A 55917-nucleotide genomic window follows, 5' to 3' on the forward strand; every position below is an offset into this window, starting at 1 on the left:
GGCGATGGGGACCTGGCAAGGTGTTTATCTGGGCGAGCACCGTGATCATGGCGGTGCTCGAAAAGTCCTCGCCACGTTGTACGGTGACGAGGCGTAAGCCACTGGTTATCCGGTGGATGTGATTTTTTCCCGGCGACCTCGACAGAGGATGAAGCTGGGCTATAACTAATCTGCTTTTCGCAAGTCATGAGGTAGAACATGAGCGACGATGATCTGGAACAAGACGACCTCGAAGTCGGTGATGAAGACGACACTGAAGAAGGTCTTGAGGCAGCGGCTGAAGACGTTGCCGACGAGGCCGATGATGGCGGTGGCGATGATGCGGCGCCCAAGGCCAAAGGCAAAGCCAAGGCTGCCGTGTCGGTAGACGAGTTGCCGAGCGTTGAAGCCAAGAACAAAGAGCGCGATGCCCTGGCCCGTGCGATGGAAGAATTCCTCGCCAAAGGCGGCAAAGTGGTCGAGGTCGAGCCCAATGTCGTGGCGGATCCGCCGAAAAAACCGGATAACAAGTACGGCAGCCGACCTATCTGAGGTCAGCTACCTGCCTGTAGGAAAAAGCCCGCCGTCGCTGCGGGCTTTTTCATGCCTGACGCAAATTTATAAATCAACACAAGGCAATGTGGGAGGGGGCTTGCTCCCGATAGCGGGCTGTCAGCCCATACATCTGCTGGCTGACCCACTGCTATCGGGAGCAAGCCCCCTCTCACAATTGATACTCAGTGTTGCAGCAAGCGCGTCACTTCCAGCCCGCGAGCAACCCCGGCAACTCCGTCAGGCTGCCAATCTCGGCATCCGGACGCCTGTCCGCCTCCCACGCCTTGCCCGTCGGATTGAACCACACCGCACGCAACCCTGCCTGCTGCGCGCCGGCAATATCATCCCCAGGATGATCGCCCACATGCACCGCCTCACTGGCATCCACGCCGCCACGTTGCAGCGCTTCCTCAAACAAACGCGCATCCGGCTTTGCAATGCCAATGTCTTCGGCGCGCAGCGCAAAATGAAAATAATCCGCCAGGCCCACGCGTTGCACGTCTGCGTTGCCGTTGGTGATCACGCCGAGCAGGAAGTGCTGGCGCAGCGCCTTGAGCATCGGCTCAGCGTCGGGGAACACGGTGAGCTGATGCCGCGCGTGAATGAATGCCTCGTAGCAGACATCGGCCATTTGCATGGCTTCAGGCTGCGGGTAGCCCGCTTCCTCAAAGGCCAGCATCAGCACACGGTGGCGCAGCACGCTGATGCGGTGTTTGAGCTCCGGATGGCGCTGCAACACCTGCTGGCGCAGGCTGGCGAAATGCTCCAGGGGCAGCTCGCCGACTTTCGATGCATTGAGCGCCAGCCATTCGCGCATCGACGCTTCGGCGCTGATGATGACGGGTACGTTGTCCCAGAGCGTGTCGTCCAGGTCGAAGGTGATCAGCTTGATACTCATGAGTCGCCGCCCTTGATGCGTTTGGCCCGTGGATGGGCGCTGTCGTACACCGTTGCCAGGTGTTGGAAGTCCAGGTGGGTGTAGATCTGCGTGGTCTTGATGTCGGCGTGGCCGAGCAGTTCCTGGACCGCGCGCAGGTCCTGGGAGGATTCGAGCAGGTGGCTGGCAAAAGAGTGCCGCAGCATGTGCGGGTGCAGGTTCTGCCCCAACTCACGCTCGCCCGCTGCCTTGACCCGCACCTGAATGGCTCGCGGCCCCAGTCGCCGGCCTTGCTGGCTGATAAATACCGCGTCGTCCACCGGATTGGCCAGCGCCCGCAACGGCAACCACCGTTGCAGGGCCTCGCGGGCCTTTCTACCGACCGGCAGGACGCGGGTCTTGCTGCCCTTGCCCAGCACCTGCACCAGACCGTCCGCCAGGTCCAGCTGGTCGAGGTTCAGGCCGGTCAGCTCCGAGAGACGCAGCCCCGAGGAGTAGAACAGCTCCAGAATCGCCTGATCGCGATGAGCGAGGAAATCATCCTCCACCGCGCCATCGAGCAATTGCAGGGCGCGGTCCGTGTCGAGGGTCTTGGGCAGGCGCCGCTCGCCCTTGGGCGGCGACAGGCCATTGGCCGGGTCGTGGTCGCACAAGCCTTCGCGGTTCAGGTAATGATAGAGGCCGCGCACCGCCGACAGCAGGCGTGACAGGCTGCGCGACGACTGGCCTTGCTGGTGCAGCCTGGCGATGAGGCTGCGCAGTGTCTGGATGTCCAGGGCCTTCCAACTGGTGACGTGCTGCTTTTCGCACCAGGCCAGCACCTTGTTCAAGTCGCGCCGGTAGGCTTCCAGGGTGTGCGGCGACACCTGGCGCTCGTTGCGCAGGTGCGCGCAATAAGCGTCCAGTTGCCCTTGCATGGCTAGCGCACCGCGCGCAGGGCGGTGGTGTAGCGCGGCAATACGCGGCCCAGCACTTCGGCGATGTAGGTGAGAAACAGCGTGCCCACCGAACTCTTGTAGTGCTGCGGGTCACGGCTGGCAATGGCCAGCACGCCGTGCAGACCCTGGTGACTGAGGGCGACCACGGCGGTGGAGCCGATCTGCTTGCGCTGTTCGGCGCCGAACAGAAAGTCCAGCTCGTGCTCACGCAGGGTGCCACTGATGCTCTTGCCTTCGGATAACAGGCCGCCGATGGCGGTCTGTGCGTCGCTGCCGCTGACCCAGCGCCCTACCGGCATCGGGTTTTCGCTAAACAGGATCAGGCTGACAAAAGGCACCTGGAAGTCCTCACGCAGGCTGTCCTCGACGGCCATTACCGTTTCTTCCAGGCTGGCGGCGTCCATCAGGGTCAGAATCAGGCGACGGGTCTTGTCGAACAGGCGATCGTTATCACGGGCCACGTCCATCAGGTGCGAGAGCCGATGGCGCATTTCGATGTTGCGCTCGCGCAGGATCTTCATCTGCCGCTCCACCAGCGACACGGTATCGCCGCGCTGGTGTGGAATACGAAGGGCCGGCAGCAGCTCTTCGTGTTCGACGAAGAAGTCCGGGTTAGCCTCAAGGTACGCCGCGACAGCAGCGGCCTCCAGACTTTCGCTCGGGGTAGCGTGTGCGGGTACTCGAGGTTTATCGGTCATTGGCTTGGCTCACTCATAGACGGACCTGTCCTTCGTATACGCGCGAGGCCGGCCCGGTCATCAGTACCGGGTGGCCCGGGCCTGCCCATTCGATGGACAGGCGTCCACCGGGCAGGTCGATCAGCAGCGGCGAATCCATCCAGCCCTGGCTGATCGCGGCCACGGCGGCGGCGCAGGCACCGGTGCCGCAGGCCTGTGTTTCGCCGACGCCGCGCTCCCACACACGCAGTTGCGCGCGGGAGCGGTCGATCACTTGCATGAAACCCACGTTCACCCGCGCCGGAAAGCGCGGATGATGCTCGATCTTCGGCCCCAGTTCATGCACCGGCGCGTTGTTGATGTCATTGACCCGCAGCACCGCATGGGGATTGCCCATGGACACGGCGGCGATCTCGACGCTGTTGCCGTCCACGTCCAGCGGGTAGCTTGCGGCCTGCGCGTCGGCCTGGAACGGAATGTCCGCCGGCACCAGGCGCGGCGCGCCCATGTTGACGCTGATCTGGCCGTCATTGCGGATATCCAGCTCGATCACGCCGCCCTTGGTCTCGACGCGAATCTGGCGCTTGGCGGTCAGGCGCTTGTCCAGCACAAAGCGCGCGAAGCAGCGGGCGCCGTTGCCGCACTGTTCCACTTCGGTGCCGTCGGCGTTGAAGATCCGGTAACGGAAGTCCACCTCCGGGTTGCTCGGCGCCTCGACGATCAGCAACTGGTCGAAACCGATGCCTGTGTGGCGGTCGCCCCATTGTTTGGCGTGCTTGGGCAGGATGTGCGCGTGCTGACTGACCAGGTCGAGGACCATGAAATCGTTACCCAGCCCGTGCATCTTGGTAAAACGCAGCAGCATGGCTTACTCCGGCAGCAGGCTTTCGCCAGCATACAACTGGGCTACCGTCTCGCGGCGACGCACTTCAAATGCTTGATCACCGTCCACCAGCACCTCGGCGGAACGCCCGCGCGTGTTGTAGTTGGAACTCATGACAAACCCATAGGCGCCGGCCGAATGAATGGCCAGCAAGTCGCCTTCGGCGAGCGCCAGTTGACGATCCTTGGCCAGGAAGTCGCCGGTCTCGCAGATAGGCCCGACGATATCGTAGGCGCGCGCTTCGCTGTCGCGAGGGGCCACGGCGGTGACGTTCATCCAGGCCTGGTACAGCGCCGGGCGGATAAGGTCGTTCATCGCCGCATCGACGATGGCGAAATCCTTGTGTTCGGTGTGCTTGAGGTACTCGACCTGAGTCAGCAGCACGCCGGCATTGGCCACGATGTAACGGCCCGGCTCGAACAACAGTGCCAGGTCGCGGCCTTCGATACGCTCGCGCACAGCCTGGATGTAGTCGGCGATCAGCGGCGGCTCTTCGTCGCGATAACGCACGCCCACACCGCCACCGAGGTCTATGTGGCGCAGGTAGATGCCGCAGTCGCCGAGGCGGTCGACCAGCGCCAGCAGGCGGTCGAGGGCATCGAGGAACGGTGGCAGGCTGGTCAGTTGCGAGCCGATGTGGCAGTCGACGCCCAGCACGTCCAGGTTCGGCAGTTGGGCGGCGCGGATGTACACGTCTTCGGCGTCGGCAATGGCGATGCCGAACTTGTTCTCTTTGAGACCGGTGGAAATGTACGGGTGGGTGCCGGCGTCGACGTCCGGGTTGACGCGCAGCGAGACCGGCGCGCGAACGCCCAGTTCGGCGGCCACCACCTGCAGGCGCTCCAGCTCGTCGGTGGATTCGACGTTGAAGCAGTGCACGCCCACTTCCAGGGCGCGGCGCATATCGTCGCGGCTCTTGCCGACACCGGAGAACACAATCTTGTCAGCCTGGCCGCCGGCGGCGAGCACGCGCTCCAGCTCACCACGGGACACGATGTCGAAACCGGCGCCCAGACGCGCCAGGACATTGAGTACGCCCAGGTTGGAGTTGGCCTTGACTGCGTAGCACACCAGGTGCGGCACGCCGTTCAACGGGTCGGTGAAGGCGCGGTACTGCGCCTCGATGTGCGCACGCGAGTACACATAGGTCGGTGTGCCAAAGCGCTCGGCAATTGCCGACAACGCCACGCCTTCCGCGAACAGTTCACCGTCCCGGTAGTTAAAAGCGTCCATGGTTTTCCCTTAGTAAGTGTCGTGCTTGTGCGCTTTTGAAGGCTTCTGCGACGATTGCGCCTGTTCGTTGGGGTCCTTGCTGTCATCGGGCAGGTACAGCGGGCCTTTTTGTCCACAGGCACTAACGAGGCAAGCGACCGCGACGAGCGCAGCAAGGGAAGAGATCAGGCGCTTCATGGCGAAATCCTTGAATATGCATTAATTGCGCCCGAGTATACCGACCACCCGCCAGCTTGCCTATGCGCCGAAATACCCGTCCGGCGGGGGTTTGCCGACTTGTGCGTGAATAGAGCTACGCTGGCTGGTGACAATTCGTACAGTCATCGGTAATGAAATCGGTATCCGTTGCATTCACGCAGGCGCCTCCGTATCGTGCGGCGCTTGAGCAGAACCCGACACTTTTGAGGTTGCCACAATGAGTTTGACCGAAGCCCGTTTTCACGATCTGGTGGATTCGACCCAGCAGGCGCTGGAGGATATTTTCGACGACAGCGGCCTGGACGTGGACCTGGAAAACTCGGCCGGCGTGCTGACGGTCAAGTTCGAGAACGGCACTCAGTTGATCTTCAGCCGGCAGGAACCCTTGCGGCAGTTGTGGCTGGCGGCACGTTCCGGTGGTTTTCACTTCGACTACAACGAAGAAGACAACAACTGGCAGTGCGATACCAGCGATGAGCTGCTCAGCGAGATGCTGGCCCGTTTGGTTCTGGAGCAATCCGGCGCCGAGCTGGACTTCGACGAGATTTGACCGTGAGCCAGCCTGCCCCCACGCGTCCGCCCAAGCCGCTGTTCAGTAATGTCAGCCCGGCGGTGCCGTCACCTTGTATCAGTTTGTGTCGCCTGGACGAGGAGAAAGTCTGCCGTGGCTGCTTCCGTCACGTGGAAGACATCCGCGAATGGCGCTCCGCCGACGATGCCCGGCGCCGGGTGATCTGTGCCGAGGCCGAGCAGCGCCGGGCACTGGCCTGAGGTCGTCTTGTTTATTTGTGACGCTGTGGTAGTGTCCGGCTACGCCTCAACCCATCGAGGCCCGTGAGAACCCCGCCTTTCCTGGCGGGGTTTTGCTTTTTTGTGCAGAAAAAAGGAGTCTGCCTGAATCATGACCACCGCACCTTCCATCATCCTCACCCGTCTTGACGTGCAGCGTCTGGAGCAACTGATCGACCGCCTGGGCGACGAGTTTCCCGGTGTCGAAGCGTTGCAAGCCGAACTCGACCGCGCCGAAGAGGTGGTTGGCCACGATGAAGTGCCTGCGGGTGTCGTGACCATGAACTCCAACGTGCATTGCCGCGAGCAAGGCAGCGGCAAGGATTACCACCTGACCCTGGTATACCCCAAGCACGCGAATGCCGACGAGGGCAAGGTTTCGATCCTGGCGCCGGTCGGCAGCGCGCTGCTCGGTCTGCAGGTGGGCCAGCACATCGACTGGCCGGCGCCCGGCGGCAAGACCCTCAAGCTGGAGCTGCTCAACGTCGAAGGCCAGCCAAAAGACGGCGGCGCCTTTCCGCTTTAAATCTGGCTGAGTGCCGCGTTCAACGACAGTTCCAGTTCGGCCTTGTAACGCAGGTAAAGATTGCTTGGACTTTGCACATCACCGAGCAGGCCGGACAGGTCAAGGTCGGTGATGTAGCAGCGGTAGCGCTCGGTTTCCCGGCGTTGCCCGACGATTTCACGGGCGACCACGGTGAACAGCTGGTCGCCGAATTCCAGTTCGCAAAACTCCCGCTGATTGCAATACAGGGTAATGCCCACCTGGCCTGGCGCCGCCCTGGCGATGATTGCCTGTACCTCATAAAAGGACGTATTGGCCGGCGTCGAAGGCGCCGGACGCGGCTCGACGCCGCGCGCGCGGTTGCTCCCCGAAGGCAGCAGTTGGTAATACAGGACATTGACTGCGCCCTGCGGTTGCTGTGGATCCAGCGGCGATAACGCGTCACGCCGATAGAGGATCGATTGCAGAAAGCGCTGCAACGGCGCCAGCAAGCTTTGCTCGTCATGAAACGGCAAGCGCTGTTGCCAGAGCGCGTTGAACTCATCCAGCACATACAGCTCGGCGAAGCTTTCGTTGACCCGGTAGAACACCTGCACGCAATCGGCCAGGCCCATCGGCAGCAACAGCGCCAAGTCGTGATCTTCCAGGGCCATGGCATCCAGGTGCCAGGGGCTGTAGCTGGCCAATTCTTCGCTGAGGTAGGCGATCAGCGCCTGCTGCGTGGGCAGCGACACGTGGTTGGCCTGGCCGGGCGTCAATTCCATCACGTGATAGTGCTGCTGCACCTGCAACAGATAGCGGTGGTTGGACTGCCCCAGCATCAAGTGTTGCGCGGTGTCGAATATCTCCTCCACGCGCTGGGCAATGAATGGCGCGCGGTTGTGGCAGAAGCAGCGCACGCGCAGGCGCGGCAGGTGATCCGCGGGCAACTGGTTGAGGTAGTCGCGCAGGCAATCGAGCAACGCATGAGGCCCGTCGTAGCGGCTGACCATCACCTCGTTCCAGCTGTTGAGGGTGACCTGGTCCAGGGTCAGCACCAGGTTGTCGCGCACACCGGCGTAGCTCAGTGAGTCGGTGCGCTCGGTGGTCATCAGGATATTCAGGTCGCGGTGGTGCTTGAGCGGGTCGACGCCGACGTTGATCAGCAGCAACACCTCGTCGGGCACCGCCGAGCGCAGCAGGCGGGTTTCATCGACGCTGGGCAAGGGCAGGGGAAGGGTTTGCTGCAGGCTGCCCAGCAGGTTGAACAGTTCGAACTCGGTCATGTCACTGGTGCCCGGGTGCAGGGCCAGGCGCGTGCTGCTGTCGATCACGCCGTTGCGGTGGCACCAGGTGAGCATTTCGAGCAGGTCGCGGCTGCGCTTGATCGGTGCGAAGTGCTCCCACTCCAGGGCGGTGAGGCTGCCGTTGTAAAGGCCCCAGAAGTGATGCCCGGGCTCTTTGCGGTTGGGCGACTGCACCAGCGTCAGCGTGTCTTCGGCGAGGTCCGGGGCGATGCCGGGGTTGATGAACTCGACCTTGCCGGCCTTGCGCTCGAACGCTGCGTATAAACGCCGGCCCAGTACATTGAGGTCGCGCCTGTTGACCAGGCTGACGGTCTGTTCGGTGCGGGCGAACTGGGCCAGGAACCGGTAACTGTAATTGAGCTCGTTGACCAGGGCACGGCGCTCGGCCGCGACCTGCCGCACTTTCCACTGGCTGCGGCTGTCCAGCAGGGCCAGTTGGCGCGTGTCCCAGCCCCATTCGTCGGCCAGGCGCTCAAGCAGCAAGCGTTGCCAACTGGTGGTGCGCTGGCCGGCGCTGAGTTTGCAGTTGACCTTCAGGTACAGCGCGCGTCGCACCAGCTCCAGGCGCTCGGGTTCGTTGCGCGCGCTGAGGTATTCCTCGATACGGCGGTACACCACGATGTACGGGTCCAGCTCGTCCAGGTCCATGCGGTTGGCGAATACGGCGCGTTTGAAGCGCAGACTCAGGCAGCCCACGTTCGGGTGTTCGCTGGCGTAGACCTCGGTCAGCACCAGCTTGAGCAGCGACTTGTAGGGCGACTCGATGCCCTTGAACAGCTGCCAGAGCCCGGCGCCAATGAATTCGCCCGGGGGAATGCGTGCCAGGTGGCCGAGGTCGAGGGTTTCATCGGCGCGGATAAAACGCTTGGAAATCAGCGTGTGGGTGAACTCGGCATAGCGCGATTCTTCGTACACCGGCACCAGCCACCAGATCGGGGTGCGCCCGGCCAGCCAGATGGCGGTGCGGTAGAACTCGTCCAGCAGCAGGTAGTGCTGAGTGGTGCCGCAATCGTCGGAACTCAGTTGCGTATCGCGCTCCCCCAGCACAAACCGCGTCGGCTCGATCAGGAAGAAATGCGCCTCGGCGCCCAGGCTCAGCGCCCAGGCTTCCAGCAACTGGCATTTTTTGCGCAGTTCGGCCAGTTCGGTGTCGCCAAGGTCTGCGGCATGACACACCCACACGTCCATATCGCTCTGGTCTGCCTGGGCCAGGGTACCCAGGCTGCCCATCAGAAACAGGCCGTGGATCGGCCTGGGTTGGTTGCCGGGGCGCGGCTTGTAGGAGAACGAGCGGGTCAGCCGCTGGGCTTCGACCAGGGCCTGGGCATCGGGTTCGAAATTCGACAGCCCGGCCGGCGTGCTGCCCGATACGTAGCCGGGCAGCAGCGGATGGTTGACGTGGAAAAACAGCGGCAGCAGCGTCAATACGCTGTGCTGGCGTGGCGTCAGCCCTTCGACAGCGCGGGCCATGCGACCTTCGTTGAGCGCCATGAAACGCCCACGCAGTTGGGCCAGCACCTTGCGGTCGATGCCCTCGTCCAGGTCAGGGCGGATTTCATGGGTGCGGGTCATGTCGAACTCGGTGGCTCGCAGAGCCCGACGCGGGCGGCCGTGTAGGAGTCTACAGTCAGACGCGCAGGAGTTTTAGAGGGGAGTGGTGTTTAGTGCCGGAATTTTTCGCTCATCCACGGCAACGCCCGCGGAATCCGCAGGCAGCGGACTCCATGGGCGGTATCAGGTGTCAGGCGGCTTCTTTTTGGGCGGTGCTCAGGATGGTCAATAGCCCCTGGGCGTGTTCGGCAGCATCGCGACCAAGGCTGGTCAGGTAGCCACCATCGGGCTGGGTAATCAGTTCTTTGTCAAACAGGCGCCTGGCGGCGGCAACGGCAGTGGGGGCGGCGGTCTGATGGACTTTCAGGCCTTCCTGGGAGCTATCCAGGTTGAAGAGTGCAAGGATTTCCAGTTCGGCAACCAACTCAGGGGTATACGACATAAGGACTCCAGACGTTCTAAATTTATTAGAGGCTAGCAGGCCATAAGGTGAACGCACTTTGCCGAACTGTCCAGCGTGTTGCTGCGTGCCGGGATTATTCCTTTTCCGGTGGCAGCTCAGGCAGTGCCCGCAACGCTGTTTCGTACCAGTCGGTATCGAAGGCGCGGTCTTCGTCGAGCATTGCGTCGATCTCGAACGCCAGCACATGGGCCATCAAATTCAAAATGTCTTCGCGCTCGTAACCCACCAGCGTCAGCTTGTTGAACACGGCTTTGGCAGCCGGCGGGTTGTCGCTTTCGATCTGGTTTTCGATCGCTTCGATCAGCGTGTTTTCAGTGAATTCTTCTTCGTCGTTGTCGATGTCGGTTGGCTCGCTCATGACAGGCTCCTGAAGGAAAGGGCGCCAGTCTACCTCCATTCAAGTGGGTGATGCTGCTGGTCAGACGGGTCGCGAGGATCTATAACGCTTGCAGCCAACCCCGCACACGGCCTGGAGGCTTTGCGATGCTCAAGCTTTACGGATTTTCGGTCAGCAACTACTACAACATGGTCAAGCTGGCGCTGCTGGAAAAGGGACTGCCCTTTGAAGAGGTGCCTTTTTATGCCGGGCAAACTCAGGAAACCCTGACGATAAGCCCGCGCGGCAAGGTGCCGGTGCTGGAGGTGAAACAGGGCTTCATCAACGAAACCAGTGTGATCCTCGAATACATCGAGCAAACCCAGGAAGGACCGGCGTTGCTGCCGGGCGACCCCTTCGCGCGGGCCCAGGTGCTGGCGCTGTGCCGGGAAATCGAGCTGTACATCGAGTTGCCCGCCCGCGCGTGTTTCGCCGAGGCGTTTTTTGGCATGACAGTGCCGGAGGCGATCAAGGAAAAGTCCCGCGCCGAGTTGCTGTTGGGCGTTGGTTCCCTGGGGCGTCACGGCAAGTTTGCGCCGTATGTGGCGGGGGAGAGCCTCACGATTGCCGACCTGTACTTCATGTACAGCTTGAACCTGGCGTGTGGCGTGGGCGAGAAGCTGTTTGGCCTGGATTTGCTGGCTGAGTTGCCGAAGGCGAGGGCGTTGCTCGAGCGTTTGAATGACATGCCGAACGCACGGAAGGTCGAGGCGGACCGGCAGGCGGCGATGCCGGCGTTTCGGGCGATGATTGCGGCGAAAAAGTAAGCCAATTTGAGAGGGGGCTTGCTCCCGATAGCAGTATGTCAGTCAGCACATGTGTTGGCTGACTCTGCGCTATCGGGAGCAAGCCCCCTCCCACAGTTGGAATGCATTCCAGAGAGGGGAGCTGCTTGCCTGCAATGGTTTCAGCGGCTGGCGAGCAACGCCTGGCCGCGCGCCACCGCAGCTTTCACCTGTGCCGGTGCAGTGCCGCCGATGTGGTTGCGGGCATTCACCGAGCCTTCCAGGGTCAGTACAGCGAACACGTCCTGCTCGATCTGGTCGCTGAACTGGCGCAGTTCTTCCAGGCTCATTTCTGCCAGGTCCTTGCCGCTGTCCACGCCGTACTTCACCGCATGCCCGACGATTTCGTGGCAGTCGCGGAACGGCAGGCCACGGCGCACCAGGTAGTCGGCCAGGTCTGTCGCGGTGGAGAAACCACGCAAGGCCGCTTCACGCATGATCGCGTGTTTGGGCTTGATCGCCGGGATCATGTCGGCGAACGCGCGCAGCGAGTCGCGCAGGGTGTCGGCGGCGTCGAACAGCGGTTCCTTGTCTTCCTGGTTGTCCTTGTTGTAGGCCAGCGGCTGGCCTTTCATCAGGGTCAGCAGGCCCATCAGCGCGCCGAATACGCGGCCGCTCTTGCCGCGAACCAGCTCGGGCACGTCGGGGTTTTTCTTTTGCGGCATGATCGAGCTGCCCGTGCAGAAGCGGTCCGGCAGGTCGATGAACTGGAATTGCGCGCTGGTCCACAGCACCAGCTCTTCGGAGAACCGCGACAGGTGCATCATGGCGATGCTGGCGGCGGCGCAGAATTCGATGGCGAAGTCGCGGTCCGATACGCCGTCCAGGGAATTGCCGCCCACCGCATCAAAACCCAGCAGCTGCGCGGTGTACTCGCGGTCGATCGGGTACGTGGTGCCGGCCAGTGCGGCGCTGCCCAGGGGCATGCGGTTGGCGCGCTTGCGGCAGTCCACCAGGCGCTCGTAGTCGCGGCTGAGCATTTCGAACCAGGCCAGCAGGTGGTGGCCGAAGGTCACTGGCTGCGCGGTTTGCAGGTGGGTGAAGCCGGGCATGATGGTGTCCGACTCACGTTCGGCCTGTTCCAGCAGACCCTTTTGCAGGCGGGTGATTTCAGCCAGGATCAGGTCGATTTCGTCGCGCAGCCACAGGCGGATATCGGTGGCTACCTGGTCGTTACGGCTGCGCCCGGTGTGCAGCTTCTTGCCGGTCACGCCGATGCGGTCCGTGAGGCGCGCTTCGATGTTCATGTGCACGTCTTCCAGGTCGACACGCCAGTCGAACGTGCCGGCTTCGATCTCGCCGCCAATGGTGGTCAGACCGTCGATGATGCTGTCGCGCTCGGCGTCGGTCAGCACGCCGACCTTGGCCAGCATCGTGGCGTGGGCGATGGAGCCCATGATGTCGTGGCGGTACAGGCGCTGGTCGAAATTAACGGAGGCGGTGAAGCGGGCGACGAAGGCGTCGACGGGTTCACTGAAGCGGCCGCCCCAGGACTGGTTGGTCTTGTCGGTGCTCATGGATTCGCTCGTGGTCTGCTTGAAAGAGGCGTGGAGTGTGGCGCCGATAATAACAGGGTTGCCCGTGCAGGCGGTGCTGCGGGTGATCGGCATTTTATTTACGCCAGAGCTGGCTAAGTGCCTTGCCGACGACCGCGTCCGGGACGAGACTGGAGGCACGGGCTTATTGATACGATATTTGACGATTGAGCAATATCGTCTTGGCGAGCGTCTACAGTTGGACTGACAGCGTATGAATGCACCAAAGTCGGGTGATGCGGTCAGAGCCTGACTGTCTATTGAAAAAGGGGGTATTCGGATTGTGTATCAGCAAACCCTACCAAGATGCCCGGAGGCAGCAGGTCCTGGGCACCAGTGAACAGGTCCGGGTAAACATGGGTGCCGCTGCCGGGGCACTTTTTGCCGTCCGCACCAGTCTTAGCGTGGATCGCTGTGACGCAAGTCACCGCACCTGTCTACGCTATCCTTGTGCGAGACTCACGCAGGAATCCAGCGCAATATGAATGTCCTGATCGTTGATGACGAACCCCAAGCCCGCGAGCGTCTGAGCCGTCTGGTCAAAGAACTCGAGGGTTATACAGTCCTGGAACCGAGCGCCACCACCGGCGAAGAGGCGTTGACGCTGATCGACAGCCTCAAGCCCGATGTGGTGCTGCTCGATATCCGCATGCCTGGCCTTGATGGCCTGCAAGTCGCGGCCCGCCTGAGCGAGCGCGAATCACCCCCGGCGGTGGTGCTGTGTGCAGCCGAGGAAGAGTTTTCTGCGCAGACCCTGGAAGACAGCGGGGTGAGCTTTCTGGCCAAGCCGGTTGCCGGTGAAGGCCTGCTCAAGGCCCTGAAAAAAGCCGAGCGCCCGAACCGCCTGCAACTGGCGGCTCTGACTCAGCCTGCCGCCCAAAGTGGTAACGGGCCGCGCAGCCACATCAGCGCGCGTACCCGCAAAGGCATCGAACTTATTCCCCTGGACCAGGTGGTCTATTTTATCGCTGATCACAAGTACGTGACCCTGCGGCACGAGGCCGGTGAAGTGCTGCTCGACGAGCCACTCAAGGCGCTTGAGGATGAGTTCGGCGATCGCTTCGTGCGCATCCATCGCAATGCGCTGGTGGCCCGTGAGCGTATCGAGCGTTTGCAGCGCACGCCGCTGGGGCACTTTCAGTTGTTCCTCAAAGGGCTCAATGGCGACGCGTTGATCGTGAGTCGGCGCCATGTTGCTGGCGTGCGCAAGATGATGCAGCAGCTTTAGCCCTGAGTCTGGCGCACTGTCTGCATTGCTGATCCAGGTGCTGCGTGGTCAGGGAGGCCTCGCACGTGCTGATTCAAGTCAAGGCGTATTGGCCTGAGCTGTTATTATCTGCCGTATCTACCCAGTACGGATTGTTCAATGTCTCTTCGCGAAATCCGCATCGCCACCCGTAAAAGTGCCTTGGCTTTGTGGCAGGCCGAATACGTCAAGGCCCGCCTTGAGCTGGCCCATCCGGGCCTCAAGGTGAGCCTGGTGCCCATGGTCAGTCGCGGCGACAAGCTGCTCGACTCGCCACTGTCCAAGATTGGCGGCAAGGGTCTGTTCGTCAAGGAACTGGAAACCGCACTGCTGGAAAATCACGCCGACATCGCCGTACATTCGATGAAAGATGTGCCCATGGACTTTCCTGAAGGCCTGGGCCTTTTTTGTATCTGCGAGCGTGAAGACCCGCGTGATGCCTTTGTGTCCAATATCTATGCGTCCCTGGATGAACTGCCTCTTGGCAGCATCGTCGGCACGTCGAGCCTGCGCCGACAGGCCCAGTTGCTTACGCGTCGCCCGGACCTGCAAATCCGCTTTCTGCGGGGCAATGTCAACACCCGTCTGGCCAAGCTGGATGCCGGTGAATACGACGCGATCATCCTGGCGGCCGCCGGCTTGATCCGCCTGGGCTTCGAAGACCGGATTACCTCGGCGATCAGCGTCGAAGACAGCTTGCCCGCAGGCGGACAGGGCGCGGTGGGCATCGAGTGCCGCACTGCCGACAGCGAAATTCATGCGCTGCTCAAACCGCTGGATCACCAGGACACCGAGGTGCGGGTCACCGCCGAGCGCGCGCTGAACAAACACCTCAATGGAGGTTGTCAGGTCCCCATCGCCTGCTACGCGGTGCTTGAGGGCGACAACCTGTGGTTGCGCGGGCTGGTCGGCGACCCGGACGGTGGCTTGCTGCTCACCGCCGAGACGCGCGGGCCACAGCATGAAGCGACGGCGCTGGGCATCCAGGTGGCCGAAGCGCTGTTGGAAAAAGGCGCCGGCGCCATTCTGCAAAAAGTCTACGGCGAGGCCGGACCGCAGTGAGCGGCTGGCGGGTGCTGCTGACGCGGCCGGCCGAGGAGTCGACGGCCCTGGCGGCGTCGCTGGCCGACGCCGGTATTTTCAGCAGCAGCCTGCCCTTGCTTGATATCGAACCGCTGCCCGTCACACCCGAGCAGCAGGCAGTGTTCCGCGACCTGGGCCGCTATTGCGCGATCATCGTGGTGAGCAAGCCGGCCGCACGCGCTGCCCTGCAACACATGGAGTCCCATTGGCGGCAAGTGCCGTGGTTCAGCGTGGGCGCCGCGACGGCGCAGGTGCTGGCCGATCAGGGCCTCAGGGTTCACTGTCCGCAAACCGGCGATGACAGTGAGGCCTTGCTCGCATTGCCCGCCTTGCAGAAGGCCGTCGCACGCCCTGGTGCGCGGGTGTTGATCCTGCGTGGCGAGGGCGGACGGGAGTTGCTTGCGCAGTGTTTGCGCGCCAGAGGTGCTAGTGTCGACTATATGGAATTGTATCGGCGTTTTCTTCCGACCTATGATTCGGACGTGCTGATGCAACGCATCCGGTTGGAACGCTTGAACGGGCTGGTGGTCAGCAGTGGGCAGGGTTTTATACACCTGCAGGCCTTGGCGGGCGCTGAGTGGCCGCGGGTTGCTCAGTTGCCGTTGTTCGTGCCCAGCCCGCGAGTCTGTGAGATGGCGCAGGCTGCCGGCGCAGAAAAAGTTGTGGATTGTCGCGGTGCGAGTGCCGCGGCTTTGTTAGTGGCGTTACGGAGTTATCCCGTTCCCACTCTCTGATACGCAAAGGACGGATACGTGAGCGAAACAGCCTTGCCTAAAGATGACACTCAGCCCGCGCTCGATGCGCCGGTCGAGACACCGGTTACCGCGCCACGCCGTGGTAATGGCCTGGCAGTCGTTGCCTTGCTGCTCGGCGCCGCAGGCGTCGCCGTTGGCGGTTGGGGGGTGTTGCAGGTACGTGCACTGCAAGCCAGCAGCCAGCAACAGTTGGGTCAGGTGCAGACCCTCGACGACCAGTCCCAGAGCCTTAAGCAAAGCCAGCAGCAACTGGCCGCGCGCCTGGCGCAATTGCCGGCTGCGGATGAGCTGGAAGAGCGTCGGCGCCTGGTTGCGCAATTGCAGGGTGACCAGCAGCGGCTGAACCAGCGCCTGGAAACCGTGCTGGGCGCCAGCCGCAAGGATTGGCGTCTGGCTGAGGCCGAGCACCTGATCCGCCTGGCGAGCCTGCGTCTGTCCGCCCTGCAGGACATCAACAGCGCCCAGTCGCTGGTTCAGGGTGCGGACGAGATCCTTCGCGAGCAGAGCGATCCGGGCGCCTATGCCGCCCGTGAACAATTGGCCAAGAGCCTGGCGGCACTGCGCAGCACCGAGCAGCCGGACCGCACTGGGTTGTACCTGCAATTGGCCGCGCTGCGTGACCAGGTGGTGCAACTGTCGGCCATTGCGCCGGAGTATTCGCTCACCGAGCCCGCCGCTCAGGGCCGCTCCACCGACGATACGCAAAATCGCCTGAGCCAGTGGTGGGAGCAGATTTCCCGTTACTTCCGCATCAATTTCAATCCTGACGACACCATTCGTCCATTGCTGGCAGGTCAAGGCCTGAACCAGGTGCGCCTGGCCCTGAGCCTGGCCCTGGAGCAGGCGCAATGGGCGGCACTCAATGGCGAATCGGCGGTGTACAGCCGCTCGCTGGGTGAGGCGCGCAGCGTGTTGCAGGACAACTTCAATCAGGACAACCCGCAGAGCAAGGCCATGCTGGCACGTATCGCCGAGCTCGAGCCCAAGGCCGTCTCGGTGGTGACACCGGACCTGGCCGCAAGCCTGGCTGCTGTGCAGGCCTACCTTGAGCGTCGTCACTTGTCTGCCGATGAAGCCAAGGCGTCGGCGAGCAAGCCGGCGACCCAGGAGTAGAGCCGATGAAGCGTTTCTATGTGATCCTGGTGCTGGCGATTGCCATCGCCCTGGCGCTGGCCGTGGGCATTTCGAAACACACTGGCTACGTGCTGATTACTTATCCGCACCTGCTGCATTACGAGTCGAGCCTGTGGGCTACGCTGGTCGCGATCTTTGTGGTGGGTCTGGTGATCTACCTGCTGCGGGTATTGCTGAGTCTGGTGATGGCCTCCGGTGGTGTGGTCAACCCATGGTCACGGCGCAATCGCAGCCGTCGCGTGCAGATTGCAATCGAACAGGGTCAGATGGACCTCGCCGAAGGCCGTTGGGCCAGCGCCGAGCGCCATCTGCACCGCGCTGCCGAGGCAGAGCGTCAGCCATTGCTTTACTACCTTGGCGCCGCCCGCGCCGCCAACGAGCAAGGGCGTTATGAAGAGTGCGACAGCTTGCTGGAGCGCGCGCTGGAGCGTCAGCCCCAAGCCGAACTGGCGGTCGCCTTGAGCCATGCACAGTTGCAGATGGATCGCGGCGATACCGAAGGCGCGCTGACCACCCTGCAGGCCATGCATGCGCGTCATCCCCATAGCGCCCAGGTGCTGCGCCAGTTGCAGCGTTTGCACCAGCAGCGTGGCGATTGGTCGTCGGTGATCCGGTTGCTGCCCGAGTTACGCAAGGACAAGGTTCTACCTGCTGCCGAGTTGGCCGAGCTGGAGCGCCGCGCCTGGGGTGAAAACCTCAGTTTGGCGGTACAGCGCGAAGAGCAGGGCGAAGCGGGGTTGCAGTCGCTGGAGCGGGCTTGGCAACAGCTGACCTCCGCACAGCGTCAGGAGCCGCAACTGGTATTGGCCTACGCTGAGCAACTGCGCCAGTTGGGTGCGGATGCGCAAGCCGAAGAAGCCTTGCGCGGTGCCATCAAGCGCAGCTACGACAGTCACCTGATCCGCCTCTACGGTTTGCTGCGCGGCAGCGATCCGGCGCGGCAACTGAAGTTTGCCGAAGGCTGGCTCAAGGACCATCCCGGCGATGCCAGCCTGTTGCTGACCCTGGGACGCCTGTGCCTGCAGAACAGTCTGTGGGGCAAGGCGCGTGACTATCTGGAAAGCAGCCTTCAGGTGCAGCGCAATCCTGAGGCCTGCGCTGAATTGGCGCGCCTGTTGGCTCAACTGGGTGATACCGAGCGCAGCAATCAGTTGTTCCAGGAAGGTCTGGGTTTGTTGGACAGCCGGCTTCTGGCGTCTCCGTTGCCGGTCCCCGCACGGGTTTGAAGTAGGAAAAGTGATGTGGGTTGGCTCGGACGATTCTGAGGGTCAACCCATCGATTACCGCATAAAACCTGGGCTCAGGTCTCTGTGTAGTAAATTCCTACTGACAGCTTCTTGAAGTCATCCAGGGTCTGACGGCATATCCCTGTGTTCTCGCGGAATTGTCTGCCCCTGAGCGTATTGAAAGGCGGCAGGGCTTTCCTCTACCGTAACGACCTATCTCTTGCGGTACGGATAACAATGTCTTTGGCCCCTTCACGCTCCTTGTTTTTTCTGGCCTTCGTGGCCGGTGCGCTGACGTTGGGTGCGTCTTTTTATCTTGAGTACGGCGTGTCGCTACGGCCTTGTTTCCTGTGCCAGGTGCAACGCATTCTGCTGGCGACCTTCATGCTGATCAATCTGGTCGCCGCCCTCCATAATCCAAAACGTTCAGCCAGCTACCTTTACGGTCTGGCGAGCATGGGCTGCGCGCTACTCGGCGCTGTCACCGCCGTGCGCCAGGTGCTGCTGCAGAACGCCGCGCCGGAGCAAGTCGGCGACTGCTGGCCGAACCTGCAATACATGATTGAAAACCTGTCGCCCTGGCAGGCGCTGCAACGGACGTTCAGGGGCACCGTCGATTGCGTCGAGATCAACTGGACACTGTTTGACCTGAGCCTTCCCGAGTGGAGCCTGTTGTTTTTCGTGGCGATGCTGATCCTGGGCATTCTGCAGTTTTTACCGCTGTTGTTCAGTCGCCGAGCAGTTGTCACAAGGCAATGAGCGGGCAGGGTAATTCGTAGGACGGGATTAAACGCTTGTATGAACTTTCTGTCCTGCGTACCTTGAAGCCATAGTCATGCGGGCATAATCTGGCCCGCACGCGTTATCGAAACCGATTGTCAGTTGCAGCTTTGTGCGGCTGGCGCTTCACCGTTGAGTGTTGCGCGGCACAGGCGAACGCATCCCCTAGGGAAGAGAGATCATCATGTTGGAAAGTTGCCGGAATGCCCAGGAACGCTGGGGTGGGGTGCACAAGCTGATAGACAGCTGGTTGAAGGCGCGTCACGAACTGATTCGCTCCTTTGATGCGCTTGGCGCCAAGCCCGACGCGTTGGCCGAAAACGGCGAACTGCTGCAGGATTTCTGCGGTGTGCTGATGGACTACGTGTCAGCGGGCCATTTCGGCGTTTACGATCAATTGACCAAGGAAGCAGAAGCCTTCGGTGATGAGCGAGGGTTGGAGCTGGCGGATACCCTTTATCCTCGCCTCGACGCGATCACTGAGAAGCTCGTTGCTTTCAACGACCTGTGTGATGCAGGCAAATGTGTTGCTGAAAAATTCAAAGAGTTGGGCGCACTCTTGCATGAGCGTTTCGAACTGGAAGATTGCCTGATCGAAGTGCTGCATAACGCTCACAAGGACGAGGCTGTTACTCAGGCCTGACCTTTGGCGATAAAAAAACGGTGCGCATGTCGCACCGTTTTTTTTGGCTCACTGACGCGTGCCCAGCAATTGGATCTCAAACACCAGCGGTGTATAAGGCGGGATCAACTCACCCGCGCCGTCTGCGCCATAGGCCTGGACCGATGGAATCACCAGACGCCATTTTGCGCCCACCGGCATCTGCTGCAACGCGCTGCGCCAGCCGCTGATCACGCTGTCCAGGCGAAACCACTGCGGTTGCGTGCTCTGATCGAACACTGTGCCATCCGGCAATCGACCCACGTATTTGACCTGAACCTGGTCGCTGGCTGCCGGCTTGTTGCCGGTGCCTGGCGTCAGCTCCGTGAGCAGGATTCCATCGGCCAGTTCACGCACACCGGGTGCGGCTTTTTCCTTGGCGAGGAACTGTTGTTCGCCAGCCAGCGCCTTTTCACTGCGAGGCACCTGCGCATTGGCCTCAGTCTGTGCCTCGTGCTGGGCAAGCAGTTTTTCGATACGCGCGCTGTCGAGCGCCAACGGCTTGCCTTGATAGGCTTGTTTGAGGCCGTCGATCAGGGCCTGAATCTGCAGGTCGGGGACCTCCTGACGCAGCCGTTCACCCAGGCTGGCGCCCAGGCTGTACGCAAGGTCGTGCTGGTCCTGAATAGCAGCGCTGGACGGCAATTGCTCGTTTGCGTCAGCAACGTAAACAATCAGGCCAAGCACAAGAAAAAGGTAACGCGACATGGGCATGCTCCCGCCAAAAGTGCGACGGATTATGCCAGCGTGGAAGGGTAAACAGTGTCGTGGATTCCGTTCAGGCCGATAAGAATTTTCCCAGGGCGCAACGCAAGTCAATCGATACTGTCAACATGCGCTAGCGGCGGTAAGAGCAGAGGGCTAGTATGAGCCGCACCCACGTCAGTCAGGAGGTAAACCATGTCGGCCAAACAGAAGCCTGTTAATACCCCGTTGCATTTGCTCCAACAACTGTCGGGCAGCCTGCTCGAACATCTGGAAAGCGCTTGCGCCCAGGCCTTGGCCGATGCAGAAAAACTGCTCGCCAAACTGGAAAAGCAACGCGGCAAAGCGCAGGAAAAGCTGCACAAATCCCGTATCAAGCTGCAAGACGCCGCCACTGCCGGCAAGTCCAAGGCACAAGCCAAGGCCAAAGACGCAGTCAAAGAACTCGAAGACTTGCTGGACGCTCTCAAAGATCGCCAGGCTGAGACCCGCACTTATATTTCCCAACTGAAAAAAGACGCTCAGGAAAGCCTGAAACTGGCCCAGGGCGTCGGTCGTGTGAAAGAAGCCGTCGCCAAGGCTCTGGGCGCGCGTACGCCAGCCAAAGCGGTCGCGGCAAGCACGGCTAAAAAGCCTGCGAGCAAGGCCGTTGCAGCGAAGGCTCCAGCTAAAGCCGCCGCCAAGCCAGTTGCCAAAACTGCTGCTGTAAAACCAACTGCCAAGCCAACCGCCAAAACAGCTGCTGCGAAACCAGCCGCCAAGCCAGTGGCCAAAACAGCTGCTGCAAAACCGGCCGCCAAGCCAGCCGCTAAACCAGCTGCTGCGAAACCAGCCGCCAAGCCAGTGGCCAAAACGGCTGCTGCAAAACCGGCCGCCAAGCCAGCCGCTAAACCAGCTGCTGCAAAACCAGCCGCCAAGCCAGTGGCCAAAACAGCTGCTGCAAAACCGGCCGCCAAGCCAGCCGCTAAACCAGCTGCTGCAAAACCAGCCGCCAAGCCAGTGGCCAAAACGGCTGCTGCAAAACCGGCCGCCAAGCCAGCCGCTAAACCAGCTGCTGCAAAACCAGCCGCCAAGCCAGCTGCCAAACCGGCTGCTGCAAAACCAGCACCGGCCAAGCCTGCTGCATCGACCGCCACTTCGACAGCATCCACCGCCCCAACCGCGCCGGCCAGCAGCACCTCTGCACCGGCAGCACCAGGCACCACGCCAACCAGCGCTTCCTAAGGGCTGGCAACCACGACGCGCAGTTGCTGGAGCGCGTTGTGGTCAAGGTTGGCGACTTCGGTCGCCAGGCCTTCAAGCCATCCGTATTGCCCCTTCGCCTCATCCTTCGGCCAGCCCCGCGCCAGTTGTTCCAGGCGAGTCAACAGCGTCCGTTCCGCTTCCAATTCCAGCGCCTTGACCCCCGTGCGTAACGTCTCCAGTTGACCCTCCTGCTGCGCCAATTCACGCCATTGCACACGTAGCTCTCGCAACGGTTCGACAACCTGTTCGCGCCACGGACGAGCAAGCTGCTGCAACGCCTTCAGACGTTCGGCCCTCGGCACCACGCCCCGCGCCTCCAGCCAGGCGCCGCACAGCAACAGGCACACATCCGCGCCATTTTCCTGCAAGCGCAGGCACGCGGCTTCGACGCCGGGCCGGGCGTAGGTCGAGAGGGCAAAGCTCCACAGGTCAGCGCACATATTCACACCCAAGCCAGCGGCCAACGAAGCTGGTAGACTCCGCCGCCATTATGATCCGACTTCAAAGCCTAACATTACAGCGTGGCCCGCAACGTCTTCTTGAAGACGCCGAGCTGACCCTGCACGCCGGTCACAAAGCCGGCCTGATCGGTGCCAATGGCGCCGGCAAATCCACGTTGTTTGCGTTGTTGCTCGGTGAGCTGACCCCGGATTCCGGGGACTGCCTGCTGCCGGCCGACTGGCGAATCGCCCATATGCGCCAGGAGATCGACACCCTGGACCGCATCGCGATCGACTACGTGCTCGATGGCGACCTGCGCCTGCGCCAGGTGCAACATGACCTCGCCGAGGCCGAGAAAGCCCAGGACGGTGCCGCTCAGGCCCGCCTGCACGCCGAGCTGGACAGTGCCGATGGTTACACCGCCGACGCCCGCGCGCGCAAAATGCTCGCCGGTCTGGGGTTTGCCAACGAACAGATGGACCGCCCGGTCGCCGACTTCTCCGGCGGCTGGCGCATGCGCCTGAACCTGGCCCAGGCGCTGATGTGCCCCTCCGACCTGTTGCTGCTCGATGAACCGACCAACCACCTGGACCTCGATGCGATCCTCTGGCTGGAAGACTTCCTCAAGAACTACCAGGGCACCCTGCTGCTGATTTCCCACGACCGGGATTTCCTCGACGCCGTGGTCGACAACATCGCCCACGTCGAACAGAAGAAAATCACCCTCTACCGTGGCGGCTACACCGCGTTCGAGCGCGCGCGCGCCGAACGCCTGGCCCAGCAGCAACAGGCGTTCGAGAAACAACAAGCGCAGCGCGCGCACATGGAAAGCTACATCGCAAGGTTCAAGGCCCAGGCCACCAAGGCGCGCCAGGCCCAGAGCCGGATCAAGGCCCTGGAGCGCATGGAGGAACTGTCGGCGGCCCACGTGGATTCGCCGTTCGACTTTGTGTTCCGCGAGTCGGTGAAAATCTCCAGCCCGCTGTTGGACCTCTCGGATGCGCGCCTGGGTTATGGCGACAAAACCATCCTCGAGAAGGTCCGGCTGCAGCTCACGCCGGGTGCGCGCATTGGTCTGCTCGGCCCCAACGGCGCAGGCAAATCGACGCTGATCAAGAACCTGTCCGGTGAACTCTCGCCGCTGGCCGGCCGCCTCACCCGCGGCGAAAACACCGTGGTGGGCTATTTCGCCCAGCACCAGCTCGACTCGCTCGATTCCAAGGCCAGCCCGTTGCTGCACCTGCAGCGCCTGGCGCCGACCGAACGCGAACAGGTCCTGCGCGATTTCCTCGGCGGCTTCGACTTCCGTGGCGCGCGCATCGATGAGCCGGTGCTGAATTTTTCCGGCGGCGAAAAGGCCCGCCTGGCCCTGGCCTTGATCGCCTGGGACCGGCCGAACCTGCTGCTGCTCGACGAGCCCACCAACCACCTGGACCTGGAAATGCGCCTGGCGCTGACCATGGCCCTGCAGGAATTCAGCGGTGCGGTTCTGGTGGTGTCTCACGACCGCCACTTGCTCAAGAGCACCACTGATAACTTCCTGCTGGTGGCTGACGGCAAGGTCGAGGAGTTCGACGGCGACCTGGATGACTACGCGCGCTGGCTGACCGATTACCGCCTGCGCAACGCGCCGACCAGCAACACGCCGGTCAACCCGGACAAGACCGACAAGAAGGCCCAGCGCCAGGCCGCTGCCGCCTTGCGCCAGCAGTTGGCGCCGCACAAGCGCGAAGCCGACAAGCTGGAAGCTGAGTTGGGCAAGGTGCACGAGCGCCTGGCCAGCATCGAAGCCAGCCTGGGTGACAGCGCCGTGTACGAGGTCGCTCGCAAGGATGAGTTGCGCGACCTGCTGGCCGAGCAGGCCAGACTCAAGGTGCGTGAAGGCCAGTTGGAGGAAACCTGGATGGAAGCCCTCGAACTGCTGGAATCCCTGCAAGCGGAGCTGGAGGCGCTGTCCTGATGGAAGCGCTGCAACTGCCGTTGCCTGCGCAATGGGTGGCGCCGATCTGGATCGGTGTGCAGATCCTGCTCATCCTGCTGGCGGGCTATTTTGCCCAGCGCTTCGTTGCCAAGGGCCTGACGCGCCTGGGTGAGCGCTACCCGTTCCCGCCTCAGTTGCTGATGCCCCTGCGCGGTGGGCTGCGCTGGCTGATCATGGGCAGTGCGCTGATTTTCGTGCTGGGGCGCCTGGGCGTGTCTGCCACCGTGCTGTGGACGGCGTTGTCAGGGTTCGTGGCGGTGGCGGCGGTGGCGTTCTTCGCCATGTGGTCGGTGTTGTCCAACCTACTGTGCGCGATTTTGATCTTTACCGTCGGGCCGTTTCGCCTGGGTGACATCGTCGAACTGGTGGACACCGTCGACAAGCCCGGCGTTAAGGGGCGCGTGGTCGCGATCAACCTGCTTTACACCACGTTGATCGAAGTGGAAGAGGCCGGCACCAACAGTGCCATCGTGCAGGTGCCCAACAGCCTGTTCTTCCAGCGTTCGGTGCGGCGCTGGCCCGGCAATATCTCGCCGCTGTAAAAAACTGATAGCCAGCCTTCATTCGGCGGCGTTAGCTTAGCGCACAACAGCAAACCCCCCCTTGAGGTGTGCAATGGCACTCGACACATGGCTGGCGTTTTTCCTCGCCAGTTGGATCATCTCCCTGTCCCCTGGCGCTGGCGCTATCGCCTCGATGTCCAGCGGCCTGCAATACGGTTTTGCGCGTGGCTACTGGAACGCCATTGGCCTGCAACTGGGCCTGGCGATGCAGATTGCCGTGGTGGCGGGGGGCCTGGGTGCCATTCTGGCGACGTCGTCCACCGCGTTCTATGCGATCAAATGGTTTGGCGTGGCGTACCTGGTGTATCTGGCCATCAAACAATGGCGTGCCCTGCCCATGGACCTCACCGATGACGCCGCGCCGCGCCAGATCGGCAAGCCGATGGCGATGATGTTTCGCGGGTTCCTGGTCAATGCCAGCAACCCCAAGGCCCTGGTGTTCATGCTGGCGGTATTGCCGCAGTTCGTGAATCCCCAGGCGCCGCTGGCGATCCAGTACCTGATCATCGGCGCGACCATGATCAGCGTCGACATGATTGTGATGGCCGGTTATACCGGGCTGGCCTCCAAAGTCCTGCGCCTGTTGCGCACGCCCACGCAGCAAAAGCGCGTGAACCGCACGTTTGCCGGGCTGTTCGTGGGGGCGGCGGGTTTCCTCGCCAGCCTGCACCGGGCCACGGCATAACGTGCACTAAACACCGATCAACCTGTGGGAGGGGGCGGTGCCAAATAAGCTTGAGTCCAATCGGTTAAAGCTGAACAATAGTGTTACTTCGTATTTCCCCCTGAGATTCATTCATGACCGCCCCCTTCCGTTTTCTCGCCTGGCTGCTGTTGCCGGGGTTGATGTCGTGCAGCCTCAATCTGCTGGCCGCCACCGCCGAAGGTGCCCCACAAGCCTTGCATCTGCTGGACTACGTTAGCGCCGACTACCCGCCGACCGTGGCGTCGGGTGAGGTGGTGGATCCATCGCACTATCGCGAGCAGGTGGAGGCTATCGGCGCATTGCAGGGGCTGGTCGCGCAGTTGCCGCAAAAGCCCGAACGCGCCGAATTGGCCACGGGCGTCGATCAGTTGCTGGCCGCCGTCAGCACCCGTGCAGAGGGCGCCACAGTCGCCCGTCAGGCCCGGCAATTGGGCGCCAGGCTGGCGGTGGCTTATGAAGTCAGCCAGGCACCGGCCATTACGCCGGACCCGGCGCGCGGCGCACCGCTCTTCGCTCAGCATTGCTCGGTGTGCCATGGCGCCACCGGTGCTGGAGACGGCCCGGCCGCGCTGGGCATGGAGCCTGCGCCTGGGGACCTGCGCGACGCGGCGCGTTTCGACCGCCTGAGCCTCTACGCGATCTACAACACCCTTGGCCTGGGCATCGAAGGCAGCGATATGCCGTCGTTCGCCGATCAGTTGGACGACCGTCAACGTTGGGACCTGGCCACCTACCTCGCGGGCTTCACCGCCGACCCGGCTGCGGTCAGGAGCGGGCCGCCCTTCAACCTCGCCGACCTGGCCCGCCAGACCCCCAATGAGGTGCTGGCCACCAGTGGCCCGGCCGCCGCCGCGACCTTCCGCGCCCAGCGTGCGCAGCCGCCGCAGGTCACGCGCGGCCCTGCGCAATTGCTTGAATACACCGCCACCACACTGGACAAAAGCATCGCTGCGTTCCGTAACGGTGACCACGAGCAGGCCTATGACTTATCCGTTGCGGCCTACCTGGAAGGCTTCGAGCTGGTGGAAAGTTCGCTGGACAACGTCGACGCCAACGTGCGCAAGGACACCGAGAAAGCGCTGATGGCCTATCGGCAGTCGTTGCAGGACGGCCTGCCGCTGGAGCAGGTGCAGCAGCGCCTGGACGTGGCCAAGGGCAAGCTCGGCCAGTCCGCCGACCTGCTCGGCAGCGACGGCTTGAGCTGGTCGTTGAGCTATATCTCCGGCTTGTTGATTCTGCTGCGCGAAGGCCTGGAGGCGATTCTGGTGCTGGCGGCGATCCTCGCCTTCCTGCGCAATACCGGCCAACAATCGGCGGTGCGCAGTGTCAATGTGGGCTGGGGCTTGGCGCTGCTGGCCGGCCTCGCGACCTGGGCATTGGCGGCGTACGTGATCGACGTCAGCGGTGCCCAGCGCGAATTGCTCGAAGGCTGCACGGCGCTGTTCGCCAGCGTGATGGTGCTGTGGCTCGGCGTGTGGATGCACAACCGCCGTCATGCGGCGGCCTGGCAGGACTACATCAAGAGCAGCCTGGTGGGCGGCGGCGGACGGTTCGGCTTTGCGCTGCTGGCGTTCTTCTCGGTGTACCGCGAGCTGTTCGAGGTGATCCTTTTCTACGAAACTCTGTGGCTGCAGGCCGGCCCCGCCGGGCACAACGCGGTGCTGGCCGGTGGCGCCACGGCACTGGTGTTGTTGGTGGGCCTGGCCTGGGTGATCCTGCGTGGCTCGGCGAGATTGCCGCTGGCGCTGTTCTTCGGCATCAACGCAGCGCTGCTGTGCGCGCTGTCGGTGGTGTTCGCCGGGCATGGCGTCAAGGCGCTGCAAGAGGCCGGAGTGTTCGGCACACGGCCGGTGGCGTTCTTTGAGTTCGACTGGCTGGGGATTCACGCCGACGCATATTCGTTAAGCGCGCAGGCGGTGGCTATCCTGGCGATTGTGGTGTTGTACCGCCGCAGCCGGTAAAAATGTAGGGGCTCCGCCAGGTCTTCGGCTTGGCGCTGTCGCGCAGCACACTGGAGCCTTTGTGGCTGCCTGAAATTTCAGGGTTTGAAATCAGCACGTTATTTTGTGTTTGATAAGAGGGGGCTTGCTCCCACAATTGCATGTGTGGAGATGCTGTATGCGCGTATGGATCGATGCCGACGCCTGTCCTCGGGCAGCCAAGGATCAGGTGGTAAAGTTCGCCCTCAAGCGCCAGTTCGACGTGGTCCTGGTGGCCGGGCAGAGTCAGATCAAGCCAGGCTTTGCCTGCGTGAAGCTGATCGTGGTGCCCAGCGGGCCGGACGCGGCGGATGACTACCTGGTGGAACACGCCGCGCCCGGCGAGTTGGTGATTTGCAGTGACGTGCCTCTGGCCGACCGCCTGGTGAAAAAGGGTGTCACCGCCCTTGACCCGCGTGGCAAGGAATTCAGCCCGGCCAACATGAGCGAACGGCTGGCGGTGCGCAACCTGTTCACCGACCTGCGCGAACAAGGCCAAATGGGCGGCGGACCACCGCCCCATGGCGAGAAGGACAGACAGGCGTTCGCCAACTCACTGGACCGTATCCTGACCAAACTGATGCGTCAGTCCTGACCGTCAGTCGTGCTCGTGGGTCAGTTCCAGCACGCGATCCACCAGCTTGTTGATGCCCGAGGCCACTTCACTGATGTTCTTGCCCAGCATATAGGCAGGTGTACTCACCAGCTTGCGCGCGTTGTCCTCGACGATATCTTCCACCGCGCATTCCTGGTGCGTGGCGCCCATCTTGTCGAGGGCGGCGGCGGTGTCGGCGCAGTTGCCGATGGTGCAGGTCACGCCCGGGCCATAGATCTTCGCGGCCAGGGCTGGCGAGATGCAGATCAGGCCTACTGGCTTGCCGGCTTCGGCAAAGTCTTCGGCCAGTGCCAGTACCTGTGGGTTGACGCTGCAGGCGGCGCCTTCCAGGGCGAAATTCGACAGGTTCTTCGCCGCGCCAAACCCGCCCGGCACGATCAGCGCGTCAAAGTCGGCGGCGCTGGCTTCAGCAATGTCCTTGACCTCACCACGGGCGATGCGCGCCGACTCCACCAGCACATTGCGCGACTCGGGCATCTCTTCGCCCGTGAGGTGATTGATCACGTGCAACTGCGCCATATCCGGAGCAAAGCATTGGACCTGAGCGCCGCGCTGATCCAGGCGCAGCAGGGTGATCACGCTTTCCTGGATTTCTGCGCCGTCGTACACGCCACAGCCGGAAAGGATCACTGCAATTTTTTTGCTCATGGGCATTTCTCCTGGTTGATGGCGCTGGATGGCGATCGACGGGTAACCAGCCGCCTCGCCCCGAGCGCTTTCTAGATGGATCGCAGCGGCGGCGGGGTGTTCATTATTTGCGGTCGGTTTGCTCGACAGGCGTTTCGACTGACGCGGGTTCGGCCGCCTCTCGGGCCTTGGCCTGGGCGCATTCTTCGCGGGCGATACGCGCATTCTTGAAGCGGCGTCGCAGCCACAGCACAACGCCCAGCAGAAGCAGGGCGCCGAGTACCCACAGCTCGTATTTCTTCACGCTGCCCAGCATGCCTTCGAGCACGGCACCGAAGTGATAGGCCGCAGCGCCCAGCGCGGCAGCCCAGATCGCAGCGCCAATGCCATTGAGGACCAGATAGCGCAGCGGCGGGTACCCCGACAGGCCGATTGCCACGGGCATCACCGTGCGCAATCCGTAGACGAAGCGGAAGCTCAGCACCCAGATATCCGGGTGCTTGCGGATGTGCTCCAGGGCCTTGTCGCCCATCAACTGCCAGCGCGGCTTGCGCGCCAGCAATTTGCGGCCGTGCTTGCGGCCCATGTAATACCAAAGCTGGTCGCCGGCGTAGCTGCCGAAAAAGGCCACCACCACCACCAGTTTGATGTCCATGTATTCACGGAACGCCAGGAAGCCTGCGAGTACCAGAATGGTCTCACCTTCGAAGAACGTGCCGAGGAAGAGGGCAAAGTAGCCGAAGTCATGCAGAAATTGTTGAAGCATGGTCTGGGTGCTGGCGAAATGAACGCGCAGCCTACGCCTTCACGAAGATTCATGAAAGTATCGAGATGTGTCACGAAGTGAACAATTCTTACGCGAATGACGAATGTGCCCACAGGTTGCGTCGATAAGCACAACTGTCATTCCTTCGTCATAATGGCCGCTTATAACTGCAACGCTCGCCCGTGACACGGGCTCAGGAGTCTGTCGTGAGCTTTACCCCTGCCAATCGCCTGTTTCCCGCCACTCGTCTGCGCCGCAATCGTCGTGATGATTTTTCTCGCCGCCTGGTGCGTGAACATGTGCTGACGACGAATGACCTGATCCTGCCGGTGTTTGTGCTCGACGGTGAAAACCGCCGGGAAGCGGTGGCGTCGATGCCGGGTGTGGAGCGCCTGACCATCGACCTGCTGCTTGAAGAAGCGGTGCAGTGGGTTGAGATGGGGATCCCGGCGCTGGCGCTGTTTCCCGTCACGCCGCCTGAACTCAAGTCCCTGGATGCCGCCGAAGCCTGGAACCCGCAAGGCATTGCGCAGCGCGCCACCCGCGCCCTGCGTGAGCGCTTCCCGCAATTGGGTATCATCACTGACGTGGCGCTTGATCCGTTCACCACCCATGGTCAGGACGGCATTCTGGATCAGGACGGTTATGTCGAGAACGACATCACCGTCGATGCGCTGGTCAAACAGGCCTTGTCCCACGCCGCAGCAGGTGCCCAGGTGGTGGCACCGTCGGACATGATGGACGGTCGCATCCAGGCGATCCGCGAAGCTCTGGAGCTGGCCGGCCACGTCAATGTGCGGATCATGGCCTACTCGGCCAAATACGCCAGCGCCTATTACGGCCCGTTCCGCGATGCGGTGGGCTCGGCGCTGAACCTGGGCAAGGCCGACAAGGCCTCGTACCAGATGGACCCGGCCAACAGCCACGAGGCCCTGCACGAAGTGGCGGCCGACCTCGCTGAAGGTGCCGACATGGTGATGGTCAAGCCCGGTATGCCGTACCTGGACATCCTTTACCGGGTCAAACAGGAATTCAAGGTGCCGACCTTTGTCTATCAGGTCAGCGGCGAATACGCCATGCACATGGCGGCGATACAGAATGGATGGTTGAGTGAAGGGGTAATCCTGGAATCCCTGACTGCCTTTAAACGCGCCGGGGCCGATGGCATCCTGACCTATTTTGCCGCCCGCGCAGCCCAATTGCTTAGAGAGCAACAATAGCCCTCACAGGAACACGCGATGAATACCGAAGGACTTACCGAAGTTGCCGTAAAAGACGCTCACCCGGTGGTTGAACAAGTCGCCGAGACCCCGCCGGAGTTCGAGCCGGCCCCGCCTGTCGTGGTCGCCGATGCGCCTGCGCCGGCCCCGGTGGCCGCGGTGACCAACCTGGATGACAGCAGCCTGTACATCCATCGCGAGCTGTCACAGCTGCAATTCAACATCCGCGTGCTGGAGCAGGCGCTGGATGAGTCCTACCCGTTGCTGGAGCGGCTCAAGTTCCTGCTGATCTTCTCCAGCAACCTGGACGAGTTTTTCGAGATCCGCGTGGCCGGCCTCAAGAAGCAGATCACCTTCGCCCGTGAACAGGCCGGCGCCGATGGCCTGCAGCCGCATCAGGCGCTGGCGCGCATCAGCGAGCTGGTGCACGGTCATGTAGACCGCCAGTACGCGATCCTCAACGACATCCTGCTGCCGGAGCTGGAGAAGCATCAGGTTCGCTTCATCCGTCGTCGTCACTGGACCACCAAGATCAAGACCTGGGTGCGTCGTTATTTCCGCGACGAAATTTCGCCGATCATCACCCCCATCGGCCTCGACCCGACGCACCCGTTCCCGTTGCTGGTGAACAAGAGCCTCAACTTCATCGTCGAGCTGGAAGGCATCGATGCGTTCGGCCGCGACTCGGGCCTGGCGATCATTCCGGCGCCGCGCCTGTTGCCACGCATCATCAAGGTACCGGAAGAGGTGGGGGGCGCTGGCGACAATTATGTATTCCTGTCGTCGATGATCCACGCGCACGCCGATGACCTGTTCCAGGGCATGAAGGTCAAGGGCTGCTACCAGTTCCGCCTGACCCGTAACGCCGACCTGGCGCTGGATTCCGAAGACGTCGAAGACCTGGCCCGCGCTCTGCGTGGCGAGCTGTTTTCGCGCCGCTACGGTGACGCCGTGCGCCTGGAAGTGGCCGACACCTGCCCCAAACACCTGTCGGACTACCTGCTCAAGCAGTTCAACCTCGCCGAGTCCGAGTTGTACCAGGTCAATGGCCCGGTCAACCTCACGCGGCTGTTCAGCATTACCGGCCTGGACAGTCACCCGGAGCTGCAATACACGCCGTTCACCCCGCAGATCCCCAAGCTGCTGCAAAACAGCGAGAACATTTTCAGCGTGGTGAGCAAGCAGGACATTCTGCTGCTGCACCCGTTCGAGTCGTTCACGCCGGTGGTCGACCTGTTGCGTCAGGCCGCCAAGGACCCGCATGTGCTCGCTGTGCGCCAGACCCTTTACCGTTCCGGCGCCAACTCGGAAATCGTCGACGCGCTGGTCGACGCCGCGCGCAACGGCAAGGAAGTCACTGCGGTGATCGAGCTGCGCGCGCGCTTTGACGAAGAGTCCAACCTGCAACTGGCCAGCCGCCTGCAAGCGGCCGGCGCGGTGGTGATCTATGGCGTGGTCGGCTTCAAGACCCACGCCAAGATGATGCTGATCCTGCGTCGCGAGGCCGGTGAGATCGTGCGTTACGCGCACCTGGGCACCGGCAACTATCACGCCGGCAACGCCAAGCTCTACACCGACTACAGCCTGCTGACCTCCGACGATGCCTTGTGTGAAGACGTCGGCAAGTTGTTCAGCCAGTTGATCGGCATGGGCAAGACCCTGCGCATGAAGAAGCTGCTGCACGCGCCGTTCACGCTCAAGAAGGGCATGCTCGACATGATTGCCCGCGAGACCCAGTTTGCCCTCGACGGCAAGCCGGCGCACATCATTGCCAAGTTCAACTCGCTGACCGATCCGAAGATCATTCGCGCGCTGTACAAGGCCAGCCAGTCCGGCGTGCGCATCGACCTGGTGGTACGCGGCATGTGCTGCCTGCGCCCGGGCATCGTCGGGGTGTCACACAACATCCACGTGCGCTCGATCATCGGCCGCTTCCTGGAGCACACGCGGGTGTTCTACTTCCTCAACGGCGGTGAAGAACAGATGTTCCTCTCCAGCGCCGACTGGATGGAGCGCAACCTCGACAAGCGCGTGGAGACCTGCTTCCCGGTAGAGGGCAAGAAACTGATCATGCGGGTCAAGAAGGAGCTGGAAAGTTATCTCACCGATAACACCCACAGCTGGAGCCTGCAGTCGGACGGCCGTTACGTGCGCAACACGCCAACCGGCAACCAGAACCCGCGCAGCGCGCAGGCGACGTTGCTGGAGCGGTTGGGCAGCCCGATTCTGACGGTGAACTAACAGGCAATAAGGTCCGAAAATGTGGGAGGGGCTTGCCCCCGATTGCAGTGTGTCAGTCAACAGATTCATTGGCTGATCCACCGCTATCGGGGGCAAGCCCCTCCCACATTTGTTTTGTGATGTGCCTTAGCGCAGGTTCAGGCTGAACCCCACCCGCGTCAACCACTCGGCTTCCTGGGCGAAGTCCGCCTGGGTCAGTTGGTTCTCGTCCAGCCAGCCTTTGGGGAACACCACGTCCAGGCTGTCGCCGTTGGCGCGCAGGGTGACCTGGGGCATTTCCTGGGTGCCACGGATGTGGTGGAACAGGATCGCAAAGCGCAGCAGCGCGCACAGGCGGATCAGCTTGATGCCGTCGTCGCCGAACTCGGCGAACTTGTCCTTGGGAATGTTACGGCGATGGCCGCGCACCAGCAGCGCGAGCATTTGCTGGTCTTCCCGGGAGAAGCCGGCGAGGTCCGAGTGCTCGATCAGGTAGGCGCCGTGCTTGTGGTAATGGTAGTGGGCGATGTCCAGGCCCACTTCATGCACCTTGGCGGCCCAGCCCAGCAGCTCGCGCCAGACGCCGTCTTCCAGGTCCCAGTCGGCCGCCACTTGGTCGAACGCATGCAGCGCCTTGCGCTCCACGCGGGCGGCCTGTTCCTGGTCGACGTGATAACGCTCCATCAACGACGTGAGGGTGCGCTCGCGCACGTCTTCGTGGTGATGGCGGCCCAGCAGGTCGTACAGCACGCCTTCACGCAGGGCGCCGTCGCAGTGGTCCATGCGTTGCAGCTCGAGGGCGTCGAAGATCGCTTCGAGAATCGCCAGGCCGGCCGGAAAAATGGCGCGGCGGTCGGGCTTGATGCCGTCGAAGTCGATTTTCTCGATATCGCCCAGCTTGAACAACTTGCGCTTGAGCCACGCCAAGCCTTCGGCATTCACTTCGCCGGTGCCATGGCCGCCAGCCTTCAGGGCCAGGCCAATGGCGCGGATGGTGCCGGAGGAGCCAATGGCCTCATCCCAGGTGAGGCGGTGCAGGGCATGCTCGATGCTCATGATCTCCAGCCGCGCGGCGGTGTAGGCCTGGGCATAGCGCGCCGGGGTGATCTTGCCGTCCTTGAAATAACGCTGGGTGTAGCTGACGCAACCCATCTGCAGGCTTTCACGCAGCAGTGGCTCGAATCGCTGGCCGATGATGAACTCGGTACTGCCGCCACCGATGTCCGCCACCAGGCGCTTGCCGGGTGTGTCCGCGAGGGTATGGGACACGCCGAGGTAGATCAGGCGCGCTTCTTCACGGCCGGAGATGACCTCCACAGGATGCCCGAGGATTTCTTCGGCGCGGCGGATGAATTCGCCACGGTTGCGCGCTTCACGCAGGGCATTGGTGCCGACGATGCGCACCGCGCCCAGGGGCATGCCATTGATCAGTTGGGCAAAGCGCTTGAGGCAATCGAGCCCGCGCTGCATGGATTCTTCGTTGAGCTGGCGCGCGTCGTCGATGCCGGCCGCCAGCTGCACTTTTTCGCCGAGCCGCTCAAGGATGCGGATCTCACCGTTCTGGGCCTTGGCCACGACCATGTGAAAGCTATTGGAGCCCAGGTCTATGGCGGCGATCAGGGACAGATTCTTGGCTTGGGATTGCGGCATGGTTTGGGGGTCTCGGTCGATAACCTTGCCATCGTGCCACGATCGACCGCTGGCGCCAACGCGTTGTGCCTCAGTAATTTCCCCAAGGCTGTCTGTGGGGATTTTTCGTGGCATATGTAGGAGTCTTTGGGAGCGTTGGGTAGGAAGAGGCTGCCAACACGGTAAGGGGGTTTCAACCGTGTCGTGGCGTCCAGTCATCTCGGACTACTCTCACGGTAGAGGGGCGAAAGTTTCAGTCGTTCTGTTATTCCGTACTACGTCACTTGAGAAGCCGAGCAGCCACTTATCTTCCGCTCTCCCACAAGTACGGATGGTTTGTCTGATTCTCTAACGAAGCGCCGAACCGCCAGACTGTCACCCGGCAATTCTGCCTGGGTGTTATTTATTTATTGTTTTAATGTCCTGGAAGATAAAGCGTTGAGCGATGGAGTCGCCGAAACACGAATAAAGAGCGCCTGATAACTTTAAGTGACAGGACAAACATGAAAAATATTGTTGGATTGATCCTCGCTACCGTATGTCTGACCGGGGCCATCAGTGCCCAGGCAACCACCAGTGCCCAACTGGTCGTCAGGGGCACCATCACCCCCGCCGCCTGCAACCTGAGTCTGGCTGGCAGCGGCATTATCGACTACGGCACCATTCGCTCCGGCGAGCTTTCCCAGGCAGCGTTCAATCCGCGCGAGGAGCGCAGTACCTCGCTGGTGGTCAATTGTGGGGCCACGCCGGCCAGGTTCGGGATTTCCTTTACCGACCTGCAAGCCGGCAGCAAGGTGGCAGGTATCCTCGGTAGCGGGTTCAGCGAAGCGCAGAATTTTGGCCTGGGTGCCGTGGGCGGGCGGCGAACGGGTGGCTATTCGATCACTCTGCGGGACCTGCGCACTTCCGGTATTGCGTTGTATCCCATCATGCGCAGCGGCGCCGGGGCGTGGCAGTCCAGCGATGGCAAAGTTGCTCAATCGCCAAACCAGTATTCGTGGCGCAACGCCACGATTCTCGCACCTGCTTCGATCAACCAATTGAGCGGCACCATTGCGATCAAGGCCGTGATCAATAGAGCCCAGAACCTGGACCTGAGTCGCGACATTTCCATTGATGGCCGCGCCACGCTTGTATTGAGTTACATCTAAATAACTGAAAGGCAGTCAATAAAAAATCAATCTGTTATTGGCTGCTTTTCCGTGGGCGCTTGACGGTCAATGATCAACTTTATCGGTTGTGGGGAATAGTGAGTGCTTAGGCTTCCATTAATAAGAAATGCGCTGTTGTGCTGTGCCAGTGTTTGTCTTTTTTTTACCGCTGTTGCCACGGCGGACGGCATGCTCCCGGAAACGACCGTGGTAGTGCTTTATGAAGAAGAGGGCGAAGCCACCATCACGATCAAGAACACCGATGCTGGCGCTGCACTGTTGCATTCGGTCATCGAAAATGTACCCGAGGATTCTGAACCGCTACTGATCGTCACGCCGCCCATTGCGCGGTTAGAGGCAGGCGACACGCAACTGGTGCGTTTTATCGGCACCCTCAAGGTTCCACTCAAGACGCAACGGCTCAAGCGAGTGTCCTTTGAGGGCATTCCCCAGGCGCGAGACGCGGGCGCCGCAACCATCGGTATCACCCTTCGACAGAATTTACCGCTGATCCTGCATCCTCAAGGCCTTCCTCGGCACCACGCGCCCTGGGAGCTGCTGACGTGGAAGCGGGTGGGGGAGCGTCTGACGGTTCACAACGACAGCGCCTACGTGGTACGCCTCGCGCCGGATTTACAGTTGCTGCCACAGGGCGTCGCGGCGGCCTTGCCACGCAGCTATATCCTGCCGGGTGAGGCGCTGACGGCGAAGGTCGAAGGCGCCTTGGGCAACGTGGCACAGGTGCAGATCCAGCCGGCCACGGTCTATGGCTTTTCGGTAGAACACTACCGGGCGCCGATCAATGCCAATGGGGGTTGATCGACCTATGAAACGGACGTCGCCTTACCGCATTGCGACATCGGTCTGGCCGCGTGGGTCATCACTGTTCATCGGCTTCGCGACGCTGTGCAGTTTGCCTGGCGCGGCGTCGGCGCTGCAGCTCGGTGAGGGGTTCGATCTCGCGGCATTGACGGCTCACGGTATTGATCCCAGGGTCTCCGACTACTTTCGCAGCGCGGCGCGCTTTCGCGAAGGCGTCCAGGTGGTGGGCCTGCGCGTGAATGGAAACCCGCTGGGACTGGTGGATGCGCGGTTCGACCAGGAGGGTCGACTGTGTTTCACCAGTGGGTTGCTTCAAAAAGCCGGTCTGGTAAAACCCGAGGCGATTATCCTCGAAGGCGCCACGCCGGAGCAGGCGTGTCATGACTTCCTCGGCGCGTTCCCGACCACAATGGTGAGGCTGCGCCCCGGCACGGATGAGGTGGCGCTGGTGGTACCGACCCAATCCTTGCGTGAGCCCGAGTGGGCAGCCGGGCATTTTTCCAAGGGCGGCGTCGCGGCCTTGTTCAACTATGACGTGCTGGGGTTTGACAGCCGCTCGCGCAATGGGCCCAGCCGGTTCGTGTCGGCCTATACCGAGGCCGGTTTCAACCTGGACGACTGGATTGTGCGCAGCCGCCAGTTCTACGTCTCCGACAACGGCAAAGCCCGCATCGAGCATCTGTTCGCCTTTGCCCAGCGCGATATCGCCACGCTGCAATCGACTTTTCAGGTGGGCCAGATCTCCAGCAACAATCCGCTGTTCGGCGGCATCCAGTTGTCCGGGCTGCAGTTTTCACCGGACGGCCAGTCGCGCACGCCAGCTGGCAGCAACAATGCGGTCGTCGAGGGCCTGGCCCATAGCCAGTCGAGGATTGAAGTGCGCCAGTCGGGCGTGTTGATCCATGCCACGCTTGTGCCGGAAGGCCCCTTCCGGCTGACGGGGCTGCCGTTGCTCAATGGCATCAGTGACCTTGAGGTCAGCGTGATCGACGTGCGGGGTGCGAGACGCAATTTCGTCGTGCCGGCGGCTTCGTTCGCCGGGGCTGTCCCGGTGGCGTCCGGTTACTACTTTTCGGCTGGCAAACTGCGCAAGGGGCCGGGTGAAAAGGGGCCGACACCGGTCGTCGCAATGGGCAGCGGCACCTGGGGGCTGGGGCGCGACTCGTCTGCCGGCTTTGGCCTGTTGGGTACCGATGACTATTGGGCGGCGGGGGGCACCCTGAGCAGTATATTTTTCCAGCGAGTATCGTTGGTGGGTCGTCAAAACTTGTCCCGTGACAGCAAAAATGCAGTCTCAGGCGGACGCAGCAGCGTCACTGTCAGCAGCCCACTGTTCGCCACGATTGACGTCAACGTCAGTGCAACCACTCAAACCCGTGGCTATCGAGAAGTCATTGAGGCGGGCCGCTCGTTCGGGGCGGGAGAGCTGGAGTCGCGCTTCAAGAATCAATACACCGCAGGCATGAGCTGGGCCGATCCCGAGCTGGGGGCGTTCTCTGCGGGCTATACCCGCAGCGCCCAGTTTGACGGGCGAGCGAGCGAGCATGTGTTTGCCTCGTGGAACAAGTCGTTCAGCCATGCCGACGTCGTGCTGGTTGCGGACTCGCAAGTCGGCGGGACGCGAAGCGACCGGGATGCCACATCTGCCCGCAGCGGGAGGGACAGGTCGCTGAACAATGACCTTTCCGTAAGGCTGCAGATCAGCGTGCCCCTGGGCGGTGATCGCCGTGTGAGCAGTTACGCCAGTCGTCGCGGGGATCAGTTCACTGCGGGCTCCGCGTTCAGCGAAAGGGTGAACGAATACGTGAATTATGAGGTGGGTGTCGAGCGCGATATCAATGCTCGCGAGCAATCGGTTCGCGGGCAGGTGGACCTGTTGCCGCGCTATACCCGCGTCGGTCTGGGTATCAGCCGAGACCCGCAGGGCACCCGTTATACCGGGCAGTTGCAAGGCGGCGTGGTGGCTCACGCCAATGGACTGACCTTCTCGCCCTATGCCGTGCAGGACACATTCGGAATCGTTTCGGTCGGCGACATTGGCGCTGCCAAAGTCGAGACCCCACAAGGGCCGGTATGGACCGACTTCAGCGGGCAAGCAGTGATTGCGGGCTTGCCGGCCTACACCAACAGTCGAGTCGAGGTGCGGACCCCGTCGCTGCCCAAGCGCGTCGACTTGAAGAACGGCACACAGGTACTGGCTGCCGGGCGTGGTTCCTTCAATGCGGTGAAGTTCGACGTGGTCAAAGTACGTCGCCTGTTGATCACCGCGACTGACCAGCACGGACGGCCACTGCCGCAGGGTGCTTCGGTATTCGGCAAGGACAATCGATTCCTGACCAGCGTGGTGGGTGAGGGCATGGTTTTCCTCAATGACGTCAGTGAGTCGCAAAGCCTGCACGTTTCGATGCCGGATGCATCCTCCTGTCTGTTACGCGTCAACCCCGGGGCCAAGCCTGATAATGAGAAATTCTATGAAACTGCGTCGGCGGTATGCCATGGCCGTTAAGCGTCAGAGCCTGGCACTCGCGTTGCTTTGCACAGCGCTGGCAGCGCCAGGCGCGTGGGCCGAAAACTGCCGGGTGTCGCTGAGCCGGTCAAGCATCGACTACGGTGCGATTCGCCGGGAAGCACTCGCTGAGAGTCACCAGAGACTGCTCGCTACTCGCTCGTTGCACCTGGATGTCGTGTGCACCGAACCTGCGTCAATGGGCTTGCGCTTTATCGGCGTCGCGGCCGATGGGCAGGGGTTCAGGTTTGGTCGCCAGGGCCGTTATCGCCTGACCCTCAGACAGGCCCGGTTGGATGGGCATGCGGTGGGGTGGATGGCGGCGCACTTGCCCGGCGAGCCTGCCGGCGGACAACTGATGCCCGGCCAGACGTTGATGGCACGGGTTGCCGGCATGCCGATGATCGGTCGCCGCTTGACCGCCCAAGTCGATATTCATGCCGATCTGCCCGCCGACGCCCTGGACGTGCGCAGCGAAACTCGCCTGGAGGGCGAGGGAAGTTTCGAGCTGATCAGCTCGGTTGCTCCACTGAGCCGATGAAGTTGGCAAGCTCGGGCGTTTGCGGGTTGGCGAACAACACCTTCGGATCGCCCACTTCATGCACCTTGCCCTGGTGCATGAATACCAGCTTGTCGCCCACTTCCCGGGCGAAGCGCATTTCGTGGGTCACCATGATCAGCGTCATGCCGTCCCTGGCCAGTTGACGTACCACGCTGAGCACTTCGTTGACCAGCTCCGGGTCCAGCGCCGAGGTGATTTCGTCGCACAGCAGCACCTTGGGCGACATGGCCAGTGCGCGGGCAATCGCGACGCGTTGCTGCTGGCCGCCGGACAGGCGATCGGGGAAGGCGTCGAATTTCTCGCCGAGGCCCACGCGCTCCAGCATCTGCCTGGCGAGCTGCGCAGCTTTGGCCTTGGGCACTTTCTGCACCACCTGGGGCGCGAGCATCACATTTTCGCCAACGGTGAGGTGCGGGAACAGGTTGAACTGCTGGAACACCATGCCGACTTTCTGCCGCAGGCTGCGCAGGTCGGCGCGTGCCGCATCGATGTATTCGCCATCGACTTCGATCACACCGTCATTGATCGACTCCAGGCCGTTGAGGGTACGCAGCAGGGTGGATTTACCCGAGCCACTGCGGCCGATGATCGCCACCACCTGGCCTTCTTCAACGGTCAGGTCGATGCCCTTGAGGACGTGGTGATCGCCGTAATACTTATGCAGGGCGGAAATTCTAAGCAGAGGCATGCAGTCTCCTTTCCAGGTAGCGCGCACTGAGGGACAAGGGGTAGCAGAGCAGGAAGTAACCAAGGGCCACCAGGCCATAGACCATAAAGGGTTCGAAGGTGGCGTTGGCGAGCATGCCGCCGGTCTTGGTCAGTTCGGTGAAACCGATGATCGAGGTCACGGCGGTGCCTTTGACCACCTGCACCGAGAACCCCACGGTGGGTGCCACGGCAATGCGCAGCGCCTGGGGCAGGATCACGTGGCGCAGTTGCTCAAGCGGGTTGAGCGCCAGGCTGGCCGAGGCTTCCCACTGCCCTGGGGCAATGGAATCGACGCAGCCGCGCCAGATTTCGGCCAGGTAGGCGCTGGTAAACAGGGTCAAGGCAATCGCGGCAGCGAGCCAGGGCGAGATATCCACGCCGAGCAGGGCCACGCCGAAAAACACCAGGAACAGCTGCATCAGCAGTGGCGTGCCCTGGAACAGTTCGATGTAGCCGCGCGCCACGTTGCGTGCAAAGGCCTTGCGGCTGATGCGCATCGTCATCACCAGCAGGCCGATCACGCCGCCGCCGACGAACGCCACCAGCGACAGCAGCAGCGTCCATTGCAGGCCGGTGAGCAGGTTGCGCACGATGTCCCAGAACGAAAAATCACTCATTGGGCGTTCCTCATCACAAAGCGGCGCCCGATCCAGTTGAGCAACTGACGAATCATCAGCGCCATGCACAGGTACACCAGGGTGGTCAGGGCATAGGTTTCAAACGCGCGGAAATTGCGCGACTGGATGAAGTTGGCGGCAAAGCTGAGTTCTTCGGTGGCGATCTGCGAACACACCGCCGAACCGAGCATCACGATGATGATCTGGCTGCTCAACGCCGGCCACACCTTGCCCAGCGCGGGCAGCAGCACCACGTGGCGGAACGCTTCGAAGCGCGTCATCGCCAGCGCTGCCGCCGCTTCCAGTTGCCCACGGGGGATGGCCTGGATGCCGGCGCGAATGATCTCGGTGGAGTAGGCCCCCAGGTTGATCACCATCGCCAGCACGGCGGCCTGCCACTCGGTGATTTTCAGCCCCAGGGACGGCAAACCGAAGAAGATGAAGAACAACTGCACCAGAAACGGCGTGTTGCGGATCAACTCGACATAGACGCCGAAGCACCAGGCGAATGGCTGGATCTTCCAGGCGCGCACCACCGCGCCGACGATGCCCAAGGCCACCCCCAGGATCGCGCCGATGGCCGTCAGCTCAAGGGTGAACAGCGCGCCGCGCAACAGCAGGTCGGTATTGGCCAGCACCGGCACGAAGTCAAATTGATACGCCATAACTCAGCTCCGTGGTATCAGAGGTCGGCAGGCAATGGCTCTTTAAGCCATTGCAGTGCGTTCTTTTCCAGGCTGCCATCGGCCTTGGCCGCCGTCAGGATCTGGTTGACCTTCTCCAGCAGAGCTGGCTCGTTCTTGTTCACGCCCACGTACACCGGCGAATCCTTGAGTTTCACCTTCAGCGCCGGCACGCGCTTGGGGTTGCGTTCGCTGATTGCCACCATCACCACGTTGCCGCTGGCGATCAGATCGACCTGGCCGGCGAGGTAGGCGGCGATGGTCGAGTTGTTGTCTTCGAAGCGCTTGATGGTCGCTTCCTTGGGTGCAACGGCGCTCAGCTCGATGTCTTCGATGGCGCCACGGGTGACGCTGATGGTCTTGCCCTTGAGGTCGTCGGTGGTGCTGATGGCGGCGTCAGGCGGGCCGAATACGGCCAGGTAGAACGGCGCGTAGGCCCGGGAGAAGTCGATGACCTTCTCGCGCTCGGGGTTCTTGCCCAGGCTGGAGATCACCAGGTCCACCTTGCCGGTGGTGAGGAACGGGATGCGGTTGGTGCTGTTGACCGGCGTCAGCTCCAGTTTGACCTTGAGCTGGTCGGCCAGCAGCTTGGCGGTGTCGATGTCCAGGCCGCGTGGCTTCATGTCGGGGCCGACCGAGCCGAACGGCGGGAAGTCCTGCGGTACGGCGACCTTGAGGGTGCCACGGGCGACGATATCGTCCAGACCGTTGGCCTGGGCGGGCGCCTGGCTCAGCATCAGGCTGGCAAACAGGGCAGTGAGCAGGGCGCTGCAGCGCTTGGTCATGGCAACTCTCCGGGAAGGGCGAAGGAATTTTCTGAATTTGACTGCTGTGCGTGATTGCACAGCCCATGCCAGCCTTCCCTGAATCGTCTGTGGGGCCGGGATTTGCTGAGTTTGGGTGGTCTTACTGGTCTGAACAGTTTGCAGGCTTTTCGCACCTTTTTCGGGCGTCGCTGAAACCGCGCGAGCCCCTTTGGGGCGTGGCTTGCCGACGGCCCGGAATAGCTTTACAACTAGCTGCTCAGTTGACTGGAACCTTGAGTTTTTTATGCATGCCATCGCCCAAGCCGTACCGGAAGCGGCCCTGCAGGCCATCCGCAAACTGATCAAGGAGCAAGGCTTTTGCGCGGGCGATGCACTGCCGTCCCAGCGTGACCTCGCGTTGCAGTTGGGGGTGAGCCGTGCGTCGTTGCGCGAGGCGTTGTCGTCACTGAGTGCCTTGGGTGTGGTCAGCGTGCAGCCGGGCAAAGGCGTGTTCGTCCAAGGGGCGCAGGAGTCGCCCGCATTTGCCTGGCCGTTTGCGGCGCAGGCCACGCCGCTGGATATCTTCCAACTGCGCTATGCCCTTGAAGGGTTCGCCGCCGGGTTGGCGGCGATGACGTTGACCCTCGATGAGCTTGACGGCCTGGAAGATAACGTCGAGGCAATGCGCAAGGTCCTCAGGGCCGGCGATTTCGAGGCGGCGGCAAGGCTGGACTTCGACTTTCACCAGCGCATCCTGCTCGCCAGCGGTAACCAGGCAATGGTGAGCATCCTCAGCACCAGCGCCGACGTGTTCCTGGAAAGTCAGAAGCTACCGTTCATCCGGCCGGAAAGGGCCATGGAGACCTGGCAGGAACACCGCAGGATCCTGCGCGCCCTGGCCCGGCGGGCGAGCGCGGCGGCGCAGAAAGCCATGCAGGAACACGTACGCAATGCAGCGTTGCGCACCGGGATTGCCTTCGTGACCCCCGTCTCGCCTTGAGGGGCTCATACCCAAACTCATGCGCCGCCATAGCAACACTCAATCAGAGGCGACTTCCTGAACGGGGGAAGGGCGGCTATGATGGGCGACGTTTTTTTGCTTACAACCTGGAGACTTCCATGAGCAGCGATCTTATCAAACACGTTAGCGACGCTAGCTTCGAAGCTGATGTACTCAAGGCCACCGGCCCTGTACTGGTTGATTACTGGGCAGAGTGGTGCGGGCCTTGCAAAATGATCGCCCCGGTCCTGGACGACATTGCAACCACGTATGCAGGCAAGCTGACCATTGCCAAGCTGAACATCGACGAGAACCAGGAAACCCCTGCCAAGCACGGCGTGCGTGGTATCCCTACGTTGATGCTGTTCAAGAACGGCAACGTCGAGGCCACCAAGGTAGGCGCGCTGTCGAAGTCCCAGTTGCAAGCTTTCCTCGACGCCAACATCTAAGCGTCGTCAAAAAAGCCCCGTAAATCACGGGGCTTTTTCGTAAAACAGGGCTGGACGCTCCGAAATTCAGGTGGTACATTCGCCCCCGCACTGGTTTCTCCACTGCCCCCTGCAAGCCGTCGCCGACGCATTCCTTTTCGATTAGTACGCGATCCTGTCGCTTTCTCCGCGGCGCGGCCTCATTAAGCCAAAAGCTTAATTTCCCCCCTCCATAAATGATTACGTCATTCCTATATGAATCTGACTGAACTCAAGCAAAAGCCGATTACCGACCTGCTCCAACTGGCCGAAGAAATGGGCATAGAAAATATGGCCCGTTCGCGCAAGCAGGACGTGATTTTCTCCCTGCTCAAAAAGCACGCAAAAAGCGGCGAGGAAATCTCCGGTGATGGCGTGCTGGAGATTCTCCAGGACGGCTTCGGCTTCCTCCGCTCTGCAGACGCGTCCTATCTCGCCGGCCCGGACGATATCTACGTCTCGCCGAGCCAGATCCGTCGCTTCAACTTGCGCACCGGCGACACCATCGTCGGCAAGATTCGCCCTCCGAAGGAAGGCGAGCGCTATTTCGCCCTGCTCAAGGTCGACACGATCAACTTCGATCGTCCCGAGAACGCGAAAAACAAGATTCTCTTCGAGAACCTGACCCCGCTGTTCCCGACCGTGCGCATGAAGATGGAAGCCGGTAACGGTTCCACCGAAGACTTGACCGGTCGCGTGATCGACCTGTGTGCGCCAATCGGCAAGGGCCAGCGCGGCCTGATCGTCGCACCGCCGAAAGCCGGTAAAACGATCATGCTGCAGAACATTGCCGCGAACATCGCGCGCAACAACCCGGAAGTTCACCTGATCGTATTGCTGATCGATGAGCGTCCGGAAGAAGTAACCGAAATGCAGCGCACCGTGCGCGGCGAAGTGGTTGCCTCGACGTTCGACGAGCCGCCAACCCGCCACGTGCAGGTTGCCGAGATGGTGATCGAAAAGGCCAAGCGCCTGGTCGAGCACAAGAAGGACGTGGTGATTTTGCTCGACTCCATCACCCGTCTGGCGCGTGCCTACAACACCGTGATCCCGAGCTCCGGCAAGGTACTGACGGGTGGTGTCGACGCCCACGCCCTGGAGAAACCGAAACGTTTCTTCGGCGCCGCGCGCAACATCGAAGAAGGCGGTTCGCTGACCATCATCGCCACCGCGCTGGTTGAAACCGGTTCGAAGATGGATGAAGTGATCTACGAAGAGTTCAAGGGTACCGGCAACATGGAACTGCCCCTGGACCGTCGTATCGCTGAAAAGCGTGTGTTCCCGGCGATCAACATCAACCGTTCCGGCACCCGCCGCGAAGAGTTGCTGACCGCCGACGACGAACTGCAGCGCATGTGGATTCTGCGCAAGTTGCTGCACCCGATGGACGAAGTCGCTGCCATCGAGTTCCTGATCGACAAGCTGAAAACCACCAAGACCAACGACGAGTTCTTCTTGTCGATGAAGCGTAAATAACACTTCAGGTCCGTGAGAATGGCGCCCTTTGGGGCGCCATTTTTTTGTGTCACAAATGAGCGGTTCGCGGCATCCGTGTCAGTTAAGACACAAAAAAACACGAGTGCGTCTACGCTCATCCCCATTCGTATCTGGCTGACATTGATTTATGACTGTTCTTGCTTACCGAAGAGACATTGATGGCCTGCGTGCTGTCGCGGTTCTGGCTGTTGTGTTGTTTCACTTTGGCGTGCCGGGCGTTACCGGCGGCTTTGTTGGCGTTGATGTGTTCTTCGTGATTTCGGGTTTCCTGATCACCTCGATCATCTGGCGCGAACGCCAGGCCGGGCGCTTCAGTTTTGTGGAGTTCTGGGCGCGGCGTGCCCGGCGCATTCTGCCAGCGCTCTTCGTGATGATCGTGGCGACGCTGGTGGCGGGCTGGTTCCTGCTGGCGCCCAAAGACTATGAGGAGCTGGGGCGGGCGGCGCACTATCAGGTGATCTTCACCTCCAACCTGCTGTTTGCGCGCCAGCATGGCTATTTCGAGGCGGCGTCCGACATCAAGCCGCTGCTGCATACCTGGTCGCTGGCGGTCGAAGAACAGTTCTATATCCTCTTTCCCTTGCTGCTGACCCTGCTTTCAAGCCGCTTGAAGCACTGGCGCCTGGCCCTGTTCGGCGTGTTGCTGGTGTCGTTCGGCATGAGCGTCTGGGCGGTGGAGCACGAACCGCAAAAAGCCTTCTTCCTGTTGCATTTGCGCGCCTGGGAATTGCTCGCCGGCGCCATGCTGGCGGTGCTGCCCGCGCGTGAGTGGCGCGCCTCACCGGCCCTGGCCCAGTGGGTCAGCCTGGGGGCGATGGGGTTGATCCTGATTGCCGTATTCGGCTTCGATTCACAGACAGCCTTCCCCGGCACCGCCGCGCTGCTGCCGGTACTCGGCGTGGTCGGACTGATCTGGGCCAATGGGCAGCAATACACCTGGGTGGGGCGTCTGCTGAGCTCAAGGGTGATGGTGGGCCTGGGGCTTATCTCGTACTCCTGGTACCTCTGGCACTGGCCGGTATTCGTGTACGCCAACTACGCGGCGGTCGATGGCTTGAGCGCCACGGAGTTGGGCGCTCTGATGCTGCTGAGCCTGGTGTTGGGTTATCTGTCCTGGCGCTTTGTGGAGACGCCTTTCAGGGAAAAGCGGGTGCTGGCGACGCGCAAGGCGATTCTCGTCGCGGCAGCGGTCGGCATCCTGTCCATCGGCCTTACGGGCGTGGCGTTGCGCAAGGCTGATGGCGTGCCTTCGCGCTTGTCCGAGCAGGCGCTGCGGTATGCCCAGGCGAAGAAGTGGAGCCCCGAATTGATGGCCTGCATGGCAGACAAGGACACGCCGGATGAGCGGCTGTTCTGTCATTTTGGTCCGAAAAATCCGGCAGTGTCTGCGTTGGTGTGGGGCGACAGCCATGCCACCGCGTTGATCCCGGCGCTCGAAATCGGCGCAAAGAAGCACGACATCAGCCTGATGGAGGCCAGTTTTGCCGGCTGCGTGCCGCTGGACGGCCTGGAAAACATTGCTCGCTGCGCGCATTTCAATCGCCGCGTCGAGAAAGCCATGAGCGAACAGCCGATCAGCGATGTGGTGCTGGCCGCCCGTTGGAGCCTGTATCTGTACGGGCAGATGTCGGGTGACAAGGAGCACGCGCTCAAGGACCCGAGCACCGGCCAGTACGTACGCGCGGTGGCCGAACAACGCTTCGCCGACGGCATGCGCGCGCGCATCAAGGGCCTGCGAGCGGCGGGGCACCGTGTGTGGCTGGTCAAGGAAGTGCCGCTGCAGGAAATCATCGTGCCGTACCGCCTCAGCCGCCTGGCCATGATGCACCGGCCGGTGGACCGTGAAGGACTGCCGATCGCCAAGCACCTGGCGCGCGAGGCATTCATCTCCAACCTGTTCGACGAATTGGCCGCCGCCGACAGCGGTGTAAGGGTGCTGGACCCGGCGCCCCAGCTGTGTGGCGCCGACGGCCTGTGCCGGGTAGAACTCAATGGGCGCGCGCTGTACACCGACGATAATCACCTGTCCGACGTGGGCGCGCGGCACATCGAGGCGTTCCTGGAGCCCTTGTTCAGTTCGCTCCAATCACGGGGGCTGACGGCCAATTAAGCTGCCAGCCGTCCTCAGAGCAGGTAGGATGTAAGCCTATTTTACGGGTGGCAGGGTTAATGAAATTCAAGGATCTTCGGGATTTCGTGCAGCAACTTGAGCAGCGCGGAGAGTTGAAACGCATCCAGATGCCGATTTCCCCGGTGCTGGAAATGACTGAGATTTGCGACCGCACCTTGCGCAGCAAGGGCCCGGCGCTGCTGTTCGAGAACCCGACCGGCTTTGATATCCCGGTGCTCGGCAACCTGTTCGGCACCCCCGAGCGCGTGGCTTTTGGCATGGGCGCCGAGTCGGTCAGCGAGCTGCGCGAGATCGGCAAGCTGCTGGCCTTTCTCAAGGAGCCCGAGCCGCCCAAGGGGTTGAAGGACGCCTGGTCGAAGCTGCCGATCTTTCGCAAGATCATTGCCATGGCGCCCAAGGTGGTCAAGGACGCGGTGTGCCAGGAAGTGGTCATCGAGGGCGATGACGTGGACCTGGCCATGCTCCCGGTGCAGACCTGCTGGCCCGGTGACGTCGGCCCGCTGATCACCTGGGGACTGACCGTCACCAAAGGCCCGAACAAGGATCGCCAGAACCTCGGCATTTACCGTCAGCAAGTGATCGGCCGCAACAAGGTGATCATGCGCTGGCTGAGCCACCGTGGCGGCGCCCTGGATTTTCGCGAGTGGTGCGAAAAGCATCCCGGCAAGCCGTTCCCGGTCTCCGTAGCGCTGGGCGCCGACCCCGCCACGATCCTGGGCGCCGTGACCCCGGTGCCAGACAGCCTCTCCGAATACGCGTTCGCCGGCCTGTTGCGCGGTAACCGTACCGAGCTGGTGAAATGCCGTGGCAACGATCTGCAAGTGCCGGCCACTGCCGAAATCATCCTCGAAGGGGTGATTCATCCGGGCGAAATGGCCGATGAAGGGCCCTACGGCGACCACACCGGCTACTACAACGAGGTCGACAGCTTCCCGGTGTTTACCGTGGAGCGCATCACCCATCGGATCAAGCCGATCTATCACAGCACCTACACCGGCCGCCCGCCCGATGAGCCGGCCATTCTCGGCGTGGCGCTCAACGAAGTGTTCGTGCCGATCCTGCAAAAGCAGTTCCCGGAAATCACCGATTTCTACCTGCCGCCCGAAGGCTGTTCGTACCGGATGGCCATCGTGACCATGAAGAAGTCGTACCCGGGGCATGCCAAGCGGGTAATGCTGGGTGTGTGGTCGTTTTTGCGACAGTTCATGTACACCAAGTTCGTTATCGTCACCGACGACGATATCAATGCCCGCGACTGGAATGACGTGATCTGGGCCATCACCACGCGCATGGACCCCAAGCGCGACACGGTGATGATCGATAACACGCCGATCGACTACCTTGACTTCGCCTCGCCGGTATCGGGCCTGGGCTCGAAAATGGGCCTGGATGCCACGCACAAGTGGCCGGGCGAAACCACTCGCGAGTGGGGCAGGGTGATCGTCAAGGATGAAGCCGTCACGGCACGTGTCGATGCGATCTGGAAAGAATTGGGAATAGATTGATGCGTGTAACCCTGCAACCTTCCGGCGCTGTATTGGAGCTTGTCCCTGGCGAGCGAATCCTTGAGGGCGCACGCCGTCTGGGCTACGAATGCCCGCAGGCGTGTCGCAATGGCGTGTGCCACGTGTGCGTGGCGCTGCTGGTGGAGGGGCGCGTGCAGCAAAATGGCGAGGTGCTCGACCACGGCGAGTTCTACACCTGCATCGCCGAGCCGCTGGAAGATTGCATCGTATTGTGGGATGGCGTGCTGGCGCCGGGAGAGTTGCCGTTGCGCAAGTTGGCGTGCCAATTGAGTGAGTGCGTCGAGGTCGGTGGTGATGTATGGCGCGTGCGCCTGCTGGCACCGGCCGGCAAGGCGGTGCGTTACCACGCCGGGCAGTACCTGATGATCGAGCGGGACAATGGCGAGAAAAAGTCGGCGTTTTCCCTGGCTTCGGCGCCCCATGCCGGGCGTGAGCTGGAACTGCATGTGCTGGTGCGCGAGGACAGCGCCCGCGACTTGCTCGAACAATTGCAGCGTGACCGGATGGCCCGCGTCGAGCTGCCGTTTGGCGACACACACCTGGCCGAGCTGCCGGACGGCCCGCTGGTGCTGATCGCCGCCGGCACCGGCATGGCACAGATGCACAGCCTGATCGAGCATTGCCGCGCGTCGGGCTTCAAACACCCGGTGCACCTGTACTGGGGCGTGCGTCGCCCGGAAGACTTTTACGAAATCGAACACTGGGACCAGTGGCGGCAATTGCCCAACCTGTTCCTGCACAAGGTGGTCAGTGACCTGTGCGGCTGGGAGGGGCGTTGCGGGTTGCTGCATGAAGCCGTGTGCGAAGACATCACCGACCTTACGGCGGTGCATGTGTACGCCAGCGGTTCACCGGCAATGATCTACGGCACCCTTGATGCGCTGGTCGAAGCCGGCATGGACGCCCATCAGATGCGTGCCGACGTGTTTGCCTACGCGCCACGGCCCTGATGTTATGCATTGGCGCTGTGGGAGGCTCCTAGCGCTGTCGCGCAGCAAACCGGGGCCTCTGTGGCGAGCGGGCTTGCCCCGCGTCGGGGGGCGAAGCGCCCCCAATCAAAGAAAACGCGGTGTACCTGACACTACGCAGAACATGGTTTGGGGCTGCTGCACAGCCCAGCGCGGGGCAAGCCCGCTCGCCACAGGAGTGTGGCTGCCTGAAACTTCATTTTTAAATCAATAAGTTATTTTGTGTTTGAGAAGAGCTGCTTCGCCTAGAATCGCACGCCCGTGGTCAGCATCACTGCATTGAACCCGAGCAACACGACCTCCGCCGCCACCGGCCCGTAATACGTGCCCACCGACGGGATAATCACCGGCGCCACGCCAAGCCGGTTCAGCGGGATCTTGTCGCGGTATTTGCCGCGATAGCCCTGCATCGCTCCGCCCGTGATCTTCAGGTACACCGGGTAATCCGCCATGTCGTAGCGCTGGCCCGCGTAGGCGTAGTACGAACGTTGGCCGAACGAGTTGCGAAACGTCGCCCCGCCATACACAAAACCCGAGGCCTCATTGCGTTCCAGGCCGATCAGGTTCTGTTTGTTGTTGTGGTCAGGGTCTGGCGCAAAGTGTCGGGTATACACGCTGGTCTGCGCATACCAGAAGCCTTTGTCATCTTCGGCCGGTGGCACTTCTGCGGCGAAAGCAGTGGCGGCCTGGGCCAGAAACAGCAGGCCTGGCAGTCGGATCTTTTTCATGGAGGCGACCTCGGTAGTCGGTGTGATGAGCGGACGACGGGCCGTAACGTGTGCGCCATTCTGGCGCCAGGGCACGTTACAAGGCTGAACCGGGGCTGAAAGTACTGGAAGTGCCGGGCTCAATCCTGACCAAAGGTGGGCCGTGCGCTTACAGCGTTGCGTTTTATTGCGGTAAAGTCCCTCACAACTGGTAATACACAGGAGGCGTACCGCTTTTCGCCATGACCGCCATAGAAACCGATCTTCTGCAATTGGCTTACCCTCCGCGACTCGATCTGGGGCCGCAACTCACTCACGAACAATTGATGAGCTCGATGCAGGCCACCATGGCGCGGCACAAGGGTGGGCCGGTGTGGCTGTTTGCTTACGGTTCGTTAATCTGGCGCCCTGAATGTTCGTCGACCGAACGCGTGCGGGCACGGGTGCATGGCTATCATCGCGGGCTGTACCTGTGGTCCCACGAGCACCGGGGTACGCCGGAGTTGCCGGGGCTGGTATTCGGGCTTGATCGCGGCGGTTCGTGCAGCGGGTTCGCCTATCGCTTGCCGGAAGATCAACTGGAGGCGTCACTTTACGCCTTGTGGCAGCGCGAGATGCCTTATCCCTCCTACAAGCCGCACTGGCTCAGCTGCCGTCTGGAAGATGGCAGTCAGGTTCAGGCGCTGGGATTTGTGTTGGAGCGGCACTTGCCCAGCTATGCCGGCAACCTGCCCGATATCGTGCTCAACCACGTATTGCAGAGCGCATGCGGGCGTTACGGCACCACCCGCGATTATGTCGAGCAGACCGTCAACGCCCTGCGCAGCCACGCCATGCCAGATAAAAACCTGGAGGCGCGGCTCAAGCGTTGTATCAAGGATTGCGCGGCGGATTAACGTGCCGAGCTGACACTGTTGGTGTGCCACAGCGTCGGGATCAGGAACGCAATCGCCAGCAGGCACGCGCCAATCAGAAGCACAAAGCCACCGTCCCAGCCGAAATGGTCAACGGTATAGCCCATGGCGGCACTTGCGGCCACCGAACCACCCAGGTAACCGAACAGACCAGTGAAGCCCGCAGCGGTGCCGGCGGCTTTTTTCGGCGCCAGTTCCAACGCCTGCAGGCCGATCAGCATCACCGGGCCGTAGATCAGGAAGCCGATCGATACCAGGGCGATCATGTCGACGGTCGGGTTGCCCGGCGGGTTGAGCCAGTACACCAGGGTGGCCACGGTCACCAGCGCCATGAACACAATGCCGGTCAGGCCACGGTTGCCACGGAAGATCTTGTCCGACATCCAGCCGCACAGCAGCGTGCCCGGAATACCTGCCCACTCATAGAAAAAGTAGGCCCACGACGATTTGTCGACGGTAAAGTGCTTGGCTTCCTTCAGGTATGTCGGTGCCCAGTCCAGCACGCCGTAGCGCAGCAGGTAGACGAAGACGTTGGCAAACGCGATGTACCACAGCATTTTGTTGCGCAGCACGTATTTGACGAAGATTTCCTTGGCGCTGAATTCTTCCTCGTGGCTGGCATCGTAGCCTTCCGGGTAATCGTTCTTGTATTGCTCGATGGGCGGCAGGCCTACCGATTGCGGAGTGTCCCGCATGGTGATGAAGGCAAATGCCGCCACCAGCAATGCCACGGTCGCCGGCACGTAGAAGGCCGCATGCCAGTCGTTGAACCAGGCCATGCCCAGCAGGAACAGCGGACCGATCAGGCCGCCGCCGACGTTGTGCGCCACGTTCCACACCGACACCACGCCGCCGCGTTCCTTCTGCGACCACCAGTGCACCATGGTCCGACCGCTTGGCGGCCAGCCCATGCCCTGGGCCCAGCCGTTGATGAACAGCAGGATGAACATCATGGTCACGCTGGACGTTGCCCAGGGTGCGAAACCGAAAATGAACATCACGCCCGCCGATACCAACAGGCCGAAGGGCAGGAAGTAGCGCGGGTTGGAGCGGTCGGACACCAGGCCCATGAGGAACTTGGACAAGCCGTAGGCAATCGCGATCGCCGACATCGCCAAGCCCAACTGACCACGGGTATAACCCTCGTCGATCAGGTAGGGCATGGCCAGGGAGAAGTTTTTGCGCAGCAGGTAGTAACCCGCGTAACCGATGAAAATACCGGCGAAGATCTGCCAGCGCAGTCGTCGGTAGGTACTGTCTATTTTTTCTTCAGGCAGGGGCGCCTGGTGCGCGGCAGGACGAAAGAAAGCAAACATTCAAGAGCTCCAGATTTCTTGTTTTGACTGCGGATGCGAATGTTACAGTTTCGTTACCGAAAATAGCATCGCCTCCTATTGGCAAACACAAGAAATCCGAACATGTCGCAAATGAGTAAGTGCGAGTCGTGATTGCGCGCCAGGGCCGCCACTGATCCGAATGTTGGAGGGGCTGGCCTTTGATTTTAGTCAGCGCGTCTGGACGACAACCTTGCCCACCGCCTTGCGCTGCCCCAGGTCATTGATCGCCTGGGCCGCTTGATCCAGCGGATACATTTTTGACACCAGCGGTTTCAACCGGCCTTCGCCATACCAGGTGAACAGTTGCTGAAAATTCGCCGCATTGTCCTGCGGTTGGCGCTGGGCGAACGAGCCCCAGAACACACCGACCACCGCCGCACCCTTGAGCAGTGCCAGATTCACCGGCAGTTCGGGAATGCGTCCGCTGGCAAAACCGACCACCAGCAGGCGACCGTTCCAGGCAATGGCGCGGATGGCCTGGTCAAACAGGTCGCCGCCCACCGGGTCGTAGATCACATCGGCGCCGTTGCCATCGGTCAGGCGCTTGACCTCGTCCTTGAGGCTGGCGTCGCTGTAGTTGATCAGTTCATCGGCGCCGGCCGCCTTGGCCACGGCAAGTTTATCGGCGCTGCTGACGGCGGCGATCACCCGCGCGCCCATGGCCTTGCCGATTTCCACGGCGGCCAGGCCCACGCCCCCGGAGGCGCCGAGTACCAGCAGGGTCTCGCCAGGTTGCAGGTTGGCCCGTTGCTTGAGCGCGTGCATCGAAGTGCCGTAGGTCATGCTGAAGGCGGCGGCGATGTTGAAGTCCATGCTCGGCGGGATCGGCAACACGTTGTAGCCAGGCACGGCGACCTGTTCGGCAAAGCTGCCCCAGCCGGTCAGGGCCATCACGCGGTCGCCGACTTTCAGGTGGCTGACTTTTTCGCCGACTGCGCTGACCACTCCCGCCGCTTCGCCACCCGGTGAGAACGGGAAGGGCGGTTTGAACTGGTACTTGCCCTCGATAATAAGAGTATCCGGGAAATTCACCCCGGCCGCGTGCACGTCCAGCAGCACTTCGTTCTTTTTGAACGCCGGGCTTTCGATCTCTTCCAGCACCAGGGTTTCGGCGGGGCCGAAGGCTTTGCACAGCACAGCTTTCATCGGACTATTCCTTTTGGCGTCTTGGCCGATAAGTGTAGGAGGGAACGCCCGCGGGTCAACGAGCATGCCCGGGCCTGATGAGTCGCCATAAGCTTGTGCTCTGCTTTGCTGGCGTTATGCTGCTTGGCAACCGAATGTGAGGAATGAATTGTGAAAGCGTGGATCCTGTTGATGCTGGCCCTGATCTTGCCTATGGCGGCTCAGGCCGAAGAAGCCAAGGAAGGTGAGGCGCCGAAGGTCAGTTATATCAGCCTCACCCCGCCGTTCGTGGGCAACTATGGCCTGGATGGCACGGCGAAACTCAAGGTGTTCAAAGCCGATATCGCCCTGCGTGTCACCGGTACCGAAGCGGCTGCGGCGGTCAAGGCCAATGACCCGCTGATCCGTAACCAACTGGTGGCGCTGTTTACCCAGCAGACCAGCGAAGCCATGAGCACCGTCGAAGGTAAGGAAAAACTGCGTCAGGAAGCCCTGAAGCAAACCCAGCAGGTCATGAACGATGAGACCGGCAAGCCGATGGTGGAAGACCTGTTGTTCAACAACCTGATCATTCAGTAGCCGGTGGTACCTCCCATATTTTCAGCAAGGCTGCGGTAAAAGCAGGCTCCAGTACCCTGTTGCCATGGCCACTGAGGTGATTGGAGTCGAAGAACAGCGGTTTGGCGTTGGCGTCGTAGGCCGAACAGGTGGGACCGGCGCACAACAGCGGCAACGGATCCCAGGTATGCAAGGCCGGATAACGCGTCTCCAGTTGTCGCAGCAATTGCATCTGCGGCGCGCGCAGCCGCTCAAGCTGATCGCGCTCCATCGTCAGGCCCGGCGCGCACACCGGGTTCATGCGATTGAACCAGTCCGAGCAACGATTGGGCGCGGCCTTGAACACAGGTTTGGGGGCGTCGATCAGGATATTGAGTTGTGCCGCCTGCAGGCGTTGCAATAATCGCTCTGCATCGGTCCGCGCCGCTTCCATGTTCTTGTCATTCAGCTCTTTCAGCGCTTCATCAATCATCGCTGACTCACCTTCGCGCCATGGGCGGTCGGTGAGTTCGGGCATGCGCAGGGAGGCCAGGAACACCACGTCACCCGGCTTGGCGCGGGCTTCGATCTGCTTGAGCTGGACTTCGCGCGACGGCGCGCAGCGCGCGGGGTCCGGCCCAATCAAGCTGGCCACAGCGCAACCCCCTTGTTCATATTCCACCACCGTCACCCCGAGCTTGAGCGAGATCAGCTTCAGCAAGGTACGGTAGGCTGCCGTATGCGAGTCCCCCATGACGAACAGCTGGCGTCCCTGCAGGCGCGGGTCATCAAGGGTTTCAAAGTCTTCCTGTGGATAATGTTTGTAGGCGTACCAGGTGTAACTGTCGCGGGTCTGGCTGAGTGACAGGGTCGATGCGTTCGTCGACACCCACTGTGCCCCCAGCCACAGCAGCCCGGTGACGCCCGCGACACTGGCAATCGCAGGCCATGCCTGGCGTTGCACCACGGAGCGGCCGGTGCGAATCGGCATCTCGATCCAGTGGTAGGACGCTGCTGAGAGGGCGAGTACCAGCACCGGGTAAAGCAGTTGCACCGCAAGCAGCTCGAGCCCGGTGGTCCAGCGCAGGAACACCGCGACCGGCCAATGCCACAGGTACAGCGAATACGACAGTCGGCCGAGGTAGGTCACCACTCGGTTTTGCAGCAGGCGTTGCAGCGCACCGGGTGGTTGATCGGCTTGCAGCACGATTCCGGCGAGCATCAAGAGCGCGCCCGCCACGCTGACCACCGCCCAGGGAAACGGGAATCGGCCGGGGTTGGCGAACAGCAAACCGACGAAGACCAAACCCAGACCGGCGGCCAACATGGCAGGCGCCCATCGGTTGAAGCGCGGCGCCGTGCCGATGAGTTGGAACAGCAGCGCTCCCGAAGCCAGTTCCCAAAAGCGCCCGGGCAGCAGGTAGAACGCCGACAGCGGCGCGGCGTTGACCTGATAGGCCCCGACGATCAGTGAAGCAGCGGCCATCAACGGCAGCACGGCCCACACGATCGCAACGCGTTGCCGGTAGCGTAACCAGATAAAAAACAATGCCGGGAAGATCAGGTAGAACTGCTCTTCAACCCCCAGCGACCAGGTGTGCAGGTAAGGGTTGAGTTCGGCGGTGGGGGAGAAATAGGTGTCGGTATTCCAGGCCAGCACGAAGTTGCTCAGGCCAAAGAAAGCCGCGAGACCCGTACTG

The 55917-nt window shown here is 61.8% G+C and carries 57 protein-coding genes (2 of these 57 only partly in view); 34 read left to right on the top strand and 23 right to left on the bottom strand.

All coding sequences use genetic code 11. The annotated features are described in order from the left end of the window. Both TU79_RS01525 and sutA read left to right on the top strand, forming a co-directional pair. Positions 1–97: the 3' portion of a secondary thiamine-phosphate synthase enzyme YjbQ gene (locus TU79_RS01525; protein ID WP_057006381.1), read on the top strand. Its footprint begins 329 nt before the window's first position; 97 of the gene's 426 nt are visible here — the last part of the coding sequence; its start codon lies beyond the left edge, outside the window; its stop codon occupies positions 95–97. Positions 98–198: 101 nt separating this feature from the next. Then, positions 199–531 carry a transcriptional regulator SutA gene (gene sutA, locus TU79_RS01530; protein WP_057006382.1) on the top strand — a complete coding sequence of 111 codons (333 nt, stop codon included), beginning with the start codon at positions 199–201 and terminating at the stop codon, positions 529–531. Positions 532–736: 205 nt separating this feature from the next. Here the strand turns inward: sutA and TU79_RS01535 are convergent, their stop codons facing one another. Genes TU79_RS01535 through lptM form a run of 6 tightly spaced genes read right to left on the bottom strand, consistent with a single transcriptional unit; the run spans position 737 to position 5319 of the window. Beyond that, the gene (locus tag TU79_RS01535; RefSeq protein WP_057006383.1) at positions 737–1432 is read right to left on the bottom strand and encodes an HAD family hydrolase; all 696 of its coding nucleotides are present in this window, start codon (positions 1430–1432) and stop codon (positions 737–739) included. Continuing rightward, on the bottom strand, positions 1429–2328 hold the full coding sequence (xerC, locus tag TU79_RS01540; RefSeq protein WP_057006384.1) for a tyrosine recombinase XerC: 900 nt from the start codon (positions 2326–2328) through the stop codon (positions 1429–1431). The genes TU79_RS01535 and xerC overlap by 4 nt, the downstream gene beginning before the upstream one ends. 2 nt (positions 2329–2330) lie before the next feature. Beyond that, the gene (locus TU79_RS01545; protein WP_057006385.1) at positions 2331–3047 is read right to left on the bottom strand and encodes a DUF484 family protein; all 717 of its coding nucleotides are present in this window, start codon (positions 3045–3047) and stop codon (positions 2331–2333) included. A 13-nt stretch (positions 3048–3060) separates the two neighbouring features. Beyond that, positions 3061–3891 (bottom strand): diaminopimelate epimerase, encoded by an 831-nt coding sequence (gene dapF / locus TU79_RS01550; protein ID WP_057006386.1) that lies wholly within the window; start codon positions 3889–3891, stop codon positions 3061–3063. A 3-nt stretch (positions 3892–3894) separates the two neighbouring features. After that, entirely contained in the window at positions 3895–5142 is a 1248-nt protein-coding gene (gene lysA / locus TU79_RS01555) for a diaminopimelate decarboxylase (RefSeq protein ID WP_057006387.1), read from the bottom strand. Between the two features lie 9 nt (positions 5143–5151). After that, entirely contained in the window at positions 5152–5319 is a 168-nt protein-coding gene (gene lptM / locus TU79_RS24950; RefSeq protein WP_003195417.1) for an LPS translocon maturation chaperone LptM, read from the bottom strand. A 238-nt stretch (positions 5320–5557) separates the two neighbouring features. Between lptM and cyaY the strand changes: the two genes are divergently transcribed. From cyaY to rnk, 3 genes are all read left to right on the top strand, one after another. Continuing rightward, complete coding sequence (gene cyaY / locus TU79_RS01560; RefSeq protein ID WP_003231561.1) at positions 5558–5890, top strand: iron donor protein CyaY; 333 nt, start codon at positions 5558–5560, stop codon at positions 5888–5890. A gap of 2 nt (positions 5891–5892) precedes the next feature. Next, positions 5893–6111 (top strand): DUF1289 domain-containing protein, encoded by a 219-nt coding sequence (locus tag TU79_RS01565; protein ID WP_057006712.1) that lies wholly within the window; start codon positions 5893–5895, stop codon positions 6109–6111. 130 nt (positions 6112–6241) lie between these two features. Continuing rightward, positions 6242–6655, top strand: coding sequence for a nucleoside diphosphate kinase regulator (gene rnk / locus TU79_RS01570; protein WP_057006388.1), 414 nt, complete (start codon positions 6242–6244; stop codon positions 6653–6655). On the opposite strand, the gene TU79_RS01575 is transcribed toward rnk, so the two are convergent. From TU79_RS01575 to TU79_RS01585, 3 genes are all read right to left on the bottom strand, one after another. After that, on the bottom strand, positions 6652–9492 hold the full coding sequence (locus tag TU79_RS01575; protein ID WP_057006389.1) for a class I adenylate cyclase: 2841 nt from the start codon (positions 9490–9492) through the stop codon (positions 6652–6654). The genes rnk and TU79_RS01575 overlap by 4 nt on opposite strands. Before the next feature lie 169 nt (positions 9493–9661). Beyond that, on the bottom strand, positions 9662–9913 hold the full coding sequence (locus TU79_RS01580) for a TIGR02647 family protein (RefSeq protein ID WP_003231553.1): 252 nt from the start codon (positions 9911–9913) through the stop codon (positions 9662–9664). Positions 9914–10007: 94 nt separating this feature from the next. Then, positions 10008–10292, bottom strand: coding sequence for a hypothetical protein (locus tag TU79_RS01585; RefSeq protein WP_003231551.1), 285 nt, complete (start codon positions 10290–10292; stop codon positions 10008–10010). Positions 10293–10417: 125 nt separating this feature from the next. Between TU79_RS01585 and TU79_RS01590 the strand changes: the two genes are divergently transcribed. After that, positions 10418–11077, top strand: a complete 660-nt coding sequence (locus TU79_RS01590) for a glutathione S-transferase family protein (RefSeq protein WP_057006390.1) — start codon at positions 10418–10420, stop codon at positions 11075–11077. A 140-nt stretch (positions 11078–11217) separates the two neighbouring features. Here the strand turns inward: TU79_RS01590 and argH are convergent, their stop codons facing one another. Then, the gene (gene argH / locus TU79_RS01595) at positions 11218–12612 is read right to left on the bottom strand and encodes an argininosuccinate lyase (protein WP_057006391.1); all 1395 of its coding nucleotides are present in this window, start codon (positions 12610–12612) and stop codon (positions 11218–11220) included. Between argH and TU79_RS01600 the strand changes: the two genes are divergently transcribed. The 8 genes from TU79_RS01600 (at position 12599) to TU79_RS01635 (ending at position 19497) form a co-directional block, all read left to right on the top strand. Beyond that, the gene (locus tag TU79_RS01600; RefSeq protein WP_139136743.1) at positions 12599–12838 is read left to right on the top strand and encodes a hypothetical protein; all 240 of its coding nucleotides are present in this window, start codon (positions 12599–12601) and stop codon (positions 12836–12838) included. The two genes, argH and TU79_RS01600, sit on opposite strands and share 14 nt — an antisense overlap. Before the next feature lie 273 nt (positions 12839–13111). Next, positions 13112–13858, top strand: a complete 747-nt coding sequence (locus TU79_RS01605; RefSeq protein ID WP_057006393.1) for a LytR/AlgR family response regulator transcription factor — start codon at positions 13112–13114, stop codon at positions 13856–13858. Between the two features lie 138 nt (positions 13859–13996). Next, positions 13997–14938 carry a hydroxymethylbilane synthase gene (hemC, locus tag TU79_RS01610; protein WP_057006394.1) on the top strand — a complete coding sequence of 314 codons (942 nt, stop codon included), beginning with the start codon at positions 13997–13999 and terminating at the stop codon, positions 14936–14938. Beyond that, the gene (locus TU79_RS01615; protein ID WP_057006395.1) at positions 14935–15693 is read left to right on the top strand and encodes a uroporphyrinogen-III synthase; all 759 of its coding nucleotides are present in this window, start codon (positions 14935–14937) and stop codon (positions 15691–15693) included. Before hemC ends, TU79_RS01615 begins: the two co-directional genes overlap by 4 nt. Positions 15694–15711: 18 nt before the next feature. Further along, the gene (locus TU79_RS01620; RefSeq protein WP_057006396.1) at positions 15712–16827 is read left to right on the top strand and encodes a uroporphyrinogen-III C-methyltransferase; all 1116 of its coding nucleotides are present in this window, start codon (positions 15712–15714) and stop codon (positions 16825–16827) included. Between the two features lie 5 nt (positions 16828–16832). Next, the gene (locus tag TU79_RS01625) at positions 16833–18074 is read left to right on the top strand and encodes a heme biosynthesis protein HemY (RefSeq protein WP_057006397.1); all 1242 of its coding nucleotides are present in this window, start codon (positions 16833–16835) and stop codon (positions 18072–18074) included. Positions 18075–18311: 237 nt separating this feature from the next. Next, positions 18312–18833 carry a disulfide bond formation protein B gene (locus TU79_RS01630; protein WP_057006398.1) on the top strand — a complete coding sequence of 174 codons (522 nt, stop codon included), beginning with the start codon at positions 18312–18314 and terminating at the stop codon, positions 18831–18833. Positions 18834–19038: 205 nt separating this feature from the next. Continuing rightward, positions 19039–19497 carry an Rsd/AlgQ family anti-sigma factor gene (locus tag TU79_RS01635; RefSeq protein WP_003231536.1) on the top strand — a complete coding sequence of 153 codons (459 nt, stop codon included), beginning with the start codon at positions 19039–19041 and terminating at the stop codon, positions 19495–19497. A gap of 48 nt (positions 19498–19545) precedes the next feature. Here the strand turns inward: TU79_RS01635 and TU79_RS01640 are convergent, their stop codons facing one another. Next, positions 19546–20223, bottom strand: a complete 678-nt coding sequence (locus TU79_RS01640) for an FKBP-type peptidyl-prolyl cis-trans isomerase (RefSeq protein ID WP_057006399.1) — start codon at positions 20221–20223, stop codon at positions 19546–19548. Positions 20224–20415: 192 nt separating this feature from the next. On the opposite strand from TU79_RS01640, the gene TU79_RS01645 reads away from it, so the two are divergent. Next, positions 20416–21444, top strand: a complete 1029-nt coding sequence (locus TU79_RS01645; protein ID WP_057006400.1) for an AlgP family protein — start codon at positions 20416–20418, stop codon at positions 21442–21444. Here TU79_RS01645 and TU79_RS01650 read toward each other — a convergent pair. Further along, positions 21441–21905 carry a TIGR02444 family protein gene (locus tag TU79_RS01650; RefSeq protein WP_057006401.1) on the bottom strand — a complete coding sequence of 155 codons (465 nt, stop codon included), beginning with the start codon at positions 21903–21905 and terminating at the stop codon, positions 21441–21443. The genes TU79_RS01645 and TU79_RS01650 overlap by 4 nt on opposite strands. 50 nt (positions 21906–21955) lie before the next feature. Between TU79_RS01650 and TU79_RS01655 the strand changes: the two genes are divergently transcribed. The 5 genes from TU79_RS01655 to TU79_RS01675 all read left to right on the top strand — a co-directional run bounded on the left by TU79_RS01655 (position 21956) and on the right by TU79_RS01675 (position 27730). Then, entirely contained in the window at positions 21956–23866 is a 1911-nt protein-coding gene (locus tag TU79_RS01655) for an ATP-binding cassette domain-containing protein (protein WP_057006402.1), read from the top strand. Next, positions 23866–24429: a mechanosensitive ion channel family protein gene (locus tag TU79_RS01660; protein WP_057006403.1), complete on the top strand. Its 564-nt coding sequence runs from the start codon at positions 23866–23868 to the stop codon at positions 24427–24429. The genes TU79_RS01655 and TU79_RS01660 overlap by 1 nt, the downstream gene beginning before the upstream one ends. 73 nt (positions 24430–24502) lie before the next feature. Further along, a complete protein-coding gene (locus tag TU79_RS01665; RefSeq protein WP_057006404.1) occupies positions 24503–25135 on the top strand; it encodes a LysE family transporter in 633 nt (210 codons plus the stop codon). A gap of 113 nt (positions 25136–25248) precedes the next feature. After that, a complete protein-coding gene (locus TU79_RS01670) occupies positions 25249–27117 on the top strand; it encodes a cytochrome c/FTR1 family iron permease (protein WP_057006405.1) in 1869 nt (622 codons plus the stop codon). A gap of 157 nt (positions 27118–27274) precedes the next feature. Continuing rightward, positions 27275–27730 carry a YaiI/YqxD family protein gene (locus tag TU79_RS01675; protein ID WP_057006406.1) on the top strand — a complete coding sequence of 152 codons (456 nt, stop codon included), beginning with the start codon at positions 27275–27277 and terminating at the stop codon, positions 27728–27730. A gap of 3 nt (positions 27731–27733) precedes the next feature. Here the strand turns inward: TU79_RS01675 and elbB are convergent, their stop codons facing one another. Both elbB and TU79_RS01685 read right to left on the bottom strand, forming a co-directional pair. After that, positions 27734–28399 (bottom strand): isoprenoid biosynthesis glyoxalase ElbB, encoded by a 666-nt coding sequence (gene elbB, locus TU79_RS01680; RefSeq protein ID WP_057006407.1) that lies wholly within the window; start codon positions 28397–28399, stop codon positions 27734–27736. A 103-nt stretch (positions 28400–28502) separates the two neighbouring features. Then, positions 28503–29144, bottom strand: coding sequence for a DedA family protein (locus TU79_RS01685; RefSeq protein WP_057006408.1), 642 nt, complete (start codon positions 29142–29144; stop codon positions 28503–28505). Between the two features lie 206 nt (positions 29145–29350). On the opposite strand from TU79_RS01685, the gene hemB reads away from it, so the two are divergent. Together hemB and ppk1 are read left to right on the top strand one after the other, a co-directional pair. After that, positions 29351–30364: a porphobilinogen synthase gene (gene hemB / locus TU79_RS01690; protein ID WP_057006409.1), complete on the top strand. Its 1014-nt coding sequence runs from the start codon at positions 29351–29353 to the stop codon at positions 30362–30364. An 18-nt stretch (positions 30365–30382) separates the two neighbouring features. Next, entirely contained in the window at positions 30383–32605 is a 2223-nt protein-coding gene (gene ppk1, locus TU79_RS01695) for a polyphosphate kinase 1 (RefSeq protein ID WP_057006410.1), read from the top strand. A 126-nt stretch (positions 32606–32731) separates the two neighbouring features. On the opposite strand, the gene ppx is transcribed toward ppk1, so the two are convergent. Then, on the bottom strand, positions 32732–34234 hold the full coding sequence (ppx, locus tag TU79_RS01700; protein WP_057006411.1) for an exopolyphosphatase: 1503 nt from the start codon (positions 34232–34234) through the stop codon (positions 32732–32734). A gap of 482 nt (positions 34235–34716) precedes the next feature. On the opposite strand from ppx, the gene TU79_RS01705 reads away from it, so the two are divergent. The 4 genes from TU79_RS01705 to TU79_RS01720 all read left to right on the top strand — a co-directional run bounded on the left by TU79_RS01705 (position 34717) and on the right by TU79_RS01720 (position 39233). Next, positions 34717–35364 (top strand): DUF1120 domain-containing protein, encoded by a 648-nt coding sequence (locus TU79_RS01705; protein ID WP_057006412.1) that lies wholly within the window; start codon positions 34717–34719, stop codon positions 35362–35364. A gap of 132 nt (positions 35365–35496) precedes the next feature. Next, positions 35497–36183 (top strand): fimbria/pilus chaperone family protein, encoded by a 687-nt coding sequence (locus TU79_RS01710; RefSeq protein ID WP_211263078.1) that lies wholly within the window; start codon positions 35497–35499, stop codon positions 36181–36183. 7 nt (positions 36184–36190) lie between these two features. Then, positions 36191–38692 (top strand): fimbria/pilus outer membrane usher protein, encoded by a 2502-nt coding sequence (locus tag TU79_RS01715; protein ID WP_057006414.1) that lies wholly within the window; start codon positions 36191–36193, stop codon positions 38690–38692. Beyond that, positions 38682–39233, top strand: a complete 552-nt coding sequence (locus TU79_RS01720) for a DUF1120 domain-containing protein (protein ID WP_057006415.1) — start codon at positions 38682–38684, stop codon at positions 39231–39233. Before TU79_RS01715 ends, TU79_RS01720 begins: the two co-directional genes overlap by 11 nt. Here the strand turns inward: TU79_RS01720 and TU79_RS01725 are convergent. From TU79_RS01725 to TU79_RS01740, 4 genes are read right to left on the bottom strand one after another with little or no spacing between them, the layout of a single operon-like run. Beyond that, positions 39205–39942 (bottom strand): amino acid ABC transporter ATP-binding protein, encoded by a 738-nt coding sequence (locus TU79_RS01725; protein WP_057006416.1) that lies wholly within the window; start codon positions 39940–39942, stop codon positions 39205–39207. The genes TU79_RS01720 and TU79_RS01725 overlap by 29 nt on opposite strands. After that, entirely contained in the window at positions 39929–40579 is a 651-nt protein-coding gene (locus tag TU79_RS01730; protein ID WP_057006417.1) for an amino acid ABC transporter permease, read from the bottom strand. Before TU79_RS01730 ends, TU79_RS01725 begins: the two co-directional genes overlap by 14 nt. Further along, positions 40576–41244 (bottom strand): amino acid ABC transporter permease, encoded by a 669-nt coding sequence (locus tag TU79_RS01735; RefSeq protein ID WP_003234839.1) that lies wholly within the window; start codon positions 41242–41244, stop codon positions 40576–40578. Before TU79_RS01735 ends, TU79_RS01730 begins: the two co-directional genes overlap by 4 nt. 17 nt (positions 41245–41261) lie before the next feature. Continuing rightward, positions 41262–42047, bottom strand: coding sequence for a transporter substrate-binding domain-containing protein (locus tag TU79_RS01740; protein WP_057006418.1), 786 nt, complete (start codon positions 42045–42047; stop codon positions 41262–41264). A gap of 265 nt (positions 42048–42312) precedes the next feature. Between TU79_RS01740 and TU79_RS01745 the strand changes: the two genes are divergently transcribed. The 6 genes from TU79_RS01745 to TU79_RS01770 all read left to right on the top strand — a co-directional run bounded on the left by TU79_RS01745 (position 42313) and on the right by TU79_RS01770 (position 49579). Next, the gene (locus TU79_RS01745) at positions 42313–43008 is read left to right on the top strand and encodes a FadR/GntR family transcriptional regulator (protein ID WP_057006419.1); all 696 of its coding nucleotides are present in this window, start codon (positions 42313–42315) and stop codon (positions 43006–43008) included. A 119-nt stretch (positions 43009–43127) separates the two neighbouring features. Further along, positions 43128–43457, top strand: a complete 330-nt coding sequence (gene trxA / locus TU79_RS01750) for a thioredoxin TrxA (protein ID WP_003234832.1) — start codon at positions 43128–43130, stop codon at positions 43455–43457. Between the two features lie 234 nt (positions 43458–43691). Beyond that, positions 43692–44951 carry a transcription termination factor Rho gene (gene rho / locus TU79_RS01755; RefSeq protein ID WP_003176825.1) on the top strand — a complete coding sequence of 420 codons (1260 nt, stop codon included), beginning with the start codon at positions 43692–43694 and terminating at the stop codon, positions 44949–44951. A 148-nt stretch (positions 44952–45099) separates the two neighbouring features. Beyond that, positions 45100–47082 carry an acyltransferase family protein gene (locus TU79_RS01760; protein WP_057006420.1) on the top strand — a complete coding sequence of 661 codons (1983 nt, stop codon included), beginning with the start codon at positions 45100–45102 and terminating at the stop codon, positions 47080–47082. 59 nt (positions 47083–47141) lie between these two features. Continuing rightward, positions 47142–48608, top strand: a complete 1467-nt coding sequence (ubiD, locus tag TU79_RS01765; RefSeq protein WP_015373264.1) for a 4-hydroxy-3-polyprenylbenzoate decarboxylase — start codon at positions 47142–47144, stop codon at positions 48606–48608. Continuing rightward, a complete protein-coding gene (locus tag TU79_RS01770) occupies positions 48608–49579 on the top strand; it encodes a CDP-6-deoxy-delta-3,4-glucoseen reductase (RefSeq protein WP_057006421.1) in 972 nt (323 codons plus the stop codon). Before ubiD ends, TU79_RS01770 begins: the two co-directional genes overlap by 1 nt. 263 nt (positions 49580–49842) lie before the next feature. Here the strand turns inward: TU79_RS01770 and TU79_RS01775 are convergent, their stop codons facing one another. Next, the gene (locus TU79_RS01775) at positions 49843–50325 is read right to left on the bottom strand and encodes a hypothetical protein (protein ID WP_057006422.1); all 483 of its coding nucleotides are present in this window, start codon (positions 50323–50325) and stop codon (positions 49843–49845) included. Between the two features lie 221 nt (positions 50326–50546). Here TU79_RS01775 and TU79_RS01780 point away from each other — a divergent pair, with 221 nt between their 5' ends. Next, on the top strand, positions 50547–51200 hold the full coding sequence (locus TU79_RS01780; protein WP_003234823.1) for a gamma-glutamylcyclotransferase: 654 nt from the start codon (positions 50547–50549) through the stop codon (positions 51198–51200). On the opposite strand, the gene glpT is transcribed toward TU79_RS01780, so the two are convergent. Together glpT and TU79_RS01790 are read right to left on the bottom strand one after the other, a co-directional pair. After that, on the bottom strand, positions 51197–52534 hold the full coding sequence (gene glpT / locus TU79_RS01785; RefSeq protein WP_003234821.1) for a glycerol-3-phosphate transporter: 1338 nt from the start codon (positions 52532–52534) through the stop codon (positions 51197–51199). The genes TU79_RS01780 and glpT overlap by 4 nt on opposite strands. A 189-nt stretch (positions 52535–52723) precedes the next feature. Beyond that, a complete protein-coding gene (locus tag TU79_RS01790) occupies positions 52724–53701 on the bottom strand; it encodes an NADPH:quinone oxidoreductase family protein (protein WP_057006423.1) in 978 nt (325 codons plus the stop codon). 150 nt (positions 53702–53851) lie between these two features. On the opposite strand from TU79_RS01790, the gene TU79_RS01795 reads away from it, so the two are divergent. Further along, complete coding sequence (locus tag TU79_RS01795; protein WP_057006424.1) at positions 53852–54259, top strand: flagellar basal body-associated protein FliL; 408 nt, start codon at positions 53852–53854, stop codon at positions 54257–54259. Here the strand turns inward: TU79_RS01795 and TU79_RS01800 are convergent. Then, on the bottom strand, positions 54249–55917 hold the 3' portion of the coding sequence (locus TU79_RS01800; protein WP_057006425.1) for an acyltransferase family protein. The gene runs 323 nt beyond the window's last position; only the last 1669 of its 1992 coding nucleotides appear in the window; the start codon falls outside the window, past its right edge — the gene reads right to left on this strand; the stop codon is at positions 54249–54251. The genes TU79_RS01795 and TU79_RS01800 overlap by 11 nt on opposite strands.

The organism is Pseudomonas trivialis, assembly GCF_001439805.1.
Lineage (GTDB): Bacteria > Pseudomonadota > Gammaproteobacteria > Pseudomonadales > Pseudomonadaceae > Aquipseudomonas > Aquipseudomonas trivialis.

Bases quoted from the DNA above. Each gene is read 5' to 3' on its own strand.
- TU79_RS01760 (WP_057006420.1), top strand. From the start codon at position 45,100: ATGACTGTTCTTGCTTACCGAAGAGACATTGATGGCCTGCGTGCTGTC.
- TU79_RS01585 (WP_003231551.1), bottom strand. From the start codon at position 10,292: ATGAGCGAGCCAACCGACATCGACAACGACGAAGAAGAATTCACTGAA.
- TU79_RS01705 (WP_057006412.1), top strand. From the start codon at position 34,717: ATGAAAAATATTGTTGGATTGATCCTCGCTACCGTATGTCTGACCGGG.
- TU79_RS01645 (WP_057006400.1), top strand. From the start codon at position 20,416: ATGTCGGCCAAACAGAAGCCTGTTAATACCCCGTTGCATTTGCTCCAA.
- TU79_RS01580 (WP_003231553.1), bottom strand. From the start codon at position 9,913: ATGTCGTATACCCCTGAGTTGGTTGCCGAACTGGAAATCCTTGCACTC.
- trxA (WP_003234832.1), top strand. From the start codon at position 43,128: ATGAGCAGCGATCTTATCAAACACGTTAGCGACGCTAGCTTCGAAGCT.
- TU79_RS01590 (WP_057006390.1), top strand. From the start codon at position 10,418: ATGCTCAAGCTTTACGGATTTTCGGTCAGCAACTACTACAACATGGTC.
- TU79_RS01740 (WP_057006418.1), bottom strand. From the start codon at position 42,047: ATGACCAAGCGCTGCAGCGCCCTGCTCACTGCCCTGTTTGCCAGCCTG.
- cyaY (WP_003231561.1), top strand. From the start codon at position 5,558: ATGAGTTTGACCGAAGCCCGTTTTCACGATCTGGTGGATTCGACCCAG.
- TU79_RS01780 (WP_003234823.1), top strand. From the start codon at position 50,547: ATGACCGCCATAGAAACCGATCTTCTGCAATTGGCTTACCCTCCGCGA.
- TU79_RS01745 (WP_057006419.1), top strand. From the start codon at position 42,313: ATGCATGCCATCGCCCAAGCCGTACCGGAAGCGGCCCTGCAGGCCATC.
- TU79_RS01675 (WP_057006406.1), top strand. From the start codon at position 27,275: ATGCGCGTATGGATCGATGCCGACGCCTGTCCTCGGGCAGCCAAGGAT.
- TU79_RS01670 (WP_057006405.1), top strand. From the start codon at position 25,249: ATGACCGCCCCCTTCCGTTTTCTCGCCTGGCTGCTGTTGCCGGGGTTG.
- TU79_RS01770 (WP_057006421.1), top strand. From the start codon at position 48,608: ATGCGTGTAACCCTGCAACCTTCCGGCGCTGTATTGGAGCTTGTCCCT.
- TU79_RS01775 (WP_057006422.1), bottom strand. From the start codon at position 50,325: ATGAAAAAGATCCGACTGCCAGGCCTGCTGTTTCTGGCCCAGGCCGCC.
- TU79_RS01665 (WP_057006404.1), top strand. From the start codon at position 24,503: ATGGCACTCGACACATGGCTGGCGTTTTTCCTCGCCAGTTGGATCATC.
- lptM (WP_003195417.1), bottom strand. From the start codon at position 5,319: ATGAAGCGCCTGATCTCTTCCCTTGCTGCGCTCGTCGCGGTCGCTTGC.
- glpT (WP_003234821.1), bottom strand. From the start codon at position 52,534: ATGTTTGCTTTCTTTCGTCCTGCCGCGCACCAGGCGCCCCTGCCTGAA.
- TU79_RS01605 (WP_057006393.1), top strand. From the start codon at position 13,112: ATGAATGTCCTGATCGTTGATGACGAACCCCAAGCCCGCGAGCGTCTG.
- TU79_RS01790 (WP_057006423.1), bottom strand. From the start codon at position 53,701: ATGAAAGCTGTGCTGTGCAAAGCCTTCGGCCCCGCCGAAACCCTGGTG.
- TU79_RS01650 (WP_057006401.1), bottom strand. From the start codon at position 21,905: ATGTGCGCTGACCTGTGGAGCTTTGCCCTCTCGACCTACGCCCGGCCC.
- TU79_RS01630 (WP_057006398.1), top strand. From the start codon at position 18,312: ATGTCTTTGGCCCCTTCACGCTCCTTGTTTTTTCTGGCCTTCGTGGCC.
- TU79_RS01725 (WP_057006416.1), bottom strand. From the start codon at position 39,942: ATGCCTCTGCTTAGAATTTCCGCCCTGCATAAGTATTACGGCGATCAC.
- rnk (WP_057006388.1), top strand. From the start codon at position 6,242: ATGACCACCGCACCTTCCATCATCCTCACCCGTCTTGACGTGCAGCGT.
- hemC (WP_057006394.1), top strand. From the start codon at position 13,997: ATGTCTCTTCGCGAAATCCGCATCGCCACCCGTAAAAGTGCCTTGGCT.
- TU79_RS01715 (WP_057006414.1), top strand. From the start codon at position 36,191: ATGAAACGGACGTCGCCTTACCGCATTGCGACATCGGTCTGGCCGCGT.
- argH (WP_057006391.1), bottom strand. From the start codon at position 12,612: ATGAGCACCGACAAGACCAACCAGTCCTGGGGCGGCCGCTTCAGTGAA.
- sutA (WP_057006382.1), top strand. From the start codon at position 199: ATGAGCGACGATGATCTGGAACAAGACGACCTCGAAGTCGGTGATGAA.
- xerC (WP_057006384.1), bottom strand. From the start codon at position 2,328: ATGCAAGGGCAACTGGACGCTTATTGCGCGCACCTGCGCAACGAGCGC.
- TU79_RS01625 (WP_057006397.1), top strand. From the start codon at position 16,833: ATGAAGCGTTTCTATGTGATCCTGGTGCTGGCGATTGCCATCGCCCTG.
- dapF (WP_057006386.1), bottom strand. From the start codon at position 3,891: ATGCTGCTGCGTTTTACCAAGATGCACGGGCTGGGTAACGATTTCATG.
- TU79_RS01730 (WP_057006417.1), bottom strand. From the start codon at position 40,579: ATGAGTGATTTTTCGTTCTGGGACATCGTGCGCAACCTGCTCACCGGC.
- TU79_RS01735 (WP_003234839.1), bottom strand. From the start codon at position 41,244: ATGGCGTATCAATTTGACTTCGTGCCGGTGCTGGCCAATACCGACCTG.
- rho (WP_003176825.1), top strand. From the start codon at position 43,692: ATGAATCTGACTGAACTCAAGCAAAAGCCGATTACCGACCTGCTCCAA.
- TU79_RS01655 (WP_057006402.1), top strand. From the start codon at position 21,956: ATGATCCGACTTCAAAGCCTAACATTACAGCGTGGCCCGCAACGTCTT.
- TU79_RS01685 (WP_057006408.1), bottom strand. From the start codon at position 29,144: ATGCTTCAACAATTTCTGCATGACTTCGGCTACTTTGCCCTCTTCCTC.
- TU79_RS01575 (WP_057006389.1), bottom strand. From the start codon at position 9,492: ATGACCCGCACCCATGAAATCCGCCCTGACCTGGACGAGGGCATCGAC.
- TU79_RS01660 (WP_057006403.1), top strand. From the start codon at position 23,866: ATGGAAGCGCTGCAACTGCCGTTGCCTGCGCAATGGGTGGCGCCGATC.
- lysA (WP_057006387.1), bottom strand. From the start codon at position 5,142: ATGGACGCTTTTAACTACCGGGACGGTGAACTGTTCGCGGAAGGCGTG.
- TU79_RS01640 (WP_057006399.1), bottom strand. From the start codon at position 20,223: ATGTCGCGTTACCTTTTTCTTGTGCTTGGCCTGATTGTTTACGTTGCT.
- TU79_RS01720 (WP_057006415.1), top strand. From the start codon at position 38,682: ATGGCCGTTAAGCGTCAGAGCCTGGCACTCGCGTTGCTTTGCACAGCG.
- elbB (WP_057006407.1), bottom strand. From the start codon at position 28,399: ATGAGCAAAAAAATTGCAGTGATCCTTTCCGGCTGTGGCGTGTACGAC.
- ppk1 (WP_057006410.1), top strand. From the start codon at position 30,383: ATGAATACCGAAGGACTTACCGAAGTTGCCGTAAAAGACGCTCACCCG.
- TU79_RS01535 (WP_057006383.1), bottom strand. From the start codon at position 1,432: ATGAGTATCAAGCTGATCACCTTCGACCTGGACGACACGCTCTGGGAC.
- TU79_RS01545 (WP_057006385.1), bottom strand. From the start codon at position 3,047: ATGACCGATAAACCTCGAGTACCCGCACACGCTACCCCGAGCGAAAGT.
- TU79_RS01635 (WP_003231536.1), top strand. From the start codon at position 19,039: ATGTTGGAAAGTTGCCGGAATGCCCAGGAACGCTGGGGTGGGGTGCAC.
- ubiD (WP_015373264.1), top strand. From the start codon at position 47,142: ATGAAATTCAAGGATCTTCGGGATTTCGTGCAGCAACTTGAGCAGCGC.
- ppx (WP_057006411.1), bottom strand. From the start codon at position 34,234: ATGCCGCAATCCCAAGCCAAGAATCTGTCCCTGATCGCCGCCATAGAC.